The following is a 55818-nucleotide window of genomic DNA, read 5'->3' as shown; positions in this document are numbered from 1 at the left end:
CTGCGCATAGCCCCAGGCTGCGAGATAATTCCAGCGCGCACCGCCTGACGTTTTCGGGTTCGGCGTGATGACGCTGACGCCGGATTTGATCAAATCGTCCCAATCCTTGATCGCCTTCGGGTTGCCCTTGCGCACCAGGAACACGATCGTGGAGGTGTAGGGCGAGGCATTGAGCGGCAGGCGTTTTTGCCAGTCCGGCGCCACCAGGCCCTTGCCGGCGATCGCATCGATGTCATAGGCCAGCGCCAGCGTGACGATGTCCGCCTGCAGGCCGTCGATCACGCCGCGTGCCTGCGAACCCGAGCCGCCATGCGACTGCTTGATCTCGACGCTCTTGCCGGTTTCCTTGGCATAGGCGGCAATGAACGCCTTGTTGAAGTCGGCATAGAGTTCGCGCGTCGGGTCGTAGGACACGTTGAGCAACGTGAAGTCGGCGGCCAACGCCGAACTGGCCCAGAGCAGTCCCGCGACGAGCGGCAGAATACGACGGAACATCTCAATCTCCATTCGGCCGGATGAAGGATATCACCGGAGCCACGCGGAACATAACTCGCGACGAAGCGGCGTTTAGTCAACGAAACCGCATTTCATTGTTCGCGGCGGCGCAGCGTCATTGTCCTATGAAGTCGATATTCTAGAGCAGGATGACTATTCTTCGAATCGTCATCCCGCTCCATCTTTTGTTTGAGCATGATCTTTTCGGAAAACCGGTGCCCACTTTTCCGGATCATGCTCTAGGAAGTTTTGGTCGTGTGGATGCCGCATTCGGTCTTCGCCCGGCCGCGCCAGCGACCGGCACGCGCATCTTCGTCCGCCGATGTCCGGCTGCTGCACGGCATGCACCCGACCGACAGATAGCCCGACGCCACCAGCGGGTGCGGCGGCAATTTCGCGAGCTGGTAGATCGCCTCGATCTGTTCGCGCGCGACATTGGCGAACGGGTTGAATTTCAGCCTGGCGCCGTCGTCCTCGACAACCGCCATCTCGGCGCGCAGGCCTCCCTGGAAACGTTTGCGGCCGTTGATCCATGCCGAGAACGGCGCCAACGCCCGCGCCAGCGGCTCGACTTTACGGATACGGCAGCAGGCATCGGGATCGGAGAACCACAATTCACGGTCCGGGTCCTCGCGCGACAATGCTTCGTCGAGCGGCTTGATCGAGCGGACGTCGCGCAGGCCGAGCGTCGCGATCAGGGTGTCGCGATAGGCCAGCGTCTCCTCGAACAGCCAGCCGGTGTCGAGGAAGATCACGGGTATAGCCGGATCGACATCTGCCATCACCTTGAGCAATGCCGCCGATTCCGTGCCGAATGAAGACACCACCGCGAGCTTGTCGCGGCCGACGGTCTTCAGCGCCGCTTCGATGACTTCCGCAGGCGACGCGTTGCGCAGCGCATGGTCGAGCGCCTGCGCCGGCGATAGGTCCGTCGTCTGCTCGATCAACATTTGGGGCACGATCGCATTCACTGGCCGGCACTCTCCGAATGACGCAGCTGCATCCGCCGATGCAACGCGGTGGGACGGCCATCGCCGGTCGGCTGGTAGAATACCGAGTAGCGCTTGGCGGTCGCAGCAAACGCTTCCGCGTCGCTGTCCTTCTTCACCTCGAACGTGTCGAAGCCGGCGCGCAGCATGAACACGAACTGGTCGCGCAGCACCTGGCCGGTGGCGCGCAGTTCGCCTTCGAAGCCGTGACGCTCGCGCAGCAGGCGCGCCTGGCTGTAGGCGCGGCCATCGCGGAACGAGGGAAATACCAGCGCCACCGCGGCCAGGCGCCCGAGATACGGCACGAGATCGTCTAGGTCGCGGTTGTTCGGCCAGATCACGCCAAGCTTGCCGGTACGCTTCAACAGGGCTTCCGGATCCTCAAGGAACCGTGCCGCCGGAACGAGGATGGCGCCATCGCCCGGCAGCTCTGCCCCCTCGGGGACATGGACGAACAAGTCGCCGGTGATTTTTCCGTCTTTAACGAGTGGCATAGACCCGCTCCTTGAATGGCTCGACACCCAGCCGCTTCACCGTATCCACGAACAACTCCTCGGGGCGGTCGCGCAGCGCCAGATAGGCTTCGACAATGTCTTCGATGACGTCAGCGACTTCGGCATAGGGCACCGCGGGGCCGATCAGGGTGCCCATCTGGGCGTTCTCATCGGCGCGGCCGCCGATCGTGATCTGATAGAATTCCTCGCCGTTCTTCTCGACACCGAGAATGCCGATGTGACCGACGTGGTGGTGGCCGCAGGCGTTGATGCAGCCGGAAATGTTGATGTGCAGCCGGCCGATCAGTTCGGCGGTATCGTGGTTGGCGAAGCGTCGCGTCAGCTCCTGCGCGATCGGGATCGAGCGCGCATTGGCGAGCGAGCAATAATCGAGGCCGGGGCAGGCGATGATGTCGGTGACCAAATTGACGTTCGGCGTGGCGAGCCCGATGCGGTCGAGCGCCTTCCACAGCTGCGGCAGGTCGCGCTTGGCGACATGCGGCAGGCACAGATTCTGCTCGTGGCCGACGCGGATTTCCCCGAACGAGTACCGGTCGGCGAGATCGGCGACCGCGTCCATCTGGTCGGCGGTGGCATCGCCGGGCGGTGCGCCCACCGGCTTCAGCGACAGCGTCACGATCGAATAGCCTTGCACCTTGTGCGGGAACACCGAATTCTTGCGCCAGCGCTCGAACAGCGGATCATGCGCGGCCTGCTTCAGCTGGTCCGGCATGTGCGGCAGTTTCTCATAGGCCGGATAGGCGAAACGCGAACGCACCTCCTCGATGACGGAATGATCGAGCGTGAGCGCGCCGTCGCTCATCTGCTTCCATTCCTCTTCGACTTCCTTGGAAAACTTCTCGATGCCAAGTTCATGCACCAGGATCTTGATGCGTGCCTTGTAGATGTTGTCGCGGCGGCCATACTGGTTGTAGACGCGCAGGATCGCCTCGACATAGCTCAGGATGTCGCGGCCGTGCACGAACGGTTTTATTGTCTTGCCGATAAATGGCGTGCGGCCAAGACCGCCGCCGACCAGCACTTCGAAACCGGTTTCGCCGTCGGCATTCTTGAGCAGGCGCAAGCCGATATCGTGGACCTTGATCGCGGCGCGGTCATGCTCGGACGCGGTGATCGCGATCTTGAACTTGCGCGGCAGGAACGAAAATTCCGGATGCAGCGTGGTGTGCTGACGCAGGATTTCCGACCAGACGCGGGGATCCTCGACCTCGCCCGGCGCGACGCCGGCCCACTGGTCCGAGGTGACGTTGCGCATGTTGTTGCCGGAGGTCTGCATCGCATGGATGCCGACCTCGGCAAGGTCGGCGAGCGCGTCCGGCAATTCTGCGAGCTTGATCCAGTTGAACTGGATGTTCTGACGGGTGGTGAAATGGCCATAGCCGCGGTCGTAACGGCGCGCAACACGGGCCAGCGCGCGCAACTGCTTCGACGACAGCGTGCCATAGGGAATCGCGACGCGGAACATATAGGCGTGCAGCTGCAGATAGACGCCGTTCTGCAGCCGCAGCATCTTGAATTCGTCCTCGGTGAGTTCGCCGGACAGCCGGCGCTTCACCTGGTCGCGGAATTCTTCAACACGCTCGTTGATCAGCGTGCGATCGAGTTCGTCATATGCGTACATGATGGATGCCTTACGCCGGAACCGGAAGCAGATCGATGGTGAGACCTTCCGACCGGATATGTTCGCGGAGATTGCCGGGCTTGATCCCGCCGCCGTCCTTGAGCTCGACCGGCGCGATATAGGGACCGATCGCGCCGACGTCATCGGCGGTGGCTTCACCAAGCAGCGTTCGCGCCTCGTCGGAAGTGCGCACGATCGCGGCGTCCGACAGGTTCGCCGACCAGCCCTGCTGCGCGGTGCGATAGATCACGACGCCATCCCAGGTGCGGTTGGCGGTGACCATCGAGGGTCCCGTGATCTTGATCTTTTGTTGTAATGGCGAGGTCATTCGGCAACTTCCAGCAGTTGTGATATCACTTGATTGGGATCGGCAAGGTTTGAAGCGGCAAGGCGCCACGGCGCGGAATGCGCGACGACGTCGCCGATGATGAGGACGGCCGGCCCGCCATCGATTTTTTCAACCAGCGCCGGCAGTTGTTCGAGCGTGCCGACCACGGCCTGGGCATCCGGACGCGTCACCCGCGCGAACACCCCGACCGGCGTTTGCGGCGAACGGCCGGCGGCGAGCAGGCCGGCACGGATCGCGGGGGCGGCGGTCATGCCCATGTAGACCACGATGGTCATCTTCTTGTCCGTCAGCACCGACCAGTCGACGGTCTCGGCATCCCTGGCCTTGTGGGCGGTGAGAAAGGTGATGCGCAGTGCCTCGTGGCGATAGGTCAGCGGCGCTTCGAACTGCGCCGCGGCACCCAATCCAGCGGTAATGCCCGGCACCACCGAGTAGGCGACGCCGGCCGCGCGCAACACTTCGATTTCCTCGCCGCCGCGGCCGAAGATGAAGGGATCGCCACCCTTCAGCCGCACCGCGCGTTGTCCTGACCTGGCGGCCTCGATCAGCAATTTGTTGATCGCATCCTGGCCAATGCCGGGCTTGCCGACGCGGCGGCCGACCGGAATGCGCGAGGCATCGCGGCGAATACGATCGAGAACTTCCGGCGATACCAATTCGTCATAGAAAACGACGTCGGCATCCTGCAGCGCGCGCAGCGCCTTGATGGTGAGCAGATCGGGATCGCCCGGTCCGGCGCCGACCAGCGTGACCCGGCCTTCGGCCTTGCCCTGATCATTTGCACCGGCAAAAGCGGAAGGATCCGCGATCGCCTGCAATTCCCTGGCGGCTTCGTCCTTGCGCCCGGCCAACACCAGTGCGCCGATCGGACCGTCGATCACGCGCTCCCAGAAACGGCGGCGCAACGCAAATTCGGGAATCCGCGCATGCATCGCCTTGCGAAAGCCGCCGATGAAGCCGGCGAGATCGCCGATGCGCGCGGGCAGCACAGCCTCGATGCGCTCGCGCACACGGCGCGCCACGACCGGCGAGGTGCCGCCGGTGCCGACGGCGACGATGACGTCGCCGCGATCGACGATGGCAGGAAAGATAAAGGTCGAGTGGACGAGATCGTCCATCACGTTGACGGGCAGCCCGACCGCCTTCGCCCGCACCGACATCGCAATGCCAATGTCGCCGGCACCGGCGCAGAGGATCGCGATAACGCTGCCGAGGTCCGCAGCCAGCGGATCGCCCTTGGCGAGTTCGACCCGCGCGACGTCATTGGGGTCGAGCCCGCTGACATCATGATTGCCGTCGGTCGCGAACCAGCGCACCTGGGCACCGGCCGCCGCGAGCAACCGCAATTTGGCGCGTGCGAGGTCGCCCGCTCCAACGAGCAGCACCTTGCCGCTTTGCAGATCCAAAAACACCGGTAGATAGCGCATCAGTTACTCGCTTCCCCAACTCGGGGGTTGACTGAAATTATTTTCTATTTATCTCTCGCGCAATGGCTGCAAAGAGAAAATTATTTCTTCTCTATTGCGGCGCAACTTTAGAATTTTTCCACTCCCAAGTCCAAGGCCCAGAGATGCATCTTCTCAACAAAGAATCCGGCGGACGCGGGTTGCACCCCGCAGCGCTCAATCAAGCATCCTCGTTGCCGAAAATTCTCGGCGGCCAGCCCCTGCCGCCGCCCTCGATGGACCACCTCGACGAGCTCGAGGCGCAGAGCATCTACATCCTGCGCGAGGCGTTCGCGCGGCTGAAGAAGCTGGCGCTGCTGTGGTCGCTGGGCAAGGATTCCAACGTCATGATCTGGCTGGCGCGCAAGGCCTTCTTCGGCCGCGTGCCGTTCCCGGCTTTGCATGTCGATACCGGCAAGAAATTTGCCGAGATGTATGCGTTCCGCGACCGCTTCGGCAAGGAATGGGAGCTCGATCTCAAGATCGAGCCCTGCCCGTCGATCGACGCCATCGATCCGACACTGCCTCCGGCCGCGCGCTCCGCCGCCCGCAAGACCGAAGGCCTCAAATGGGCGCTGACGAAATACGGCTTTGACGGATTGATCGCCGGCATTCGCCGCGACGAAGAGGCCACCCGTGCCAAGGAGCGCGTGTTTTCGCCGCGCGGCATCGAAGGCGGCTGGGACGTGCGCGATCAACCGCCGGAGTTCTGGGACCATTTCAACGCCTCGCCGCCGCAGGGCGCGCACTTGCGCATCCATCCCATCCTGCATTGGACCGAGGCCGACATCTGGGCCTACACCAAGCGCGAAAACATTCCGATCATCCCGCTCTATTTGTCGAAGGACGGCAAACGCTATCGCTCGCTGGGCGATCAGGACATCACCAATCCGGTGGCGTCGACCGCCTCCAGCATCGATGAAATCCTGACCGAACTCGACGGCACCAGGGTGCCGGAACGTGCGGGCCGTGCGCTCGATCACGAAACCGAAGACGCATTCGAGCGGCTGCGTGTCGCCGGCTATCTCTGACGGACATTTGGTGTGAGCGCTGCGATGAACATGATCCTCCCCACAAGCGTTTCTGCAAGCGTATCGGCGACCCCCAACGGCACCACGCGGCCGCAGGTTCGCATCGTCATCGTCGGCCATGTCGACCATGGCAAATCCACCCTGGTCGGCCGCCTGCTGCATGAAACCGGCAGCCTGCCCGACGGCAAGCTGGAAATGCTGAAAGCGGTCAGCGCGCGGCGCGGCATGCCGTTCGAGTGGTCGTTCCTGCTCGACGCGCTACAGACCGAGCGCGACCAGGGCATCACCATCGACACCACGCAGATCCGTTTCCGCACCCGCTCGCGCGACGTGGTACTGATCGACGCGCCCGGCCACGCTGAATTTTTGCGCAACATGATCACCGGCGCCTCGCAGGCCGATGGCGCGGTGCTGATCATCGATGCGCTGGAAGGCGTGCGCGACCAGACCAGGCGGCACGGCTATCTCTTGCATCTGCTCGGCATCAAACAGGTCGCCGTCGTCGTCAACAAGATGGACCGGGTCGACTTCAGGGCGGGGCGTTTCAAGGAGATCAGCGACGAGATATCGGCGCATCTGATCGGCCTCGGCGTGACGCCGTCGGCGGTAATTCCGATTTCCGCGCGCGACGGCGACGGCGTTGCCGAACGCACGCCGCGGATCTCCTGGTACCACGGACCGAGCGTCGTCGAGGCGCTCGATGCGCTCGAACCGGCCCGGCCGCTGGAGCAATTGGCGCTGCGGCTGCCGGTGCAGGCGATCTACAAATTCGACGACCGCCGCATCGTCGCCGGCCGCATCGAGTCCGGTCATCTCAGCGCCGGCGATGAAATCGTCATCATGCCCGCCGGCAAGATCGCAAAGATCAAGACCGTCGAGAGCTGGCCGGTGACCCCGGTCAACGGCAGCCACGGCGCCGGCCGTTCGGTCGGCATCACGCTCGACCGCGAATTGTTCATTGAACGCGGCGACGTCATCGCCCATGCCGGCGCCACCCCGCGCGATACGCGGCGGATTCGCGCCCGGATTTTCTGGCTGCACGACAAACCGCTTGCCAAGGGCGAGCAGATCCTGATCCGCCTCGGCACCCGCGAGAGCCGCGCGCATGTCGTCGCGATCGAGAAGGCGGTCGATCCCGGCGAACTCTCCAATGAGGAAACGAAGTCGATCGCGCGCAATCACGTTGGCGAAATCGATATCTCGCTGGCGCAGCCGGTCGCGGCCGACCCCTATCAGGACAATCCGCGCACCGGACGGCTGGTGATCGAGGTCAACGGCCGCATTGCCGGCGGTGGTCTCGTGCTGTCGGTCGACGCCGGACAACGCGCCGTGCCGGTCGACATCGTCCCGGTGGAATCTGCGTTGCGTCCCGAGGAACGCTCGGCGCGCTATCGCCACAACGGCGCGGTGATCTGGCTGACGGGATTGCCCGGTTCAGGCAAGTCGACGCTGGCCCGCGCACTGGAGCGCCGGCTGTTCGGCAATGGCGGCTCGCCCATTCTGCTCGATGGCGACACGCTGCGCGCCGGGCTCAATGGCGATCTCGGATTTTCCGCGCAGGATCGCACCGAAAACATCCGCCGGCTCGCCGAAGTCGCGACCCATCTGGCGCGCAACGGCCACATCGCCATCGTCGCCGCGGTGTCGCCCTCCTCTGAGGATCGCGCCGCCGCGCGACGGATTGCGGACGCCGCATTCCGCGAAATCCATGTCGCGACCCCGGCCGAAGTCTGCGAGAGCCGCGACCCCAAGGGCCATTACGCCAAGGCGCGTGCAGGGACGCTGCAATCGTTCACCGGGATCGGCAACGACTACCAGCCGCCGGCCAGTTGCGAACTGAAAATCGACACCTCAACCGGTTCGGTAGCGGACGCCACCGACGCCATCGAGCGGATGCTGGCAGAGACCGGCATCTTGTTCGACGAACTGGTGGATCTCGCGGCCAATATCTAGGCTTTTTGGGGCCTTCTCATCGACCCGGCTTTAGCGCTAAAAGGCAGTTGAAAACTGCCCTTTGGCGCGCTTTTTGCTGCTTTCATCCCCGAAAGCTGCCTGTAAACGCCGCTGCTGCCCGAGAAAGCCCATCATGAATCGTGTCGATGCCCATGGATTGAAGATCGCCCCTGAACTGTTCGAGTTCATCGCCAAGGAGGCGACCCCCAAAACCGGGATTTCCCCCGACGCATTCTGGGCCGGGCTCGCCGCCATCATCGCCAAATTGGGCCCGAAGAATCGTGAGCTTCTCGCGGTCCGCGACGCGCTGCAGGCCAAGATCGACGGCTGGCACCGCGCCAACAAGGGCAAGGCGTTCGACATGAACGCCTACACCGCTTTCCTCAAGGAGATCGGCTACCTGCAGCCGGAGCCGGCAACGGCCAAGGTCGAGACCGCAGATGTCGACGAGGAAATCGGCAAGATCTGCGGGCCGCAACTGGTCGTCCCCCTCACCAATGCCCGCTACGCGCTGAACGCGGCGAATGCCCGCTGGGGCAGCCTGTATGATGCTTTCTACGGCACCGACGCGATCCCGCACGATCCGAGCGAAAGCGGCAAAGGCTACAACAAGGCGCGCGGCGACAAGGTGATCGCCAAGGCCAAGGCATTCCTCGACGCGGCGGCCCCGCTCGCAACCGGCAGCCACACCGACGTGACGTCCTACAGCGTGATCGCGGGTCAGCTCGCGGTCAAACTGAAGAGCGGCAACGCCACCGCACTGAAATCGGCCGACCAGTTCGCCGGCTATCTCGGCGACGCGGCTCAGCCTTCCGCGGTCCTGCTGGTCAACAACGGCATGCACGTCGAAATCAAGATCGACCGCAGCAGCGTCATCGGCAAGGACGATCCGGCCGGCGTCGCCGACATGATCCTGGAATCGGCGGTCTCGACCATCCTCGACATGGAAGACAGCGTCGCGGCCGTCGACGCCGAAGACAAGGTGCTGGTCTATCGCAACACGCTGGGTCTGATGGACGGCACCCTGTCGGCCGATTTCGAAAAGGGCGGCAAGACGCTGAAGCGCGCGCTCAACCCGGACCGCGTCTACAAGACGCCTGGCGGCAAGGAGCTGACGCTGCACGGCCGCAGCCTGCTGTTGATGCGCAATGTCGGCCATCACATGTTCACCGACGCCGTACTCGATGCGAAAGGCGAGGAAATTCCGGAAGGCCTGCTCGACGCCGCCGTCGCCGGCCTGCTCGCGATCCACGATCTCAAGGGTTCTTCGAAGACGAAAAACAGCCGCACCGGCTCGGTCTATATCGTCAAGCCGAAGATGCATGGCCCCGATGAAGTGGCGCTGACCTGTGAACTGTTCGGCGAAGTCGAGAAGCTGTTGTCGCTGCCGGAAAACACCATGAAGGTCGGCATCATGGACGAGGAGCGCCGCACCACGGTCAACCTCAAGGCCTGCATCCAGAACGCCTCGAAGCGCATTTGCTTCATCAATACCGGCTTCCTCGACCGCACCGGCGACGAGATCCACACCTCGATGGAAGCGGGCCCGATGATCCGCAAGAACGACATGAAGGCGCAGCCCTGGATCAAGGCCTATGAAGACTGGAACGTCGACATGGGCCTGATCGACGGCCTGCCTGGCCATGCCCAGATCGGCAAGGGCATGTGGGCAGCACCCGACAAGATGGCGGACATGCTGACGCAGAAGCTCGGCCATCCGGAGGCCGGCGCCACCACCGCCTGGGTGCCGTCACCGACCGCCGCCACGCTGCATGCGCTGCATTATCACCAGATCAACGTGCAGGCGCGCCAGCAGGAGCTCGCCAAGGGCGGCCAGCGCGCAAAACTGTCCGACATCCTCACCATTCCGGTGTCGCAATCGAACTGGGCGCCCGACGACGTGAAGCAGGAGATCGACAACAACTGCCAGGGCATTTTGGGCTATGTCGTGCGCTGGATCGACCAGGGCGTCGGCTGTTCCAAGGTGCCTGACATCCACGACGTCGGCCTGATGGAAGACCGCGCCACCTTGCGCATTTCCAGCCAACATCTGGCGAACTGGCTGCATCAGGGCGTCATCACCAAAGACCAGGTCATGGAGTCGCTCAAGCGCATGGCGGTCGTGGTCGACGGTCAGAACGAGGGGGATCCGCTCTACAAGCCGATGGCTCCCGGCTTCGACGGCATCGCCTTCAAGGCTGCCTGCGATCTGGTGTTCAAGGGCCGCGAGCAGCCGAACGGCTACACCGAATACATCCTCACCGCCCGCCGCCGCGAAGCCAAGGCGGCCGGCTGATCGGCCGGCCGTTCGATCCGGATATTAGGCCGCGCGTATCGTTTGCAGGAATTTGCCGACTTCCCGCTTGAGGGAATGGCCTTCCTGCGAGAGCGAACGGGCGGAACCATGAACCTGTTCGGCCGCAGCTTGCGTGTCGGCCGAACCGCGGCTGACATCGCCGAGGCAGCTGCCCACCTCGATGGCGCCCTGGGCGGCTTGCTGGACGTTGCGCGCAATCTCCTGCGTCGCGGCGCTCTGCTGTTCGACAGCTGCGGTGATCGCGGTTGAAATCTCGGAGATTTGCCCGATCGTGGCGCCGATCGCCTTGATGGCCGACACCGAGTGCTGCGTTGCAGATTGCATCTGCGTGATTTGGGCGCCGATTTCCTCGGTTGCCCTGGCGGTTTGGGCCGCCAGCGCCTTGACCTCGGAGGCGACGACCGCAAAGCCGCGGCCCGCTTCGCCTGCACGCGCGGCTTCGATGGTCGCATTCAGCGCCAGCAAATTGGTTTGCTCGGCCACCGCCGCGATCAGCTTGACGACTTCGCCGATCCGGCCGGCGGATTGCGACAGCTCGGCGATCCGCTCGTTGGTCTGCTCGGCCTGACGCACCGCAGCCTGGGTGATGTCTTCCGATTGCTTCACCTGTCGGCCGATCTCGGTCACCGAGGAAGCCATCTCTTCCGAGGCGGCGGCGGCCGATTGTGCACTGGACGACGAGCGGTCGGAAGCGGATGCAGCCTTCGCCGTATGCTTGTGATTGGTTTCGGCGGTCCGGGTCAGGCTGCCTGCAGCGAGTTCGATCTCGGAAGACGCCAATGAGACGGCCTCGATGATCTTGCCGATCGCCTGCTCGAAACCGTCGGCGACCTGGCTCATCGCCAGCTTGCGTTCTTGCTCCGCTTTGAGCTTGAGGCCGGCCTGCTCGGATTCCATGGCCTGAACGCGTAGCGCGTTTTCCCTGAACACTTGGACGGCGCGGGCAATAGCGCCGACTTCATCCGTCCGCTTGAGCGACGGTATTTCAATATCCAGCCCGCCGCCGGCGAGCCGAGCCATCACGCCGGTCATGCGGGTCATCGGCCGGATCACACCCAGGCCGACACCGACCAGGCCGCCGCCGATGATCAGGAAGACCAGGCCGGAGATGCCCCACAAAATGACGTTGAATGTGCCGACACGTTGGGTCGCAGCGCTTTCGATCGCCGCGTTGTCGTCCGTGGTCTTCTTGACGATTTCGTCGATCAGCGCGCGATGCGCGAGATAGGCGGTCGTGATCTCCCCATACGACTTTGCCGCACCGGCTGCGTCTGCCTTGGCCAGGGCCGGCAGGAACACCTGCTCGACGGCGGTCCAGAAGCGCTGCACTTCGCGATGCGAATCCACGACGAGCTTGGCCTTGGCCACAGGCTCGAGGTCCGACTTCACCCAGAACTCGTGGCGCTCGTCGTATTCCTTTTTCAATTGCTTCAGCCGCTCGCGGCGGTTGGCGAGTTCAGCCGGATTGTTCAGGGCAAGCGTGGCTTCGAGATAGGATTCGATCACGTATTCCGGCGGCGGCAGAATGTCGGCGATCAAATCGTTGCCGAGCTTGAGCTTGTTGTAGAGGGGGCCACCGACCTTGACCTCGCTGAGCGCGAAGATGCCGGTGAAGACCACGGCCCCCAGACCAATGGCCGTGACCAGGCCGAACAGCACGATGGCGCGGGTGATCGTCAAACGAAGCGTCATTGCCAGCGTTTCCTTAAAATCAATCCGATTTTGCTCTTGGCGAGCCGAACTTGAATTCTCTTAAAACGCGAGGACTATTCACCACTCGCGTTAACGTTCCGTTTGTCTTCGCGCACAATTTCGGTTCCCCAGCCGGTCGGGCGCCTCCGTTGAAATGCGGAAGGCAGCGCGAACTGTCGCATGGCTGGTGCCGCTTTGCCGCACCGCAGGAACGTTTGAATCGCGCGCCCGTTGAGAATCGGTCTCAACTGACATGGAGGAGATGAAGATGGATTGGAACCGGGTGGAAGGAAACTGGAAGCAGTTCAAGGGTGCTGCCAAGGAGAAATGGGGCAAGCTCACCGACGACGATCTCAATGTGATCGAAGGCCGTCGCGAGCAGCTCGAAGGCAAGCTGCAGCAACGCTATGGCTTCGCCAAGGACCAGATTCACAAGGACGTGGATGACTGGTTCAAGAGCCTGAAATAGCCACCCAAAATGAAAGCCCCGGCAGCGCCGGGGCTCTTCTTTGGGCGGCCGCTAGATCACCGCGATGTATTTCAACAGCGAGATCACGCCGAGGATGATCACGACAACACGGCAAATCTGTTTGGCGCGGCCGTCGATCGGCAACAGGTTGATGAGATAGAGGACGAGGATAACGACGAGAAACGTGACGAGTACGCTGACAAGCATGCGGGGCCCCCTCGGCTGGCAAAGCGCTGTTAGTGTTTTGTTAACGTGGCAGGCCACATTGGGTTCCAGGTGGGGAACCTACGTCTGGACGTAAAAATCCCAACTATTTCAATGCTCCCGTCGTTTTATGGCGCAGGCACTGTCTATTTACCCTTTCCCCCAATGACCGCAGGGGGAGCATCATGTTGAATCGTCTGACCGACTCCACGCTGCTGAAGGCCGTCATCCTGGCCACCGCCAACGTGGATGGCCGGGTCATAGGCGAGCGGAAGCGACGCCGTCCTTCAGACGGCCATGCCCGGCCATGACGGAAATTGGAACGCCGTGCCCCCGACCAATTGATCGTCACTCCCGCGCCACCTCCGGCACGCGTTCGTACTTGGCGCGCAGCTTGTCCGAGGCGGGTGAGAAGTTCAGCTCGGCGCCGCGTTTGTCGGCGCTGCGGCCGGCGACCAGCAGACCGTTTTCACCGGCGACGATGTCGCCCCTGCGCAGCGTCGGATCGTTCTCGATCTTGACCGGCGCGAGCCCGATCTGATCCTTGCCGTTGCAGGTGCACCCGCTGACGAGCTCATTGCGATAGCGGAACGCGTTCGGCAGTTCCGAATAAGGTTTTCCGTCTTCGGCGGCGGCGTTGTCGATGCTGCTGCCGTAAAACACCTTGGTCTCGCTGGCCGGGCAAAAACTGTCGCAGGAGGCCACGCGGCTCGCATTGTCCGACGCCGTCAGCGGGAAATAGCGCCCGTCGCAGGTGCGCACACAATACGCCTGACCGCCGCCGCCATAACGCCGCATCTCGCCGCGTTGAAGCGGCATCGATCCGTCGCCGTTCGCAAACGGCAACGAAATAGAGGGGCCCCTCGCCCGGCTGAGGCCGCCGAACAGGGCCGAGAAGAAGTCCTGGGCCTGCGCCGCCGGCGCCGACGCGAAAGCGCCTGCCAATGCCGCGCCCAGGATTACCATTCTGCTCACGCCCATCCGCATCTCCTGTTGCGGCCGACAACTCAATTGAGCTGCGACGCCGTCAAATTCATGGCCTGCCGCCCCGAGGGCAGCGTCGTCGCCGCCGGGCGCACCGGCTGCGTCGCCGGGCGAACGCTGATGTTGGTCCTGGTTTCCAGGTTCCTGCTCGCAATGTGCGGCGCGTTCTTCGGCAGCACGACGACCCTGGTGCCGATATCGACCCGGCTGAACAGATCCGTGACGTCCTCATTTGTCAGGCGGATGCAGCCGCTGGAGACGAACTTGCCGATCGTCGAGGGATCGTTGGTGCCGTGGATGCGGTATTGGCTGGAGCCCAGATACATCGCCCGCGCGCCGAGTGGATTGCCGGGACCGCCGGCCATGAAGCGCGGCAGGTAGGGCTGGCGCGCGATCATCTCCGCCGGCGGATGCCAATCCGGCCATTCGGCCTTGCGGCTGATGGTCTGCACGCCGGACCAGGTAAAACCCTCGCGCCCGACGCCGACACCATAACGAACGGCGCGGCCCTGGCCGAGCACGTAGTAGAGCGCGGTGTTGCCGGTATCGATCACGATAGTGCCGGGCGCTTCATTGGAATTGAAGGCGACGACGGCGCGGCGCAGCCGCTCCGGCACGACGCCCGCGTCGGGCGTTGTCGGCTCGGCCATCACCTCATCGGAGGGAAACGGATTTGGCTGGGTGGAAGCGTAACCCAGCATCTGCGCGCTCGCCGCGCTGGAGAACATGGACGGCGCCAGCAACATGGCGCTGACGAAGACGAGCGTTTGTATTACGCGCGACTGATGCCGGCGATCAGAGGACTGTGTCATGGGACTGCCCCGTTGGATACGCATCGTGTGATGCTCTGGGTTGGCAACGCGACCGGGGCTGCGCAGTTCCCTGCGACTCGACCTGATCGGCCTCCTGTCAAGCGAGCCGGTGCTCACACTTCCGCGACGGAACTTTCGCCGCGGCCGCCCGTTGGATGCTTTCAAAACTCGGTCCGCGAGGCGACGTCGCGGCGGCCATGTGATCACCGCCACGCGCGGGGGAGATTCGTTGTGCGCGTCGTGCCCCCCAAGCCTTTGCCAGAAGAACGCAAGGCGCCGGAAGAACACAAGGCGCGGTCCAATGAAAGCAAGCCGCCGGAACGCAAACCGGCGCAAGGTGAGCACAAGACCACCGAACGAAAGCCATCCGACCGCAAGACCTCTGACAAGGCCTCCGACCAAAACGGTTTGCCGGGCGACCGTCAGAAAGCCAATGCGCCGGAAGGCGCACCGCTTCCCGACAGCAAGGTCGAACTGCCGCCAGTCATTCGCCGCGCCGACATCGTCGCCTTTTCGCTGGTGTCGCTGCTCGTCATCTGCGTCGTCGCCGTGCTCTATGCCGCGAAGGCGTTCTTTCTTCCCGTCACGATGGCCTTCTTCGTCGGCACCATGCTGTCGCCGGCGGCGAGCTTCCTCGAGCGCTATCGTATTCCCCGCGCTCTGGGCGCCGTCCTGATCGTGGCCGCGGTCGGCACTGGCGCAGCCTTCATGGTCGGCCTGATTGCATCGCCGGCGATGGAATGGAGCAACAAGCTTCCGGAATTGGGGGCGGAGCTGAAGGAAAAACTGCATGTTTTCGACCGGCCGCTGGCGCTGTGGCAGCAGCTGCAAGGCATGCTCGGCAGCACCGACACGTTGGCGACGTTCCACATCCCGAAATTCGACTGGGTGCAGCCGACGCTCGAATTCCTGTCGCCGACCTTCGCCGAGTTCCTGCTGTTCGTCGCCACGCTGATATTGTTCATCGCGAGCTGGAAGGATCTGCGCCGGGCCCTGGTGATGAATTTCGGCGACCGGCCGGCGCGGCTGCGGACGCTGCGGATCCTCAACGAGATCGAGGAGCATCTGGGCAGCTATCTGCTTACCGTGACGATGATCAATGTCGGCGTCGGCATCGCAACCGGCATCATCTGCGCGGTCACCGGCATGCCCAATCCGGCGGGGCTTGGCGCACTTGCCGCAACGCTGAATTACATTCCGATCATCGGCCCGGTGGCGATGTTCGTCGTGCTGGTCGTGGTCGGCCTGGTCGCCTTCCCGACGATCAGCGCGGGGCTGCTCGCACCGCTGCTGTTTGCGGTGATGACTTTCCTCGAAGGCCATTTCCTCACGCCAACCATCGTCGGCCGCAAGCTCGAACTCAACGCGCTGGCGGTATTCATCGCGCTGGCGTTCTGGACCTGGCTGTGGGGACCGATGGGCGCGTTCCTGGCGTCGCCGATCCTGATCGTCGCGCTGATCCTGAAGGAGCATCTGATGCCGGTCAATTCGCCGCAGCTGCCCTAAAGCCAATGGGTTTCGCAGCAGGAACTTCCGCTTCGGGCGGACGTTTCCCCGATAGCTGATTTGAGCTTGGAACATTTCCTGGAGCTTTTGATGTCGATGACCAATGGCGACGCCGCAAAGAACCTGACGGATAAAGCGACCTACGAACGCCTGGAAAAGGATGTAACTGCCGTGAAAAACGATATCGCAGCCCTCACCGAACAGATCACCGATGCGCTCAACAATTTTGCCGGCACCGCCGGCAAGCAGGCACGCCGCGGCTACAAGCAGGCGCGCGCCAATGCGGAGCAGGCCGTTGACGACATGTCCGAGCGCGGCAGCGCCATGATGGACGCGGCTCAGGATGCGGCCTCCTCGATCGAGGAATCGCTGGAAGACGTCATCGCGCAGCGACCACTAGCAACGGTAGGCCTCGCGCTGGGTGTGGGTTTCCTGCTCGGCGCGATGTGGCGCCGGTAATCAGGCGATGTCGCAATGATGACCCGCGGCGGAAAGCCAGCCTTCATCTGCCGATGGCGGCGCTGGCGCGAGGTCGTTTCTTTTGCTGATGTTCTTTTCTGATCGAGGCGGGGCCGATGTTTCAGCGCGTGATCGATGACTTCAAGGATTCGACCGGCACCGCGTTGCGGCTGACCTCGCTGGCGGCAACGGCCGCGTTCGCCTTGCTCGTCACCACATCGTTCCTGTGCGCGGCCGCCTTCGTTTTCGTGCTGGATAAATACGGCCCCGTCTATGCTTGCCTGACAGGCGCCGGCATCTTCTTCGTGGTCACGATGATTGCGGCGATTTCCTACATGGTGCGCAAGAAACAGATCGAGAAGCGCGTCAAGGGGACGGCAAAATCCGCCGCGCAAACCATGCTGGCCGACCCGATGCTGGTGGCCGCCGGGATCCAATTGGTGCGCGCGATCGGCATCAAGAAACTGATCCCGATTCTCGCGATCGGCGGCCTGGCGCTGGGCTTTTTGGCCAGCCGCGGCCAGGGCCAGGCCGGCGGCGAGGCACCGGCGGAGTAGGTTCACTTCCTCGCCGTCGTCCCTGCGACCCGTCTCCGCCAAGGCTTCGCCGGGGTGGTGGTATGAGGCACGCCGAAGCCTTAGCGAAGGCGGCACGCAGGGACCCATACGCCGCGGCGTTCGTTGTTGAGGAAGGTATCTAACGCCAGCGCTCTCACCGAGAAGCCGCGGCGTATGGGTCCCCCGATGCGCAATTGCGCATCTGAGCGCAAGGCCGGGACGACGGCGCCGTTTGTTGTTGCACCATCATTCAAACGCAGATTCACCTTCTCGCGGCGCAAAGCGCCCGAAGTTTTAAAATCATCCGCCCTCCCAATTAGAGGGCGCAGGGAAGACCGGGTGCGCGCTGCACCCGCGGTCCCGTGTGCGGTTGGTAGATAGAAAGCTGCACACGAGCATACAGGGCAGCGGTGAACACCCGGCCTTCCCTGCGCAATGGCTTTACGGCTTATAACGAGCTCTCCCCGGAGAACGGCTCTTTTGCCTCCGTTGCGCCCCGGAAGCAGTTGCCTCCAGGTGCATTGACGCCAGCACCGCGACGTCGGGACCACTCGTCTTCACCGTACGCTTCGGCGCCTTTGGTCAAGGGCACCGTCACGTCCACCGCAACCCCGTCCAACGTCCGTGACCACGGCCGACGCCCTTCTGACCAGGACGGGATGGCCAAGGATATACCCCAGATTTGCCTTCCGTAAAAGCGAAATATTTTTTATTCTGGGGCTTGACACTGTTTCCGCAAATCAGAATTGATTTGCCCGTCGGGTCAATTTGCCGCGGCTCTTTCCGTCATTCCGGGGCTCGCAAAGCGAGAGCCCGGAATCCATTAAGCGGCAGCGCATGCGGCCTGATGGATTCCGGGCTCGCGCTACGCGCGCCCCGGAACGACGGAAGACGGCGATAGCTTTCGCGCTTACGTCACGCAGCGCCCGGGCTGGAGCAGCTTCGCCACTTCGGTGAGGACGCTGACCGGCGGCTCGCAGGCCTCGGCGATTTTCCTGGCGGCGGGCTTCGTCACCGGCGGGGGTTTCGGCGGGCCGTTGCGCGTTTCGTTGCGCGCCTCCTTCGAGGATTCCCTGTTGGAGAGTTCCATGGCAACGGGCACGCGGACCAGCACCGAGGTGTCGGTGACGCCGTCGTGCCGCATGGCAATGGTCTGGGTCTGCCCGGCTGAGGCGGGGACTGACGCGCGATCGGACTTGGCAGCGCGATTGACGCCGGCTTCGGGCGCAGCAGCGGTGGCCTGGCGGCTGCCAATCAGGTCGTGCGCGACTGCGAGCTGGACCGCGCCAAGGGTCAGGGCGATCGCCAGCGAGCCGAAAATTCCCTTATGAATCTGTGACATATTGGTGTGTCCCTCGCCCCGTGGCGATCATGAACACAACACTAACCAAGCCGTCAGGGTTCGGCTCGGGCGTGATCACTTAACCGTGTACGAAATAATTTTGGACCGCCTGGAACGAGTCCGGGGCTGGCGAGTCTTTTCAAAAGCCGGTCATTCCCCCTGCCCCATAGACCGGTGATGTGGGGCGCGACCGTGGTGATGCCGGTCGCGCCCTGCTTTTTTTTTGCGCTGATATCGCTGCGGTATTTGGGCCGCTGCCGGTGACGGCTGTTTTTCGGCGCGTCTTCGACGCTGTATTGGGCGATGCAAGCATTCCTCCGTCAGCGCAACCGCCTTGCGGTTTGATGATAAGCCTTGGCAAAAGCACGCCAAGCCCATTCGCCGGCACCGGCGCAACCCGACGAGAGCGATCCAATGCCCCCCGATCCCCAGCAGTTTGCGAGCGACAATTATGCCGGCATTTGCCCGGAGGCGTGGGCGGCGATGGCGGAGGCCAATCATGGCCATGCGCGGGCCTATGGCGACGATCCCTGGACCCAACGCGCGTCGGACGCGTTCCGGGCGTTGTTCGAAAAGCCGGACGCCGAAGTGTTTTTCGCCTTCAACGGCACCGCCGCCAATTCGCTGGCGCTGGCATCCCTGTGCCAATCCTATCACAGCGTGATCTGCTCTTCTTCGGCGCATGTCGAAACCGACGAATGCGGCGCGCCGGAATTCTTCTCCAACGGCTCGAAGCTTTTGATTGCGGCGAGCGAGGACGGCAAGCTGACGCCGGAGCAGGTAGCAGGGCTCGCCAACAGCCGATCCGACATCCATTTCCCGAAGCCGCGCGTGGTGACGATCACGCAGCCGACCGAGACCGGCCAGGTGTATTCGCTGGACGAAATCCGCGCGCTGTCGGCGACCTGCCGCGAACTCGGCTTGCGGCTGCACATGGACGGCGCCCGCTTTGCCAACGCCTGCGCGTCGCTGAAGTGCTCGCCCGCGGAGATGACCTGGAAGGCCGGCGTCGATCTCCTGTGTTTTGGCGGTACCAAGAACGGCATGGCTGTCGGCGAGGCGATCCTGTTTTTCGATTGCACCCTCGCCGAGGATTTCGACTATCGCTGCAAGCAGGCAGGGCAGCTCGCCTCGAAGATGCGCTTCCTCGCGGCACCCTGGGTCGGGCTGCTGCAAGACGGCGCATGGCTGCGCAATGCGCAGCACGCCAACGCCGGCGCGGCGCGGCTCGCCAAAGCGGTCGCCGACTTGCCGGATTTCAACTTGATGTTTCCGGTGGAAGCCAACGCGGTATTCCTGCGCGCCTCGGCCGACCGACTGGAGGCGCTGCGCCAGCGCGGCTGGCAGTTTTATACCTTCATCGGCGGCGGCGCGCGCTTCATGTTCGCCTGGGATGCCGATCCTGAAAGGGTCGATGCGCTGGCGCGGGACATCAGGGAGGTGAGTGAGGCGCGGAGGTAGATTTCGAGAGGCGAAAAGAATTCCTTCTTAACCGGACCACAATTGACGAAGGGCAAGGCTGATGGCTGGGGTTCGAAAGTTCCTGCGATTGGGAATTGGATCGCTTCTCGTATCAGCCTCATTGGTGAGTGCGATCGGCATCACGTCAGCGAATGCGAACCTGCAGTTGGGCGGGCAGGGACCCATATGCATCAGGATTTACGAACTGGCCGAGGATCGGAGCTTTAAAACGCGTGATGATTTCGCTGATCGCGTCGGTGGTGCACTTCAAGCCAAGATTCAAATATTTCGACCGGTAAGGACTGTTCGGGCAGAGCCAAATTGCATTAAGCCTGATCGGCCGGGATATGATCGTCAACTCAGAATGATTTTAACAGTCAAGAGACAGACGATCAAAATAGACGGCCGCGACTGGAACTTGATCATAGTTAGTGGAGTGTCGGCGGACGGCGTGTTTCAGGACCGCGAAATCCAGCCGGTCGTGATCGTACAGCAAGAAACCGTCTCTGACACCAGCATCGTAGATGGGCTGATTCAGTTCGTCGATCGCACAATCGTAGAAGCGCTGCGACGATAGTTGCTGAGCGTAGTCTCATCGTCCCGGCCTTGAGTGCGCAATTGCGCATCGGGGACCGATAGTCATCGATGGAAGTTGTTTAGCCCGCTGAGTGTTGTCTTCCTTTCCAGCAACAGGGGCCGCGGCGTATGGGTCCCTGCGTTCGCAGGGACGACGGAAATGCGAGCAAGAAAAAAACGGCGCGCCGTGAAGCGCGCCGTTTCGATGCAACACCAGTGATCCGAGCCTAACCCGTGGCCGCCCGTGGCGCGCGGTTGCGGGAGTTGCGCTGGAAGAACAGCGCCTGGCTGGCGACCGCCGAGACCATCGCGGGCTGGAACGGTTTGGAGATCAGGAACGCCGGCTCGGGGCGCTCGCCGGTGAGGAAGCGCTCGGGGTAGGCGGTGATGAACACCACCGGGACCTCGAACACCTTCAACAACTCGTTGACCGCGTCGAGGCCGGAAGAGCCGTCGGCCAGCTGGATGTCGGCGAGGATCAGGCCCGGCTTCTTGTTCTTGGCGAGCGCGACCGCGTCGGCATGGGTGCGGGCGACGCCGATGACGTTGTGGCCGAGATTCTTCACGAGGCTTTCGAGGTCCATCGCGATGAAGGTCTCGTCCTCGATGATCAGAACGTCGGTGGCGATTTCCGCCGCCATCTCGCGGCCGGCGGCGTCCGCAAGCTTGCGGGTTTCGGCGATGTCGGTGCCGAGAATGAACGAGACTTCTTCCTCGGAAAAGCCTTCCAGCGACAGCAGCAGGAAGGCCTGACGCGGCAACGGCGTGATGTTCGAGAGCCGGCGCTCCGACGGCAACGCCAGCGTCGCGACATCCGGGTTGTCGTTGACCGCGACCGAATTCCAGATCTGCGTGAACAGCTTGAATAGACCGGCGCGCGGACCATGCCGCTCGTCGAGCAGCGAGCCATCCTGCAACAGGGCCTCCAGCATGGCCCCGACATAAGCGTCACCTGACGACTGGTTTCCGGTCAGCGCGCGGGCGTAGCGCCGCAACAGCGGCAAATGTTCGGCAACGAGCTGTGATCGGGACATCCCCATTCCATCCTTGTCTTAGGCCGTGTGTCGGGTCGTAATACTGAGGTGGTGAATACTTAGGTGGTGGCTTCGAACGCCTTGTCCAATCCCTTTATCGTCAGGGGGTGACCCGGTTCCCCCGCCATTCCCACTACGCCCGGCAGCGAAGAAAGTTCCAACAAATGTTCCTCGATTTCGGAACTTTCCAGCGCAGTTCGCATTAGCCCCCTAACCAAGGAAGCGCGGCGAAGGCCCAATTTTGGGGAAAAGTCTTGAAATACAAGGTACTTAACACTCGGGGAAGCGTGGATGACATCATGAAAGAACCAAAGAAGCAGGGCGGTCTAAATGCAGAGATCCAGTCCCGAATCGGTCATCAGCTCCGCGCCATGTACGACGACGTGGTGCGGCAGGGGGTGCCTGACCGCTTTGCGGAGCTCATCCGGAAGCTTGACGGGCCTGAAGCGGCAACCCAAGCGGCCCAGCCGGACCAAACAGCAAAAAATGACGGGAGGGACTAATGCCTCTCACAGATTCTCTTCGCGACGACATCCTGGCGTCGGTACCATCGCTGCGCGCGTTCGCAATCTCGCTCAGCGGTAATGGCGACCGGGCCGACGATCTGGTGCAGGAAACCCTGCTGCGCGCGATCGCCAATATCGACTCGTTCCAGCCCGGCTCGAACCTGCCGGCGTGGCTGTTCACGATCCTGCGCAACCTGTTCCGCTCCGACTATCGCAAGCGGCGCCGCGAGGTCGAGGACGCCGAGGGCAATTACGCCAAAACCCTGAAGACGCAGCCGGCGCAGAACGCGCATCTGGAGTTCGAGGAGTTTCGCGTCGCGCTCGACAAGCTGCCGCAAGACCAGCGCGAAGCGCTGATCCTGGTCGGCGCCTCCGGCTTCTCCTATGAGGACGCCGCCGCGATTTGCGGCTGCGCGGTCGGCACCATCAAGAGCCGTGTCAACCGCGCCCGCTCGAAACTGAGCGCCCTGCTCTATGTCGACGGCGCCGAGGATTTCGGCCCCGACAACACGGTGCGCGCGGTGATCGGCGGCAACAACTGACAGGCTTCGCTTGACATGACGCAAGAAGGCGGCCCGACCGGGCCGCCTTTTTGTTTGTCTGGAAGTTCCGGGCTTCAGTTCAGGCCGCCAAAGGCGTAGATCAGCACCAGAATGGGGATCGGCACGCCGAGCAGCCACAACAGCAGATAACGTCCCATGCTTTCGTCTCCTCCATCATACCGGTAAAACGCGCGGGCGATGGGAGTGGTTCCGTACTTCGTAGGGTGGGCAAGGCGCTCTTGCGCCGTGCCCACCATCTATCCGGCTCCACGTCGTTGAATGGTGGGCACGCGGAGCCTGTCATCGGGCGCGCATTCGCGCGCCCCGGTGGCTTTGCCCACCCTACGAAACTTCGCGCGCCTCGGAATGACGGCGGCGGTGGGACTCTACTTCACCGGCCGTACCGGCGCGGAGAGCTGTTCGGTGCGGTCGCGTTCGCTCATGTCGACGACGGTGACCATGGGGGCGGTCAGTTCGTAGACGTAACTGACATCGGTGAAATAGCGCTTGGCGGTGCCGCCGAGCGCTTCCGGCGCCACACGGTCGAGCAGGATCAGGCCGAAATCCGAATCCTCCCGCCGCGTCGCGGCACTGGTATTGAACTCTTCCCAACGGAAATGGAAAACCGTATCCGGCTCCTCGCCCGATATTTCCCAGTTCGCGACGATATGCGGATGCTTGCCGACCAGCGACAGGCCTTCGTCGGAATGCGACGCCAGTTCGAAGAACAGCAGCGACAGCGATTGCGCTGCGCGTGCGCTCACCGCGATATCCGGACCGTTGACCGCGATGCGGTCCGCATGCGGTATCGCGCGCGACTCGAACAACCCCTTCAGCTTGACGCCCTGCCACTGGCTCTCGCTCAGCAGCGTGACCACGTTCGACATCGCATGGATGCGCCCGATCAGGAGTTCGCGCGAGACGTCCATGTCGGAGCCGTGGCGCAGCGTTCGCGTCACGATCGACTGGATCACGGCGAGGATGTTCTTGACCCGATGGTTGAGTTCGTCGATCACCGCCGTCAGCCGCCGCTCGAAGCCGATGCGCACCTGGATCTCGCGGCTGAGCCTCAAGTTGTTGTAGGCGACATAGCCGAACAGGCCGCAGACGATGCCGGTCAGCGCCAGCCCGATCGCCGCCACGATCGCCGCGGTCTGCTGCGCTCGCACCACCGCGCTGGACTTGGCGTAGTAGCCGAGCGACCAGTCGCGGCCGCCGAACGTCACGGTGCGAACCATCGACGGCGCCGGGCCCTCCGGCTTGACCGCCTGCAAGGTGACGGCGCCCTGGTCGTTGGCGACGAATTCGTCATTGGCGTCGCGCGGGTCCTTCAGCACCACCGAAAACAACGACTGGTCGTCATTGGTCAGCATCAAGGTCGCCAGCTCGTAGGAGAACGTGACGAAGCCGACGGCCTCGCTGGAGCCTTCCTGGAACACCGGCGCGGCGAGCACGATGCCTACCGGACCGGACTTGTGCAGCAGCGGGATCGGGTCCGACGCCACCGGCTTGCCGCTCTCGATCGCCTGCGTCAGCACCGGCGCGATCACCGAGTGGCGTTCGTAGGCGCGCCCCGGAAAGCCCAGCGTCTCCGCGCTGCGCGGTTCGAGGTCCATCAGCACGTTGATCGGCTTGTCGATGGCCTTGAGATCCAGCGGCCGGTCGTCGAAATCGCGAATCGTCGGATCGGTGAAGCCCGAGCTTTTCAGCACCGCGCGTGCCGCCTCCAGCTCGTCCGGCTTGAGCCGTGCGATCCAGGAGGCGACCACGAAATCGGCTTTGAAGGCATAGATCGACGTGCGCAGCGGCTGCAGCATGTTGGCCTTGACTACCGACGGCGCGCGAAACAGGCCGGAGGCGACGCGCGCCAGCAGCTCGCGTTCGGTCAGCCGGTCCTGCACCAGGCTGGCGTGGACGTCGATGGCGCGCGCCAGCGCGATGCCGTCGAGGGTCACTTCCTGCTCATGAACGCGATAGGCCGCGAGACTGGAGAGCAGCGCTCCAATCAGGGCGATAAAGCCGATAATGAAACCCAGCCGGACCACTCGCTTACTCGGGAATGAAGTGTTGGCGAACAGGGAAAGAAAGCATTCGAAGTCTGCCGGGGCAGCAACAAATGGAAACCGGGCGACGGCGGATCGCGGGCGAATATGGATGAGCGATCATCAGCACGCAACTAACAGGATGACAGCGAAACGACGCAGCCTCCGTTAACGCTGATTTCGCGGGGCCAGTGCCAACCAGCCCGGACCGATTTGGTTCCAGGCGTACCGACGGTATCTTCATCCCGGGCAATGTCGTGCCCGGGGATGGCGGATTTGAGATCGCAGGAGGGTCCAAAGCCGAACCTTGCGTGTTAACCCTAACCCGCTTCGAGCTCCGTCTAACCGACGGCCCTGGTCTAGCCGGCCTTGGTCTAACCAGCCTTGGCCTTCGGCGCCGGGCGCAGGCCGCCCTTGGTCTCGATGAAGCCGATGATGCGCTCGAGCCCCTCGCTCTTCTTCAGATTGGTCATCACGAAGGGACGCTCGCCGCGCATCCGCCTGGCGTCGGTATCCATCTTTTCCAGCGAGGCGCCGACATGCGGCGCGAGGTCGATCTTGTTGATCACCAGCAGGTCCGAGCGGGTGATCCCCGGCCCGCCCTTGGACGGGATCTTGTCGCCGGCGGCGACGTCGATGACGTAGATCGTGAGGTCGGCAAGTTCGGGCGAGAACGTGGCGGCCAGATTGTCGCCGCCGGATTCGATCAGCACCAGATCGAGATTGGGAAATTTCGCACGCATGTCGGCGACCGCCGCGAGATTCATCGAGGCGTCCTCGCGGATCGCAGTGTGCGGGCAGCCGCCGGTCTCGACGCCGGCGATGCGATCCGCCGTCAGTGAGCCCGAGCGCACCAGAAACTCGGCGTCCCATTTGGTGTAGATGTCGTTGGTGATCGCGGCGATGTCGTAGCGCTCGCGCATCGATTTGCAGAGCAGATCCATCAGCGCGGTCTTGCCCGAGCCGACGGGGCCGCCGACGCCGACACGCAACGGGCCGTGAGAATTGGTCATCTAAGGTATTCCCTCAGTTGTCGTCCCGGCGAACGCCGGGACCCATACCGCGTGATCTATCAATGAGGCAGCATCGCAGACGCCTGCGGCAAGTGCCCATCGTGAAAGAAGCTGTCTGACAGCGTGCCTCAACGATGGGCCGCGGCGTATAGGTCCCGGCGTTCGCCGGGACGACGTGTGGAGGGAGGCTTGCCCTGCTCATGACCGAAACAATCTCGTATATTGCGTCTCGTGGCGGAGGCTGGCGAGATCGGCGCGAAAGGTGGCGCTGCCGAGATCGTCGAGCGAGGCGTGCAGCGCGCGCGCCGCGGTGGCGACCACCACCGGCTCCAGCGCGGCCAGGATGCGCTGGCTGTCGGTCTGCCCGAGCGGGACCAGCCGCGCGCCGGCAGAGATCCAGTTCGAGACCACGGCATGCAGGAAGGCATGCATCGCAGGCGCCAGCGGAATCTTGTGCGCGGCGCTGACGAGGCCGACCGCGACGGGATAAACGATGACGCCGCCGCAAGCCGAAACCAGCGCATCGAGGCCGTCGCAGGTCCAGGCCGCGCGCGCGATGTCGATGAAGGCGCGGCCTTGCGTCGAGGTTTCGAGCTGCCGCTCGCGCGAGGGCACGAACGCCGCCGCAAGCTCGGCGACCTCGTGCAGCGCGCCGTGGTCGTTTGCCGTCGCCGCCCGGTGCGTCTGTGCCACAAACACGCCGTCGCAAAAGCCTGAGCCATCGGCCAGCATCGCCGCCAGCCAGCCGCGCAACGAGGCGGCATCGACAATGTCGCCGGCCTCCACCGCCCATTCGATGCCGCTGGAATAGGAAAACGCGCCGACCGGAAAGGCCGGCGACAGCCACGTCATCAGCCGGTATAGCGCCGCGCCCTCGTCTGCCGTCATCCCGTCCGGCGCATTGGCTGGACCGGGCTCACTTGCGGTCATGAGCATGAGAGTGATCGTGGTGGTGGTCGTGGTCGTGGTCGCAATGCTCGTCGTGACGATGGCAGTGGTCGTGCGCGTGACCATGCGAAGCGTGATCATGACCGGTATGCCCATGCGCGGCTTCCGCCGCGTGGGCGTGGCCGGCATAGGCGCCGCCTTCGGGATCGAACGGCGCTTCGATCTCGATCACGCGCGCGCCCAGCCCCTTCACCATCGCCTCGATCACGTGATCGCGGCGGATCCGCAAGCCCTTCGGCATGATCTGCGTCGGCAGATGGCGGTTGCCGAGATGCCAGGCGACGCGAACCAGATGCAGCGGATCGGTGCAGCGGATTTCGATCAACGGCTCGGGGGCCGCGACCACCTCGATCAGGCGACCGTCTTCCAGCACCAGCGCATCGCCGCCGCGCAGCGCGATGGCGTTTTCCAGATCGAGCAGGAATTCGAGCCCGCGCGTGCCCGTCATCGCCATCCGCCGCCGGTGCCGATCGTCGAAATCGAGCACCACGGTATCGGCGCCGGCTTCCGTCCAGCGATGCTGGCCCTGAACGCTTGTTGCGCGGATCATGCGAGAATACCTGAAGCATGTTCGAGCATAGGGGCCTCATGGTTCGAGACGCGCGGCGTTGCCGCGCTCCTCACCATGAGGGTTTTAGACCTCATCCTGAGGAGGCGCAAAGCGCCGTCTCGAAGGATGAAGCCACCGAATGCGCGACGATGCAGCATACGCACTAAAACTTCTCCACCTTGCCGTCGCTGATGATCTCGATCACGGTCGGCGCGGTCTTCATCTGCGACGAATATTCCCGCCACACCTTCATGTGCGGCGCCTTGCCATGGGCGTTGAGGTCGTCGCGGGTTTCCCAGCGCTCCACCACCACATACAGATTGGGATTGTTGACGCTGACATGGCCTTCATAGGAGAGGCAGCCCTTCTCCTTGAGCGTTTCGGCGGTGCAGGCCTTGTGACCCTTGATGAAGTCGTCCTTGTTTTCCGGCTTCATCGGCGTGGTGGCGATGACGTAGATCATGGAATTTTCTCCCTGTTGTTCTTGCTTAGCGGGTCTCGACCTTTTCGGGCGTGATGTACTCGATCTTCGGCGGCGCGCTCATGCATTTGACCGCGACGCGGCCGAAGGTCTTCATGTGCTCCGCGGTGCGGTGCGGCCCCAGCGCCTCCATGTTCTCCCACTGCTCGACAAACACCATCTTGGAATGGTCGGTGACGCTTTCATGCAGATCATAGGCGATGTTACCCGGCTCTTTCCGGGTTTCCATGATGCAGGCGGTGGCCGCCGCGATGAAATCGGCGCGCGTTTCAGGCTTGATGGTCAGCGTGGCAACGACGTAGATCACGTGAGTTCTCCCGGACTTTGTTCTGGCTAAAGCGTGCCCGGACAGAACCCTAGTACATGAAATAGCGCTGCGCCATGGGCAGGACCTCGGCCGGCGCGCAGGTCAGAAGCTCGCCGTCTGCGCGCACCTCATAGGTCTCGGAATCGACCTCGATCTTGGGGGTGGCGCCGTTGTGGATCATGCTCTTCTTGGAGATGCCGCCCCGGGTGTTTTTCACCGGATAAAGCTTTTTGGCGATCCCGAGCTTGCGCGCCAGCCCGCCCGTGATCGCGGCCTTGGACGTGAACACCACGGATGATGCGGTCAGCGACTTGCCGTAGGCCGCGAACATCGGCTGATAATGCACCGGCTGCGGCGTCGGAATGGACGCGTTGGGATCGCCCATCGGTGCAGCCACGATCGAGCCGCCCTTGATGATGCAATCCGGCTTGACGCCGAAGAACGCCGGCGACCACAGCACCAGATCCGCCATCTTGCCCTTCTCCACCGAGCCGATCAGCTTCGATACGCCGTGCGCGATCGCGGGATTGATGGTGTATTTGGCGATGTAGCGCTTGACGCGGAAATTGTCGTTGTTGCCCTTGTCCTCGGGCAGCGAGCCGCGCTGCTTCTTCATCTTGTCGGCGGTCTGCCAGGTGCGGATGATGACTTCGCCGAGCCGGCCCATCGCCTGCGAGTCCGACGACATCATCGAGAGCGCGCCGAGATCGTGCAGAATATCTTCCGCCGCGATGGTCTCCTTGCGAATGCGGCTTTCGGCGAACGCCAGATCTTCCGCGATCGAGGGATCGAGATGGTGGCACACCATCAGCATGTCGAGATGTTCGTCGATCGTATTGCGGGTGAATGGCCGCGTCGGATTGGTCGAGGACGGCAGCACGTTCTTCAACCCGGCGATCTTGATAATATCAGGCGCGTGGCCGCCGCCGGCGCCTTCGGTGTGGAAGGCGTGGATGGTGCGGCCCTTGAAGGCTTTTACGGTATCTTCGACAAAGCCCGACTCGTTCAGCGTGTCGGAATGCAGCATCACCTGGACGTCGTAGTCATCAGCCACCGACAGGCAATTGTCGATCGCCGACGGCGTGGTGCCCCAATCCTCATGCAGCTTGAGCGCACAGGCACCGGCCTTGATCATCTCCACAAGTGCTGCCGGGCGCGAGGCGTTGCCCTTGCCCGATATGCCGAGATTGACCGGGAAGGCATCGAACGACTGGATCATCCGCCCCATGTGCCACGGGCCGGGCGTACAGGTGGTGGCAAAGGTGCCGTGCGACGGGCCGGTGCCGCCGCCCAGCATCGAGGTGACGCCGCTCATCAGCGCGTGTTCGATCTGCTGCGGGCAGATGAAATGGATGTGGCTGTCGAAACCGCCGGCGGTGAGGATTTTTCCTTCGCCCGCGATGATGTCGGTGCCGGGTCCGATCACGATGGTGACGCCCGGCTGGATGTCGGGATTGCCGGCCTTGCCAATGGCGGCGATCATGCCTTCCTTGATCGCGACGTCGGCTTTGACGATGCCCCAGTGATCAACGATCAGCGCGTTGGTGATAACCGTATCGGCCGCGCCCTGCCGGTTGGTGACCTGCGACTGGCCCATGCCGTCACGGATCACCTTGCCGCCGCCGAACTTCACCTCCTCGCCATAGATGGTGAAATCCTTCTCCACCTCGATGATGAGATCGGTATCGGCCAGCCGCACCCGGTCGCCGGTGGTGGGCCCGAACATGTCGGCATAGACGGAACGTTTGATTTTTACGGACATGCGGTTCGCTCCAGGAAACAGGTCGTCATCCTGAGGTGCGAGCCCTTTTGGGCGAGCCTCGAAGGATGATTGGGTTTGCGCGCGTAGCTCATCCTTCGAGGCGCGCTCAAGTTAGCGCGCACCTCAGGATGACGGCGGTGGGCGTGGCGAATGCTGTTCACAACTTCCCCTGCACCTCGCCGCGAAAGCCGTAGATCACGCGTTTGCCGGCGAGTGCGACGAGTTGCACGTCGCGGGTCTGGCCGGGCTCGAAGCGGACCGCGGTGCCGGCGGCGATGTCGAGGCGCATGCCGCGGGCTTTTTTGCGGTCGAATTTCAGCGCCGGGTTGGTCTCGAAGAAATGATAGTGCGAGCCGACCTGGATCGGGCGGTCGCCGGTATTGGCGACCGACAGCGTCACGGTCTTGCGACCGGCATTGAGTTCGATCTCGCCGTCCTGGATGAAGCGTTCACCGGGGATCATTTTTCCTCCTCCGTCATTCCGGGGCGATGCGTAGCATCGAACCCGGAATCTCGAGATAAAATAACTTCTGGATTCCGGGTTCGGCGCTTTGCGCCGCCCCGGAATGACGACATCACCTGATCGGCTCGTGCACGGTGACGAGCTTGGTCCCGTCCGGAAACGTCGCCTCGACCTGGATGTCGTGGATCATCTCGGCAATGCCGTCCATGCACTGTGCACGGGTGATGACCTGCGCGCCTGATTGCATCAGTTCGGCGACGGTACGGCCGTCGCGCGCGCCCTCGACGATGAAGTCGGAAATGATCGCGATCGCTTCGGGATGGTTGAGCTTGACGCCGCGCTCCAGCCTGCGGCGCGCCACCATCGCGGCCATCGAGATCAGCAGCTTGTCTTTTTCGCGGGGGGAGAGATTCATGCGGGCACTCGAGTGATTAATCTAGGTAAGCCAGAGACGTTAGTTGAGCCAGAGACGTTAATTAAGCCAGAGTCTTGGCAGCGGCACGCCGGAGGCGCGGCCGAGCACGGTCATCATGTCGGCGCGGAGCCGCGCCGCATCTTGGGCACAGAAGCGCGCCATTGCAAATCCATTCCACACGGAGATTCCGACCTCGCCGCCGAACGTTTCCGATGCTGCGCGGATCCGCTCCACCACGGCCTCGTCGCCGGGCACGATCAGTGCGGTACCGATGGCGACGCCGTCTTTGGAGATGGCGGGTTGTGCGAGCTTCGCGCCGATATCGCCGTCGAGCCGAATGGTTTCGGCAAACACCAGCCGACCGCCGCGACGCAAGCGCCAGCGGTCGATGAATTCGCCATGCAGCATCCGCTCACCCATCGCCGCGCGGCCGAACACCACGATTTCGCACAGCAAAAGCGAGGCGTCCTCAGCCAGATCGATATCGATGCGGCGTGAGATGCGCGCCCGGTCGAACAGGATGGTCTCCTGCGGCAGCCAGGAAAGGTGCGCGCCGGCCTCGGCCTTGAGCGCAATGTTGAGCGCTGCTGCGGGCCCCGCCGCGCGATAGACCTTCTCGGCAGCCGCCGTGGTCAGCGTCAGCCGCGCGCCCTCGCCGGCGCTGATATCGATATCGAAGCGGTCGCCGCCGGCGATGCCGCCGGCGGTGTTGACGAACACGCCGGAAAGGCCGCTGTCCTCAGGCGAGGGAAACCGCACGCGCAGTGAGCCGGATTCATGCAACACGCCGCGGCGGGTGAAGCCGTCCTGCAGCCGCACGTCGAATTTGACCGCGCCCCGGGCTCGGTTGTCAGCGAAAGTCGATGAAGCCGCGCCCGTCGTTTCGGTCCGCATCCGTCCCCCAAAACCGGCCGCCGCGGCACAAATGCTCTAACTGTTACAGCGCCATCTGGCGGCTGATCTCGGCGGGATCCATCGCGCTCCGGTCGCACGCATATTTCACCGCGCCCCGGTCCATCACCGCGAAATTGTCGCCGAGCTCGCAGGCAAAGTCGAGATATTGTTCGACCAGCACGATCGCCATGGTGCCGAGGCTGCGCAGATAGGAGATGGCGCGGCCGATGTCCTTGATAATCGAGGGCTGGATGCCCTCGGTCGGCTCGTCGAGCAGCAACAATTTTGGCCGCATCACCAGCGCCCGGCCGATCGCGAGCTGCTGCTGCTGGCCGCCGGAAAGGTCGCCGCCGCGCCGGCCAAGCATCGAATTCAGCACCGGAAACAGCGAGAACACGTCGTCGGGAATATTGCGGTCGTCGCGCTTCAGCGGCCCGAACCCGGTCTTGAGATTTTCCTCCACCGTCAGCAGCGGAAAAATCTCGCGGCCCTGCGGCACGAAGCCGATGCCTTTGCGGGCGCGCTCATACGGCTTGAGGCCCGTGATGTCGTCGCCATTGAGGGTGATCGAGCCCGAGGCAATCGGGTATTGGCCGACCATCGCGCGGAGCAGCGAGGTCTTGCCGACGCCATTGCGGCCGAGCACGCACGTCACCTTGCCGGCCTCGGCCTTGACCGAGACGCCGCGCAGCGCCTGCGCCGCGCCGTAATAGAGGCTGATGTTATCGACGTTCAGCATGGATCACCGCCCCAGATACACTTCGACCACGCGATCGTTCTGCGAGACCTGGTCAATGGTTCCCTCGGCCAGCACCGTGCCTTCGTGCAGGCAGGTCACCTTGACGCCGAGTTCGCGCACGAAGGTCATGTCGTGCTCGACCACCATGACGGTCTTGTCCTTGTTGATTTCCTTGAGCAGCTCGGCGGTCTGATGGGTCTCGACGTCGGTCATGCCGGCGACCGGCTCGTCAACCAGCAGCAATTTCGGATCCTGCGCCAGCAGCATGCCGATCTCGAGCCATTGCTTCTGGCCGTGCGACAGGCTGCCGGCGAGCTTGTTCCGCGAATCCTTCAAGCGAATGGTTTCCAGCACGCGCTCGATGCGTTCGGCCTCGGGTCTGCTGCCGCGCCAGAACAGCGTGCCTTTCACGCTGTGATCGACGTTGAGCGCCAGCAGCAGATTGTCCTCGATGGTCTGGCTCTCGAACACCGTCGGCTTCTGGAACTTGCGGCCGATGCCGAGTTCGGCGATGCGGGTCTCGTCGAGGCGCGTCAGGTCGGTGACGCCGTCGAACAGCACGGTGCCCTCATCCGGCTTGGTCTTGCCGGTGATGATGTCCATCATCGTGGTCTTGCCGGCGCCGTTGGGACCGATGATGGCGCGCATCTCGCCGGGCTCCAGCGTCAGCGACAGATTGTTGATGGCGTGGAAACCGTCGAACGAGACATGCACGCCGTCGAGATAGAGCAGCGCGGAAGTCGTCCTTGTACCGATGACGTTCATGCGCTCACTCCGCCGGCTTCGGTTCGCTGACGCCGTCTTCGCGCGCGGCGCTTTCGGCGTTGAGGCGCTTGGCGCCCCACGGCTCATACCAGGCGTTGAAGGTACCGATGATGCCCTTGGGCAGCAGCAGCGTCACCAGGATGAACAGCGCGCCCAGCATGAACAGCCAGTACGGCGCCAGCGGACCCGACGTGAACACGGTTTTGGCGTAGTTGACCACGATGGCGCCGAGCGCCGCCCCGATCAGCGTGCCGCGGCCGCCGACGGCGACCCAGATCACCGCCTCGATCGAATTGCCCGGCGCGAATTCGCCGGGATTGATGATGCCGACCTGCGGCACATACAGCGCGCCGGCGACGCCGGCAATGCAGGCCGAGAGCACGAACACGAACAGCTTGTAGGATTCGACGCGGTAGCCCAGGAATCGCGTGCGGGATTCGGCGTCGCGGATCGCGATCAGCACCTTGCCGAGTTTGGAGGTGACGACCGCGCGGCAGATCAGGAAGGCGATGATGAGCGCCAGGCAACTCAGGATGAACAGCGCGGCGCGGGTGCCGTCGGCCTGGACGTTGAAGCCCAGGATATCCTTGAAGTCGGTCAGTCCGTTATTGCCGCCGAAGCCAAAGTCGTTGCGGAAGAACGCCAGCAGCAGCGCGTAGGTCATCGCCTGCGTGATGATCGACAGATAAACACCGGTGACGCGCGAGCGGAACGCCAGCCAGCCGAAGCAGAAGGCGAGCAGGCCCGGCACCACCAGCACCATCAAGGCTGCGAACCAGAACATGTCGAACCCGTACCAGTACCAGGGCAGCTCCGGGTAGTTCAGGAACACCATGAAATCGGGCAGGACCGGATTGCCATAGACGCCACGGCTGCCGATCTGGCGCATCAGGTACATGCCCATGGCGTAACCACCGAGCGCGAAGAACGCGCCATGGCCGAGCGAGAGGATGCCGCAATAGCCCCAGATCAGGTCGATCGAGAGTGCCAGGATGGCGTAGCAGACATATTTGCCGAACAGCGCCACCAGATAGGTCGGCACCTGGAACATCGAGCCTGATGGCAGCAGCAGGTTGGACAGCGGGATCAGCACGCCGAGGCCGGCGACGATCAGCAGGAAGACGGTCGCGCTGCGGTCCAGCGAGCGGGTGAGGACATGCGGCGTCATCGGCGGTCACCTCTCCCGCTTGCGGGGGAGCATAGGTCGCCTTCGGCGACCGTTCTTAGATAAGAACGCCGACGCGAAGCTTCGGCTATGGCGCGAAGCGCGGCGGGTGGGGGCTCTCTCCAATCGAAGAGTGTTACTCGTGGCGACACCCCCACCCCTACCCTCCCCCGCAAGCGGGAGAGGGAGTCAGAGCACGGCGCGGTGAAGCATTCCATTGCAGTAAGCGGCGTCATGCTTCGATCGCCCGTCCCTTGAGCGCGAACAGGCCGCGCGGCCGCTTCTGGATAAAGAGGATGATCAGCACCAGGATCGCGATCTTGCCGAGCACGGCACCGGCGACCGGCTCCAGGAACTTGTTGGCAATGCCGAGCGTGAAGGCGCCGACCAGCGTGCCCCAGAGATTGCCGACGCCGCCGAACACGACGACCATGAAGCTGTCGATGATGTAGCTCTGGCCGAGATTGGGGCTGACATTGTCGATCTGCGACAGCGCCACGCCGGCGATCCCGGCGATCCCCGAGCCGAGGCCGAAGGTCAGTGCATCGACGCGCGAGGTGGCAATGCCCATCGAGGCCGCCATGCGACGATTCTGCGTCACCGCGCGCATTTCCAGACCCAGGGCCGTGTAGCGCAGCATCGCCAGCAGGACGGCGAACACCGCCAGCGTGAAGCAGAGGATCCAGAGCCGGTTATAGGTGATGGTGATCTGCCCGAGCTCGAACGCGCCGCTCATCCAGCTGGGATTGCCGACCTCGCGGTTGGTCGGGCCGAACATGGTGCGCACCGCCTGCTGCAGCACCAGTGACAGGCCCCAGGTCGCCAGCAGCGTTTCCAGCGGCCGGCCGTAGAGGAAGCGGATGATGCTGCGTTCGATCACGACGCCGAGCGCGCCGGCGACCAGGAAGGCGAGCGGGACCGCCATCAGCAGCGAATAGTCGAACAGTCCGGGATAGCTGGTGCGGATGATCTCCTGCACCACGAAGGTGGTATAGGCGCCGATCATCACCATTTCGCCATGGGCCATGTTGATGACACCCATCACGCCGAAGGTGATCGCCAGCCCGATGGCGGCAAGCAGCAGCACCGAACCCAGCGACAGGCCGTACCAGGCGTTCTGCACCATCGACCACATCGCAAGATTACTCTGAATCGAGGTGATGGCGCTGGCTGCGGCCTGCGCCACCAGCGGCGGCGCGTCGCTGCCAAGGCCGGTCAGCAGCGCCAGGGCTTCCTGATCGCCGCGCGCCTTGATGATGGCGATGGATTCCAGCTTCTCGGCGTCTGACGCGTCGGACTTGTAGAGCAGGATGGCGGCGCGGGCCTCGGCAAAGGCCGCTTTCACCGCCTTGTTGGTCTCTTTCGCCAGCGCGCCGTCGATGACCGGAAGGGCGGTCTCCTCATGGCTCTTGAACACCGATTGCGCGGCCGTCAGCCGCTTGGCCGGATCGGGCGACAACAGCGTCAGGCCGCCAAGCGCGGCCTCCACGGTGCGACGCAGGCGGTTGTTGAGACGGACGGCGGCGGCGCCCGCGGGCAGGCTGGCGACGGCGGCGCCGGTGGCGGCGTCGATGATCTTGCCGTCGGCCTGCGTGACGAAGACTTTCTTGGATTCCGGATCGGCCGACAGCCGGCCCTCCCCCAGCGCGCTGATGATCGTAAACGCCAGCGGATTGCCTGAGTTCGCGACCGCGCCGATCGCCTCGTCGGTGTCGGAAAACTCGTCATTGGCGAATTTGGCGACCGCGTCCTCGAACGGACCGGCCAACGCCGGCACGGCGAAGGCAGCGATCAGGAAGATTGAAACAACGAGTGCGCGTAGACGGTCAATGAGACTGGCAGGCAATTTACGACCCCGGCAGAGGTAAAAGGAAGGCGGCGACATCGCCGCCTTCCGGTCTTCCCTTGGAAGTTTCTTGTTGCACTCAGAGCGCTATCAGGAGCCCTGACCGCCGCACTTGTTGGTCTTGGTGTTGTAGTTGCCGCACTTCTTGCCAACCCAGTCGCCGATCAGGTCCTTGGAGCCGTCGAGCTCCTTCGACCATGCGTCGCCGGCTACCAGGCCCGGGGTCTTCCACACCACGTCGAACTGGCCGTTGGCTTTGATTTCGCCAATGAACACCGGCTTGGTGATGTGATGGTTCGGCAGCATCTTGGAGGTGCCGCCGGTCAGGTTCTTGGCTTCGATGCCGGGCAATGCGTCGATCACCTTGTCGGCGTCGGTCGACTTCACCTTCTCGACCGCCTTGACCCACATTTCGAAACCGATGACGTGTGCTTCCATCGGATCGTTGGTCACGCGCTTCGGATTCTTGGTGTAGGCCTGCCAGGCCTTGATGAACTTCTCGTTGGCCGGGTCCTTGATCGACTGGAAGTAGTTCCAGGCGGCCAGATGGCCGAGCAGCGGCTTGGTGTCGATGCCGGCGAGTTCTTCTTCACCGACCGAGAATGCGACAACCGGAATGTCGGTCGCCTTGATGCCCTGGTTGCCGAGTTCCTTGTAGAAGGGAACGTTGGCGTCGCCGTTGATGGTGGAGACCACAGCGGTCTTCTTGCCGGCCGAGCCGAACTTCTTGATGTCGGCCACGATTGTCTGCCAATCCGAATGACCGAACGGCGTGTAGTTGATCATGATGTCTTCCTGCTTGACGCCCTTCGACTTCAAGTAGGCCTCGAGGATCTTGTTGGTGGTGCGCGGATAGACGTAGTCGGTGCCGGCCAGCACCCAGCGCTTCACCTTCTCGTCCTTCATCAGATAATCGACCGCGGGGATCGCCTGCTGGTTCGGCGCAGCACCAGTGTAGAACACGTTGCGCTCGCTCTCCTCGCCTTCGTACTGCACGGGGTAGAACAGGATGCTGTTGAGCTCCTTGAACACCGGCAGCACGGATTTGCGCGACACCGAGGTCCAGCAGCCGAACACAACGGAGACCTTGTTCTTGGTGATCAGCTCGCGGGCCTTTTCCGCGAACAGCGGCCAGTTCGACGCCGGATCGACCACGACGGCCTCGAGCTTCTTGCCCAGTATGCCGCCCTTCTTGTTCTGCTCGTCGATCAGGAACAGGACGGTGTCCTTCAGCGTGGTTTCGCTGATGGCCATGGTGCCGGAAAGCGAATGCAGGACGCCGACCTTAATGGTCTCCTGCGCCTGGGCGGGGCCGAATGCGGCCAGGCCCAAAACCAGGCCAGCGGTCGCTGCCAGCCAACGACGGCGGCTCAGCGTCGCTATATCGTGGGTAAGTTGTGTAAGCATGAAATGTCATCTCCCTGACGCAGGCGTGAAACGCTGCGAAACGGCCCCAACGGCCGCCTGCATTAATGGAATCGCAAGAACCATGCCACGGACTGGGCACAGGTTAAGTCTATAGAATTGCAACAGAATCCTCCGCTTACGGCGGAAATGGCGAGAAATCTGCCTATTTTTTGGACTGAAAAAATGTATTCTTTTGCGGCAAACAGTCTATTTTCTAAGCAAAATAGGCCATTTGGCTAATTTTACGGCACGAGATTCTGGCGTTACGGTGGCAGGGAAGCCGGCCGAGGCCGCCGGAACGAGCGAGTTTTCCGGCTATTTCTTAACCGCACCAAGCATTTCCGGCGATTTACCTTGAAAGCGCCGTGTTCATGTTCCATATGAGCCCGGTGACCTAGAGAATCATCAGGTCCTTGCGAGCCGCGTGTTCTGATCCCGTTCAACGGTTTCTGGCTTGCCCCTTCAGCCTAGCAAAACCGACGCCCCAAACACGCGGGTGTCTCAGACACCCCCTCGCGCGCTCCTGGCTGTATCAGCCGGGCGCCTGCCTTTTATAATGGAAAGAACCACCTTTTGACCTCCTTTCAGGATTTCGGCCTTGCCGATCCCATCTCGCGTGCCCTCAAGGAAGAGAATTACCTTACCCCCACACCCATCCAGGCCCAGACCGTTCCCCTCGCAATGACCGGACGCGACGTCGTCGGCATCGCCCAGACCGGCACCGGCAAGACCGCAGCCTTCGCGCTGCCGATCCTGCACCGCATTCTGGAGAACCGCATCAAGGTGCAGCCGAAGAGCTGCCGCGTGCTGGTGCTCTCGCCGACCCGCGAATTGTCGGGCCAGATCCTCGACAGCTTCAACGCCTATGGCCGGCATATCCGCCTGACCTCGACGCTGGCGATCGGCGGCGTGCCGATGGGCCGTCAGGTCCGCTCCCTCATGCAGGGCGTCGAAGTCCTAGTGGCCACCCCCGGCCGCCTGCTCGACCTCGTGCAGAGCAACGGGTTGAAGCTCAATCAGGTCGAGTTCCTAGTGCTCGACGAAGCCGACCGCATGCTCGACATGGGCTTCATCAATGATATCCGCAAAATCGTCGGCAAGCTGCCGATCAAGCGGCAGACGCTGTTCTTCTCGGCCACCATGCCGAAGGACATCGCCGAGCTCGCCGAAGCGATGCTGCGCGATCCCGCCCGCGTCGCGGTGACGCCGGTGGCCTCCACCGTCGAGCGCATCACCCAGCGCATCATCCAGGTCGATTTCGCCGCCAAAGCGGGGATCCTGGCCCAGTTCCTGAAGCAGGAGCCGGTCGACCGCGCGCTGATCTTCACCCGCACCAAGCATGGCGCCGACAAGGTGGTGAAGGGCCTCGCCAAGGTTGGCATCCGGGCCGACGCCATCCACGGCAACAAGTCGCAGAACAACCGCGAGCGGGCACTGGCATCGTTCCGCTCCGGCGAGATCCGCACCCTGGTCGCCACCGACATCGCCGCCCGCGGCATCGACGTCGACGGCATCAGCCATGTGTTCAATTTCGACCTGCCCAACGTGCCGGAAACCTATGTCCACCGCATCGGCCGCACCGCGCGCGCCGGCGCCGAGGGCGTTGCGATCTCGCTGATCGCAGGCGCCGAGGAAATGGGCTACCTGCGCGACATCGAGCGGCTGATCCGCGTGGTGCTGCCCCGCGAAGACCGCCGCACGCCCGGCACGCGCGATACCGCGCCCGCACCGTCCCAAAAGCCGTCCCAGAACCGTGGCGCACGGTCCGCGCCGCGTGGCCACTCCCATGGCCACAGTCATGGCGGCCGGTCGAATGAAGCGGCACCGGGCTCAAAAGGCCCTCGCCGTCCCCGCCGCGGAGGTGGTAATAATGCCGCGCCGCAGCCGACCCGGCATGAGTCGCCGCGTCCGGCGCAGGGTGGCAACAGCGAAGGCATTCAAGGCGTCGCCTTCTTGCATCGCGAGAGCCGCCCGAATACCCAACCCAACCGTACCCATCGGCCGCAGCGCTAAGCCTCGATCGATCTGGAGACAAATATGGCTAAAGAAGAGCTGATCCAGTTCGAAGGACTGGTGACCGAAATCCTCCCCGACGCGCGCTACCGCGTGCAGCTCGATGCAGGACACGAGATTGTTGCCTACACCGCGGGCAAGATGAAGAAGAACCGGATCAAGACGCTGGCAGGCGATCGGGTCACGATCGAAATGTCACCCTATGATCTGGAGAAGGGCCGGCTGATTTTCCGTCACAAGGACGAGCGTCCCTCGACCGGTGCCCCGCGTGGTGCACCGCCGCGCGGCGGCCAGTTCCGCCGCCGGTAACAGGCTTTGTAACGACCGATTGCCATCGTGCCCGACAGCTGATGTCGGTGCGCGATGGACCGGGCTTGCCCTGTTCAAAAAATCGTGCACGTCAGGATTGTTTTGGACCCCTTGATCGAATAATATTGGTGATCGATTTTCGGCCGGACGACATTAGCTATCCACCGGTACAGCCGGTTTAGACGCTGACGACCCTTCCAAAAATTCGATCTCACCAGCCCGTCGAGAGGTGGGCTACGACTAGTATATCCGAGAAGGGACTACCCCCGTGAGCATGGGAACCGTGAAGTGGTTTAACGCAACCAAGGGCTATGGCTTCATCCAGCCGGATGACGGCGGCAATGACGTGTTCGTGCACATCAGCGCTGTCGAACGTGCCGGTCTTGGTACGCTGCGTGAAGGCCAGAAGATCAGCTACGAAATCGTGGCCGATCGTCGCTCTGGCAAATCTTCGGCCGACAATCTTCGCGCCGCTGGATGAGCGATTTTTCAGGACGCCCGGTGCGCCCTTGAAAATTGCTTCGAAATGACAAAAGGCCGCGCCCATGGCGCGGCCTTTTTTCTTGCATGCGTAGCGCCGTCGCGATCCTTGCGGCGCGGCGGCCTATGATTTCGGGCAGCCAGTCGAGGATGAACTGGGTGGCGGATTGAAAACGCACTGCGACTGGCGTGGACGGGTATAGGTGAAATCGGTCAAGTTGATTCCGGTTTTTGTCATCACATAGCCGATCGCGGGCTTATAATTGTAGCTGACCTCGCTATAGATCAGATAGGTATCGGCGACCTTGAGCGCGGCCGGTATCGTCACGGTACCCGATGGCGGCGCCGCTCCCGACGTGGCGGACCAAATTTGCTTCACGGAAAGATTCGCGTCGACGTAGAGCTCCACGATCCTGGCATTCACTTCCGAGGCGGGATAGGGCGTCATGATGCTGGTGCTGGCGTTGAATATGTTATTCAACTGGGTGCTGGTGACCGAGACGTTCTGCGACGTCAGATCGGACAGCGTTCGCGCCATCAACGTCACCTTGCGGTCGACCGCGATGCCGGACGAAAACTCGACTGTGCCGAAAAACAGCACCAGCATCAGCGGCACCACCATGGCGAACTCGACGGCCGCGATTCCCCTGGTATCGCCGGACAGATCGAGCGCCGAGCGCCGCATGCGAAGCCAGATCCTGCTCATCAGACTCATCGCGATGCCTATCTTCCCTTGACCCGTTGTCTTGACGAAAACCGGGTCCACTTGGCCTGAAAACGCCTTAGAAAGGTTCATTCTGGAATGCGGCGGTTCCGCTCAGCAGCCGCTTGCTGCCGCTCAGATTCGAAATGTCATAGCCGAACTTGGTGACCAGGATCGGCCATTCATAGAATAGCCGCACCATGACGATGTCGCCGGGGCCGCCCGGGCTGTAATTGTTCGGCGGCACGAAATTCTTGCTGGCGTCGATCGGATTGGAGACGTTGACGTTGCTGAACTGGGGATAGCTCTGCACGTCAACGGAGATTTTCGCGCAATCGAACAGCGCGGCAACCTTGCCGCAGACATAGTTCTTGAACTGCACCTGGGTGTAGGCAGCGCTCTGCGCCTGACCGGTCATGATCATGCGCGCCGAATCCTGCGTCACGGTCTCGAGCACCTGGCTGGCAAAGAACATCAATGCCGTCTCGATGATCGCAAACAGCAGCGCAAAGAACATCGGCGCGACCAGCGCGAACTCGACGACGGCCGAGCCACCGCGGTTGCGGCGAAAACGGCGAAGCAACTGGCTGACGGAGCGGATATGCGACGGCATCGAAGCGACCTCAGGCCCGAGCGGAACTGCCGCAACAAATAGCCGAAACAGATTGTCGAAGTGTTTCGCCGGATCGAAGCAGAACGGCTCGCGCCGTTAAGCGGACGTTAACCGTCTACCGCCGGGCGCAAAGCGGCGTGCAGCTCAGCACATCGGTGCCGCTGCTGCCGCGGTAAACCGTGACCAGTTTGCTGTTGCCGGTTGAAGTAACGGCGGTCGTCTTGCTGTCTGTGATGCTGCGCAACGCCAGTGACAGGCTCCCGCTCAGGCGCGCCTTTCCCAAAATCTCGACGTCATCGGGCGTCATCTCCAGCGTTGCCGTCTTTCCCAGCACCGCGTTTTGCCCCTCTTTTTCCTTGGGGGCCTGGTCGATGGCGAGAACGCGGACATTGGTCAGAACGGTTTGGGAAGAGATAATATCGGGCGCCTGCCCCGCGGCATCGGGATTCGCCTGCTTCTCGCGCTTCGACAGAATGACATCGACGCGATCGTTCGGCAGAATGAAGCCGCCCGCGCCGGTTTCGGCCGAGATTTCAGTCGAGACGGCCCGCATTCCGGTCGGCAGAATGGCTGCCATGAATCCCGAGCCGTTCGCCTTGACCAGCTTCTGCTCGCGGATCGGCTCCCCCGCGATGAACGGCATGCGGGCGATGGAGCCAACGATTTGGGTGATGGCCTCGGGCCGGTCTTTCTTGCGAATGAAGTTGCCGCTTGAAGACGACTCGGTCCAGGTCTGCCACTGTAGATTTTCGGCGGCGACGGTCTGGCCAAGGCCGATATCATCCTTGGCCACGAGCACATCCACCGTCGGCAGTTGTGGTACCACGGCGACCGGTTCGGAAGCTTCTTTATCGGTACCACTCGCAAGGTATGCGGCAACACCGCCAGCACTGATTGCGATGGCCAGAACGACAATTCGGGCGGTGTTCATACGCTTTTACTCATACATGACGCGGCGACGTCTCCGGCGCCAAAGCGAGTCTAGCCAGTTATTGGTCAAAGCAAGGTTAAAGGAGCGCACCGAAGTCGCGTTGGCAAACCCCGGCGTCGGGAGCCGGTTTGACGCCCGACGGTTCGCGTTCCCTGCCTATTTCCGGAATGGATAGGCCATTTGCCCGGCGATCTCGCTCGGGAAGGTCGACTGATCGTCGACGCCGTAATTATCCGGCAAACGGTCTTTGGGCATCCGGAAGGTTCCAAACAGGATGTCCCAGAGCGGAAAGGTCCCCGCGAAATTGGTGTTGCCGCCCTCGCCGGGCGCGGTGTGGTGCCAGCGATGGAACACCGGGGTGGCAAGCACGTATTTGAACGGGCCGAGCGTCCAGTTCAGATTGGCGTGAACGAACGCCGAATGGAAAATGTTGAAGGGGCCAAGCCACACCATCACGTTCGGCGAAATACCCGCCATCAGCAACGCGACGTCAATCCCGATGGTCCCGAGCAGCAGGTTGACGGGGTGAAAGCGCGCCGCCGAAATCCAGTCCACATCCTCGGAGGAATGATGGATGGCGTGGTATTTCCAGAAGCCGCCGCGATGGAACATGCGGTGCAGCCAGTACATCATGAAATCAGCGAGCACCAGGAACAGCACCGCCTGCAGCCCTAGCGGCAGCGTCGACAGCGGCCCATGGCCGTTGTCATAGAAGGCGATCAGCTCGTCGCCGTCATGAATTTGGAACACCAGGGCGGCGCCGAGCACCAATAGCCCGATCCGGAACACGCGGGCGAACAGCGGCACCAGGAACCAGTACGCGAGGTCGGTCACAAGCTCGCGCTTGCGCCACCACGGCCGGCCGGGATTGCAGGCCCAAAAATGCGCCAGCGGCGAGAATACCAGCGCCAGGGCGAGCGTCACCGGCACCACCGTGGCCAGCGTCTGGCCAATCATCTCGACGATTTCCAGGCCCAGGAACATGGCCGCTTCCTAGCACCTTGTGCAATCAGGCGCGCCGCAGAACGCGATTTCTGCACGGCTCAGGCGCGCAACGTGCCGCGATCGGATCGGGCGGTCAATTCTGCCGTGAGGAAAAACTTCCCGTCGGCACCTCGGATCAAGTCCGGGGCCATACTGCGCTCGAAAACGCCCTACTGGCGAAACGGATAAGCCAATTGTCCGCCGATTTCGTTCGGCACCGCCTGCTCAGCGTCGACGCCGTAATTATCCGGCAGCTTGTCCTCCGGCATCCGGTAAGTTCCGAACAGAATATCCCAGAGCGGGAAGGTGCCCGCAAAATTGGTATTGCCGCCCTCCTCCTGCGAGGTGTGGTGCCAGCGGTGGAATACCGGCGTCGCCAGCACGTATTTGAACGGGCCGAGCGTCCAGCTCAGATTGGCGTGGACGAAGGCCGAGTGGAAGGTCGTGAACGGCCCGACCCACAGCATGATGTTCGGCGAGATGCCCGCCATCAACAGGATGACGTCCACCATGATCGTTCCGATGAACAGGTTGACGGGGTGAAACCGTGCCGCGGAAATCCACTCGAGATCCTCCGAGGAATGATGGATCGCGTGGTACTTCCAGAACCCGCCGCTGTGAAACATGCGGTGCAGCCAATACAGCATGAAGTCGGATGCGACCAGGAACAGCAGCGCCTGCACCCAGAGCGGAAGCTCGGCCAGCGGACCATGGCCATTGTCGTAGAATGCGACCAGGGCGTCGACGTCATGAATGTTGAAGACGACGCCGGCGCCGAGCACCAACAGCCCGATGCGGAGCACACGGGCGAATACCGGGACGAAGAACCAGTAGCAGATGTCGGTAACGAGCTCGCTCTTGCGCCACCACGGCTTGCCGGGATTGCAGGCCCAGAAATGCGAGAGCACCGTGAACACCAGAGCGAGGCCAATCGTAACCGGCACCACCTTCGCCATGGTCTGGCCCATCATCTCGATGACTTCCATAGGCATACTCGACATCACGGCCTCGCTTGATGGGAAGATGCAAGGGGTATCCCCTCGCGCTTAAGGAGCGGTGAATCAGGCTCTTTGCGCCGGCAGCGACAACACGGCCCGCAATATTACGCGCATTCTATCAACTGGCTTAAATCCGCGTTTACTCTGAGTGAGAACAGCGAGTTCCAGCCGTTTTTGCGCAATCGAATTAACTGCGCCGCAATGGTCGGCTTTTAGGGTGACGCCATGGTCACGGTGCTGAGAACGCCGCGAGACCAAATGATAGTTCGACCAGCCACGTGTACACAGGAGTTAATCTATTATGAAGAATCTCGTTTCGCGTTTCGTCAAGGATGAGTCCGGCGCGACTGCCATCGAATACGGCCTTATTGCCGCTGGCATTGCGATCGCGATCATCACCGCCGTCCAGGGCGTTGGCGGCAAGCTGTCGACCAACTTCGGCACGATCTCGACCTCGCTGAAATAAGCGATCGTCGCAATCTGCTTCAAAGGCCCCGGGTCACCCGGGGCCTTTGTCGTTTTGCGGGACTTGGGTCGTTTTCGAGCCTCGGGGTTTTTGCGGGCCCGTCTCGCAGCGGCTGTTTTCCGATTGTTCACTTCTCGTCGATAGGTTCGCCGGATGCCTGAATGCCTTGTTGCAGCACGGTCCGTGTGAATTCATGATCCTCGATGTTGCCCGCCTTATGCTGTTTCCGGCCCTGATGGCGTTCGCGGCTGCGAGCGACCTTTTCACCATGACGATTTCGAACCGGATATCGCTGGCCCTGGTGGCCGGCTTCCTGGTTTTGGCGCCGCTGGGCGGAATGACCCTGCACGATTTCCTGATGCATCTGGCGGCCGGAGCCACCGTCCTCGTCGTTGCCTTTGGCTGTTTCGCGATGGGCTGGGTCGGCGGCGGAGACGCCAAGGTCGCGGCCGGGGTGGCGCTCTGGTTCGGCTTCAATCACCTGTTCGACTATCTGGTCTATGCGTCGCTGCTCGGCGGCGCCCTGACACTGCTGCTGCTCTATATCAGGCAGTGGCCGCTGCCCGGCCCGCTCACGGGCCAAGCCTGGCTGCTCCGCCTCCACGACAAGCAGACCGGAATCCCCTACGGCATTGCGCTCGCGATCGGCGCGTTGCTGGTCTATCCGGAGACCGAGTGGATCAAGTCGATCGACGTCACGCGCCTTGCAATGCGTTGATCTTTCGAACGGTAACGCACTGTTAAGGCAATTTACTCACGCCTCATTAACCATGCTTTGACGAATAGCTGGTCAACTCCCATCACGGCGGCGGAAGCGTCGCGGCGTAATGTGGAAAGTGACGCGTATGAATACCGCTCGCATTGTCGTTTTGACCAACGCCATCGGCGCTGGCGGCATTGCCGCATATTCCGCCAGCGGATCCGACTACCGGCCGGCCGCGAGCGCCGGCAGCAATTTCATCAGCAGGGCCAACGAGGCCGAAGCCATGCGGGACATCGCCGGCTCGGTCGAAAACAAGACCGACGAACAACCCAACCGGCGCGGGGAAAGCATCAGCGTCGTCAGATACATCGTCGCCAGCCAGCGATCGATGCAGAAGTGATCAAGAGGACGCAAATTATGAAGCGCAGGGGAAATCAGCCGATGCTGCGGACATTTATCGTCCGCGCCCTGTCGCTTTCGGCGGCCGCAGCGCTGACGCTCAATCCGGTCCTGACGCCGGTCAAGGCCAGCGATTATCGCGTCGCGGCGCCCGCCGCCATGGACGGCCAGGCGGGCGCACGTCCGGTTTCGCTCGGGATCGGAAAGTCGATGGTGATCGACCTGCCGCGCGACATCAAGGACGTGCTGGTCGCCGACCCGAAGATCGCCAACGCCGTCGTCCGTTCCGCCCAGCGCGCCTACATCATCGGCGCGGCGGTAGGCCAGACCAATATCGTGTTCTTCGATTCGGCGGGCCAGCAGATCGCGGCCTACGACATCGCGGTCAAGCGCGACCTCAACGGCCTGCGCGCCGCGCTGAAGACATCGCTGCCGAACTCCGACATTCATATCGACGGCGTCGGCGAGGGCGTGGTGCTGTCCGGCACCGCGGCGAGCCCGATCGAAGCGCAACAGGCTTTCGACATGGCCGTTCGCCTCGCAGGCGGCGCCGACAAGGTCGTCAATTCGATCGCAGTCCGCGGCCGCGACCAGGTGATGCTGAAGGTGACGGTCGCCGAAGTCGCGCGCAACATCATCAAGCAGATGGGCATCGACCTCACGGCCAGCATGACCTACGGCACGGCGGTGGTGAACTTCAGCAACGCCAACCCGTTTACCGCCTTTGGCCGTCCGCTGGTCGCCGGCAACGCCGCATCGGGAACGTTCGGCGGCACCGGCAACGTCCCGTCGGTGACGGCCACGCTGCGCGCCATGGAAAGCGCTGGCGTGGTGCGGACGCTGGCCGAACCCAACCTGACCGCTATTTCCGGTGAGTCCGCGACCTTCATCGCCGGCGGCGAGTTTCCGGTTCCCGCGGGCTATTCCTGCGACCCGGTTACGCGCGTCTGTACGACCCAGATCCAGTTCAAAAAGTTCGGCATTTCGCTCAATTTCACGCCGGTCGTGCTGACCGAAGGCCGGATCAGCCTGCGCGTGATGACCGAGGTCTCCGAACTGTCCAACGACAACTCGATCACGCTGACCCAGGCGCTCACTGGCGCGGGCATCAACTCGCTGACGATTCCCTCGATCAAGACCCGCCGCGCCGAGACGACGCTGGAAATCCCGTCGGGCGGCTCGATGGCGATGGCCGGCCTGATCCAGGAGCAGACCAAGCAGGCCATCAATGGCTTTCCGGGTCTGGCGCAATTGCCGGTGCTCGGCACGCTGTTCCGCAGCCGCGACTTCGTCAACAGCCAGACCGAGTTGATGGTCCTGGTCACGCCCTACGTCGTCCGCGCGGTCGCGCAGAAGGATCTTTCGCGTCCGGATGACGGCTTCGCAAGTGCCTCCGATCCGCAGACCGATCTGCTGGGCAGCATCAATCGCATCTACGGCGTTCCGGGCCGCAACGAGCCGGCACGGAATTATCGCGGCACCTACGGCTTTATTACGGACTGAGGCGGGACGATGACACAACCGAGGACATCCAGAGTACCCGCCGACCGTAAGCGCGCTCTCCGCCTCGCGGGAGCGCTGATCGCCGTTGCGGTGGTGATGGGCGCCTGCAAGCACGCCGACCCGGTGGCGACCGCGAGCGTGCCCGACGATTATCGCCTGCGCCATCCGATCGCGGTCCAGGAAGCCGATCGAACAGTGATCGTATTCGTCGGCCGTGGCCGCGGCGGTCTGTCCGCGCCCCAGCGCGCCGATGTGATGGGAATGGCGCAGACCTGGCACAAGGAAGGCACCGGCGGCATCACCATCGACATGCCGGTCGAGACGCCGAACGCACGGGCGGCCGGCGATTCATTGCGCGAGATCCAGGCGACGCTTGCCGCCGCCGGCGTGCCGCCGCGCGGGGTTGCCGTGCGCCAGTATCGTCCCGAGGACCCCAGGCACATGGCGGCGATCCGGCTGACCTATCCGAAAATCTCGGCCACCGCCGGCCCCTGCGGCCTGTGGCCCGACGACCTCGGGCCGTCCGTCAACAACAAGGGCTATTTCGACAACAAGCCCTATTACAATTTTGGTTGCTCCAATCAGCGCAATCTCGCGGCGATGGTCGACCATCCGTCAGACCTCGTGCAGCCGCGTGCGGAGACACCCGCCTATGCGCCACGGCGCGATATCGCCTTCGACAAGTATCGCAAGGGTGTCGCGACCACGACCAGCTATCCCGAAGCAGACAAGGCCAAACTCAGCGATACAGGCAAATGATCAGCTACTCGCGCCAGACCCCCGAACAGCAGCCGGACGGCCCGCAGCCGTCGACGGAAGATCATATCGCGCCCGCGCCGCGCGTGTCCGTGCAGGCGTTCTGCGAGACGGTGGAAACCGCTGCCGCCGTGCAATCGGCCGGCGAAGACCGCCGTCTCGGCAAGGCCCATTTGAAGATCCAGATGGGCGGCATGGCCGCCGCCATCGAGGCCTATCGCTCCGCGCCGACACCAAACGTGATCATCCTGGAAACCGAAGGCCGCAACGACATCCTGCTCGGCCTCGATCAGTTGGCTACCGTGTGCGACGCCGGAACCCGGGTGATCGTGATCGGCCGCATCAACGACGTCACGCTGTACCGCGAACTGGTGCGCCGCGGCGTCAGCGACTACGTCATCGCCCCGGTCACCGCCATCGACGTCGTCCGCTCGGTCTGCAACCTGTTCTCGGCGCCCGAGGCCAAGGCGGTCGGCCGCATCATTGCCGTGGTCGGCGCCAAGGGCGGCGTCGGCTCGTCCACCGTCGCGCATAACGTCGCCTGGGCGATCGCCCGCGATCTGGCGCTGGATTCGGTGGTCGCCGATCTCGACCTTGCCTTCGGCACCGCCGGCCTCGACTACAACCAGGACCCGCCGCAGGGCATCGCGGACGCGGTGTTCTCGCCCGACCGGGTCGATACCGCCTTCATCGACCGCCTGCTGTCGAAATGCACCGACCATCTCAGCCTGTTGGCGGCGCCGGCGACGCTCGACCGGGTCTACGATTTCGGCGCCGACGCGTTCGATGCGATCTTCGATACGCTGCGCACCACGATGCCCTGCATCGTGCTCGACGTTCCCCATCAATGGTCGGGATGGACCAAGCGCGCGCTGATCGCGGCCGACGATATCCTGATCGTGGCGGCCCCCGATCTCGCCAATCTGCGCAATACCAAGAACATCTACGACCTGCTGAAGGCGTCGCGCCCGAACGATCGCGCGCCGCTCTATTGCCTCAACCAGGTCGGCATTCCGAAGCGCCCCGAGATCCCCGCCAGCGAATTCGCCAAGGCGATCGAGAGCCAGCCGATCGCCACGATCCCGTTCGAGCCGCAGATGTTTGGCTCGGCCGCCAATAATGGCCAGATGATTGCGGAAATCTCCGCCAATCACCGGACCACCGAGATGTTCCTGCAGATTGCGCAACGGTTGACAGGCCGCGGCGAGACCAAGAAGCCGAAGGGGTCGTTCCTGTCGCCCCTGATCGAGAAGTTGCGGGCCAGGAAGTAAGCCGCCCGCGTGGAGTACGATTGTGTTTGGTAAGCGTAGCGGAGACAACGACACGCGGGCGCCGAAGCCCGCCATTCACGCGCCGGAGCCCTCCGGCGTGGCGGCCGTTTCGCGCGAAATAGCCGCGCCGACCGTCACTTCACCGCCGATCGCACCATCCAAACCGCCGCCGGCGCCTTCCATGGAAGCGCGGCGCTCCGACAATTACTACCAGGTCAAGGCCACGATCTTCGGCGCCCTGATCGAGGCGATCGACCTTGCCCAGCTCGCCAAGCTCGACGGCGAGTCGGCGCGCGAGGAAATCCGCGACATCGTCAACGAGATCATCGCGATCAAGAACATCGTGATGTCGATCGCCGAGCAGGAAGAACTGCTCGACGACATTTGCAACGACGTGCTCGGCTACGGTCCCTTGGAGCCGCTATTGTCGCGCGACGACATCGCCGACATCATGGTCAACGGCGCCGGCACGGTGTTCATCGAAGTCGCGGGCAAAATCCAGAAGACCGGCATCCGGTTTCGCGACAACCAGCAGCTTCTCAACATCTGCCAGCGCATCGTCAGCCAGGTCGGCCGGCGCGTCGACGAATCTTCGCCGATCTGCGACGCCCGTCTCGCCGACGGTTCGCGCGTCAACGCCATCGTGCCGCCGCTGGCGATCGACGGGCCCGCGCTCACCATCCGCAAATTCAAAAAGGACAAGCTGACCCTCGAGCAGCTGGTCAGGTTCGGCGCGATCTCGCCGGAAGGCGCCGAAATTCTCCAGATCATCGGCCGGGTCCGCTGCAACGTGCTGATCTCCGGCGGCACCGGCTCCGGCAAGACCACACTGTTGAACTGCCTGACCCAGTTCATCGAGCATGACGAGCGCGTCATCACCTGCGAAGACGCCGCCGAACTCCAGCTACAGCAACCGCACGTGGTGCGGCTCGAAACCCGGCCGCCCAACATCGAAGGCGAAGGCCAGGTCACGATGCGCGAACTGGTCCGCAACTGCCTGCGTATGCGGCCCGAACGCATCATCGTCGGCGAAGTCCGCGGACCCGAGGCGTTCGACCTGCTGCAGGCCATGAACACCGGCCATGACGGCTCGATGGGAACGCTGCACGCCAACAACCCCCGTGAAGCCCTGTCGCGTTGCGAGTCGATGATCACGATGGGAGGATTTTCGCTGCCCTCGCGCACCATTCGCGAGATGATCTGCGCTTCGATCGACGTCATCGTGCAAGCCGCGCGTCTGCGCGACGGCTCGCGGCGCATCACCCACATCACCGAGGTGATGGGCATGGAAGGTGACACCATCATCACCCAGGACCTGTTCCTGTACGACATGGTCGGCGAAGACGCCAACGGCAAGATCATCGGCAAGCACCGCTCGACCGGCATCGGACGCCCGCGGTTCTGGGAACGCGCACGATATTACGGCGAGGAGAAGCGGCTCGCGGCCGCGCTCGATGCGGCCGAAGCCACAGATGAACCCGGAGCACGCTAATGTCCATGCAAGCGCTCGCACTGGCCTTTCTGGCGTTTACCGCGATTGGCGGCATCGCCTGGGTCTTCGTCTATCCGTTGCTGTCCGGCGAGAAGAAAGCGGAATCACGCCGCGCCTCGATCGCGCGGCCCGAACCCGCGGCGCGCCAGGCCGACAAGACCCAGCGCTCACGCCGCGAACAGGTCGAGGGATCGCTGAAAGAGCTCGAGTCGCGCCGGATGAAGGAAAAATCCGTTCCCCTGAGCACCCGCATCACCCAGGCCGGACTTTCCTGGTCGACGCAGAAATTCTGGGTCATCTCCGGCATCCTTGCCGCCCTGGCCGGCTTCGCCGCGTTCAGCATCGGCGGCGGCGTTTTGGGTGCCATCGGCATGGCCTTCGGCGCGGGCTTCGGGCTGCCGCGCTGGCTGCTGGCCTATCTCAAGAAGAAGCGTGAAAAGGCGTTTTTGAAAGCGCTGCCCGACGCGGTCGACGTCATCGTCCGCGGCATCAAGGCCGGACTGCCGCTGTTCGAATCGATCAAGGTGGTCGCGGCCGACTCGCCGGAGCCGCTGCGGAGCGAATTCCTGGCCATCATCGAAACCCAAACCATCGGCATGCCGCTCGGCGAAGCCTGCGCGCGCCTCTATGAAAGGATGCCGGTGCCGGAAGCCAATTTCTTCGGCATCGTGATCGCGATCCAGCAGAAATCGGGCGGCAACCTGTCGGAAGCGCTCGGCAACCTTTCGAAGGTGCTGCGCGACCGCAAGAAGATGGCGGAGAAAATTCAGGCGATGTCGATGGAAGCCAAGGCCTCCGCCGCCATCATCGGTTCCCTGCCTCCGGTCGTGATGGTGCTGGTCTGGATTACAACGCCCGACTACATCTCGCTGCTGTGGACCGAACGGCTCGGCCAATTCATGCTGCTGTGCTGCGTGGCCTGGATGACGATCGGCGTGCTCGTGATGAAGAAAATGATCAACTTCGACTTCTGACGGTGTGAAATGGTTGAGTTCCTCATAGACAAGATGCATGACGCGCGGTTCATGACCATGTTCCTGGCCGCGATTGCCGCGAGCCTGACCGCCTACACGCTGGTGACGCCGCTGTTTGCCGGCGAAGGTCTCGCCAAGCGCATGAAGGCGGTCGCCAGCGAGCGCGAACGGATCCGGCAGCGCGAGCGCGACCGTCTTGCCAAAACGGAGAAGGTATCGCTGCGCCAGAGCCCGAAGCAGCTGGTTTCCAAGGTGGTGGAAGACTTCAACCTGACCAAATGGCTGGCGCAGGAAGCCGCGCGCGAGAAGCTGGTCATGGCCGGCTACCGTGGCCACGCGCCCTACGTCACGTTCCTGTTCGCCCGCGCGGTGACGCCGATCGTGCTGTTCCTCGGCGCGATCCTGTACGTCTTCGTGATCGCCAACCTGGAAAAATCACTGCCGGTCAAGCTCGGCATCTGCGTCGGCGCCGCCTATCTCGGGCTGCAGGCGCCGATGCTGTTCCTGAAGAACGCGATCAGCAAGCGCCAGCTTTCGATCAAGCGCGCGTTCCCCGACGCGCTCGACCTGCTCTTGATCTGTATCGAGTCCGGCATGTCGGTCGAAGTCGCCTTTCGCAAGGTGTCCGTCGAAATCGTTACGCAGTCGGTGGCGCTGTCGGAAGAATTCGCGCTGACCACGGCCGAACTGTCCTACCTGCAGGACCGCAAGGTGGCGTATGAGAACCTGGCGAAACGCACCGGCCTCGACGGGGTCAAATCGGTCTGCCTGGCCTTGCAGCAGTCCGAACGCTACGGAACGCCGCTCGGCCAGAGTCTGCGCGTGATGGCGCAGGAAAACCGCGACATGCGCATGACCGAGGCCGAGAAGAAGGCGGCCGCCCTGCCGCCGAAGCTGACCGTGCCGATGATCCTGTTCTTCCTGCCGTGCCTGTTCATCGTCATTCTCGGGCCGACCTACATCAAGCTGCAGACGACGCCGGTTCTCTAGTCTAGAGCAAAGTCGGTTCTGATTGAATCAGAACCGAAGCTCCAGATTCTCGCCTTGCCTGAAGACACGATCTCCAAGCGCCAGCTTTCATCGTCGTTCTCGACCGACCTGCAGCAAAATCCAGATGATGCCGTGAGGCAAGGCCGTGGCGGTACTGCAGCTCGAAGGGTCCGGTTGTCCCCGCGCACAGGCAAGCCCGCGTCACGTTGTTCGCCTTCCGCGAAGCCTCGAACTGCGGGGCGGCGTCCCGGCGGGACAGACAAACGGAGCCAGTAACACCTGCGGGTCCGATGTGAGATCAGGATTGCTGCGAAGGCGATCGAGCATGAAGTTCACGAAGGCCTTCATCCGCGCCGGCAGGTGCTTGCGGCTGACATAGTGCATGAAGATCCGCGCCGGCTGCGATACGCATTCCGGCAAGACCGGCTTCAGCGCACCCGTTCGAAACAACGGAAGAACAAGAGGAAGGGGAGCAAACACCAGCCCCTGACCGTGCACCGCCGCCGTGACCGGGGTCGGGAAATCATGCCCCACGAAATTGCCGCGGACAGGCGCATCCGTGTTTGCGCCCGGATCGAGTTGCCATTTGAGGGTCTGCGAAGGGAGATCGCGGCGACGCAGCCGCAGACAATTGTGCTGCGATAGGTCTGCGGCGGACCGGGGAATTCCATGCTCTGCGAGATAGGATGGTGCTCCGCAAACGACAAAGCTCAGCGGCGCTATCTCACGCACGACCATGGCGCCATCGCGCGCCTGGCCGGCGCGGATGCCGACGTCGTAACCTCCGCCAATCATGTCGCTCACGGCGTCGTCGAGATGCAACTCCAGCTCAACGGCCGGGTACTGACGACTGAAGGCGGGAATCAGGGGCAAGACGTAATTTTGTCCGAAGGGAGACAGACACACCACCTTCAGCGTGCCGGTCGGTGATTTGCCTTTGTCTATTATCGCGGATTGCGCATTCTCCAGTTCGCGCAAGGGCCCGGTGCAGCGCTCGTAGTAGATGCGTCCTTCCTCGGTCAACGAAAGCCGTCGCGTCGAGCGCTGGAGCAGGCGGACACCGAGCTGCCGCTCAAGCCGCTGCACGTTCTTGCTCACGGCGACCGGAGTAACGCCCAAGTTCTTGGCAGCACCTGCGAAGCTTCCTGCCTCGACCGTGCGAACGAACCCCACCACGCCGCGAATACCCTTCACGATCCGTCACTCCAAACCTTTTGTTAGCACAGATATTAGCTGCGCCCGCCTAATCTTGTAAGAGCTCCCCATCCATTATCCGGTCCACGACTTCAATGTTCGGCTGGAGAACGCACCATGTTCGCAACTCTGAAAGCATCGAGCCAGTCGCCGGTCCTAGCGACTTTGATAGCTGTGACAGCATCAGCAACCGCGGCGGCCGGGAACGACAAGCCGGTCGGAACGGCCTCTATCGAAATGAACAACAAGGCCAGCGCGCGCAGCTTCGTCAGCGAAATTTGGTTCGAGGCCGCACCTGGAGCCAAGATCGAAAACTTCGCCGTGCGTGTGCCGCTGCGGGCAATTGCGATCGCCCGCAATGCGGAGCCTGCCCCTGACCAGCGCAAACGTCCGCTCGTCGTCGTTTCGCACGGCAATTGGGGGACGAGATATTCGCTGGGCTGGCTATCCGTTAGACTGGTGAATGCAGGGTTCGTGGTGCTTTCAACTTCGCATCCGGGCACATTGGGCGACGATCAGACCGTCGCTGGACGTCTGCGGCTTTGGGATCGTTCGCATGACGTCTCATTCGCCCTGGACGAAGTCCTCAAGCATCCGAAATGGTCCGCGTTGATCGACGAGAGCCGCATCGCGTTCGCTGGGCACTCCTTCGGAGGCTGGACCGGGGTCAGCCTCGCGGGCGGTAAATTCGATCCGGCGGCGCAAAAGGAATTTTGCGAGAAGTCGACGACCAAGGACTTCTATTGTGACGGTACGCTCAAGGACGACATCGCGGGCATCCCGACGGCAGATGCCACGAACTCTTTCAAGGACAGGCGCGTCAAGGCGTTCTACATCATGGCGAGCGGACCGGGTCAGGGTTTTCTGGAGGATTCGCTGCAATCCATCACGGCCCCATTCATGGTGGATACGGCCCAAGCAGATGAGATCCTCGAAGCAGGCGCCAATTCGAGCACGCTTGCCCGGCGCATTCGCGGCGCGCGAGAGATCATTCGCTCTGTAGGACATTTCGCCTATGTACCGGAGTGCAAATGGTTGGTCGGCCCAGTTCTGGCGCGATTGGCCGGCGTGCCGATATGCAACGATTCAGACGGGGTCGACCGCCGCCGCGTTCACGAGCAGGTCGCCGAGGATGTGATCGCGTTCTTCACCCAGCATCTGTAGCGGGTGAAGACCGTACCGCCATTCCGGCGCATGGTCGGTCCTGTCACCGCTGGACGAGGATCAGTCGTTGGCCTGGTCGAACGCCACCACCGGCGGTTTGCCCTGGCGAGAAGCAGTGCGTGGATTGTCCTTGCGGCTGAGCATGTCCCGCAAATAGGCCACGTTGGCCGCGGCCTCCTCGGACGGCAGATCGCCCTTGGCGATCGTCTCGGCTTCGGC

Annotated in this window: 60 protein-coding genes (2 of these 60 cut by a window edge); 25 read left to right on the top strand and 35 right to left on the bottom strand. The window is 62.8% G+C overall.

The genetic code is table 11. The features are described from left to right. The 6 genes from ACSQ84_RS32270 to cysG form a co-directional block, all read right to left on the bottom strand. Positions 1 to 507, bottom strand: partial view of a sulfate ABC transporter substrate-binding protein gene (locus ACSQ84_RS32270; protein ID WP_436215771.1) — the 5' portion only. 495 nt of this gene lie to the left of the window's left edge; 507 of the gene's 1002 nt are visible here — the first part of the coding sequence; its start codon is at positions 505 to 507; the stop codon falls past the left edge of the window. A gap of 227 nt (positions 508 to 734) precedes the next feature. Beyond that, positions 735 to 1466, bottom strand: coding sequence for a phosphoadenylyl-sulfate reductase (locus ACSQ84_RS32265; RefSeq protein ID WP_436215770.1), 732 nt, complete (start codon positions 1464 to 1466; stop codon positions 735 to 737). Beyond that, positions 1463 to 1978, bottom strand: coding sequence for a DUF934 domain-containing protein (locus tag ACSQ84_RS32260; protein WP_436215769.1), 516 nt, complete (start codon positions 1976 to 1978; stop codon positions 1463 to 1465). Before ACSQ84_RS32260 ends, ACSQ84_RS32265 begins: the two co-directional genes overlap by 4 nt. Continuing rightward, positions 1965 to 3620: a nitrite/sulfite reductase gene (locus ACSQ84_RS32255; RefSeq protein WP_436215768.1), complete on the bottom strand. Its 1656-nt coding sequence runs from the start codon at positions 3618 to 3620 to the stop codon at positions 1965 to 1967. Before ACSQ84_RS32255 ends, ACSQ84_RS32260 begins: the two co-directional genes overlap by 14 nt. 10 nt (positions 3621 to 3630) lie before the next feature. Next, positions 3631 to 3948, bottom strand: a complete 318-nt coding sequence (locus ACSQ84_RS32250; RefSeq protein ID WP_436215767.1) for a DUF2849 domain-containing protein — start codon at positions 3946 to 3948, stop codon at positions 3631 to 3633. Continuing rightward, the gene (cysG, locus tag ACSQ84_RS32245) at positions 3945 to 5396 is read right to left on the bottom strand and encodes a siroheme synthase CysG (protein ID WP_436215766.1); all 1452 of its coding nucleotides are present in this window, start codon (positions 5394 to 5396) and stop codon (positions 3945 to 3947) included. Before cysG ends, ACSQ84_RS32250 begins: the two co-directional genes overlap by 4 nt. A 254-nt stretch (positions 5397 to 5650) precedes the next feature. On the opposite strand from cysG, the gene cysD reads away from it, so the two are divergent. The 3 genes from cysD to ACSQ84_RS32230 all read left to right on the top strand — a co-directional run bounded on the left by cysD (position 5651) and on the right by ACSQ84_RS32230 (position 10694). Further along, complete coding sequence (gene cysD / locus ACSQ84_RS32240) at positions 5651 to 6445, top strand: sulfate adenylyltransferase subunit CysD (protein WP_436215800.1); 795 nt, start codon at positions 5651 to 5653, stop codon at positions 6443 to 6445. Positions 6446 to 6469: 24 nt separating this feature from the next. After that, positions 6470 to 8398: an adenylyl-sulfate kinase gene (gene cysC, locus ACSQ84_RS32235; RefSeq protein ID WP_436215765.1), complete on the top strand. Its 1929-nt coding sequence runs from the start codon at positions 6470 to 6472 to the stop codon at positions 8396 to 8398. Between the two features lie 133 nt (positions 8399 to 8531). Then, positions 8532 to 10694 carry a malate synthase G gene (locus ACSQ84_RS32230; protein ID WP_436215764.1) on the top strand — a complete coding sequence of 721 codons (2163 nt, stop codon included), beginning with the start codon at positions 8532 to 8534 and terminating at the stop codon, positions 10692 to 10694. A 24-nt stretch (positions 10695 to 10718) separates the two neighbouring features. Here ACSQ84_RS32230 and ACSQ84_RS32225 read toward each other — a convergent pair whose 3' ends face one another. Then, the gene (locus tag ACSQ84_RS32225) at positions 10719 to 12407 is read right to left on the bottom strand and encodes a methyl-accepting chemotaxis protein (protein WP_436215763.1); all 1689 of its coding nucleotides are present in this window, start codon (positions 12405 to 12407) and stop codon (positions 10719 to 10721) included. Positions 12408 to 12675: 268 nt separating this feature from the next. Here ACSQ84_RS32225 and ACSQ84_RS32220 point away from each other — a divergent pair, with 268 nt between their 5' ends. Continuing rightward, positions 12676 to 12876 carry a CsbD family protein gene (locus ACSQ84_RS32220; RefSeq protein WP_436215762.1) on the top strand — a complete coding sequence of 67 codons (201 nt, stop codon included), beginning with the start codon at positions 12676 to 12678 and terminating at the stop codon, positions 12874 to 12876. A 51-nt stretch (positions 12877 to 12927) separates the two neighbouring features. On the opposite strand, the gene ACSQ84_RS32215 is transcribed toward ACSQ84_RS32220, so the two are convergent. Further along, a complete protein-coding gene (locus ACSQ84_RS32215; protein WP_436215761.1) occupies positions 12928 to 13083 on the bottom strand; it encodes a Thivi_2564 family membrane protein in 156 nt (51 codons plus the stop codon). Between the two features lie 182 nt (positions 13084 to 13265). On the opposite strand from ACSQ84_RS32215, the gene ACSQ84_RS32210 reads away from it, so the two are divergent. Beyond that, positions 13266 to 13391 carry a hypothetical protein gene (locus ACSQ84_RS32210; RefSeq protein ID WP_436215760.1) on the top strand — a complete coding sequence of 42 codons (126 nt, stop codon included), beginning with the start codon at positions 13266 to 13268 and terminating at the stop codon, positions 13389 to 13391. A gap of 37 nt (positions 13392 to 13428) precedes the next feature. Here the strand turns inward: ACSQ84_RS32210 and ACSQ84_RS32205 are convergent, their stop codons facing one another. Continuing rightward, complete coding sequence (locus ACSQ84_RS32205) at positions 13429 to 14061, bottom strand: DUF2865 domain-containing protein (RefSeq protein WP_436215759.1); 633 nt, start codon at positions 14059 to 14061, stop codon at positions 13429 to 13431. Between the two features lie 26 nt (positions 14062 to 14087). After that, the gene (locus ACSQ84_RS32200) at positions 14088 to 14876 is read right to left on the bottom strand and encodes a L,D-transpeptidase (RefSeq protein ID WP_436215758.1); all 789 of its coding nucleotides are present in this window, start codon (positions 14874 to 14876) and stop codon (positions 14088 to 14090) included. 408 nt (positions 14877 to 15284) lie between these two features. On the opposite strand from ACSQ84_RS32200, the gene ACSQ84_RS32195 reads away from it, so the two are divergent. From ACSQ84_RS32195 to ACSQ84_RS32185, 3 genes are all read left to right on the top strand, one after another. After that, positions 15285 to 16382, top strand: coding sequence for an AI-2E family transporter (locus ACSQ84_RS32195; protein WP_436215799.1), 1098 nt, complete (start codon positions 15285 to 15287; stop codon positions 16380 to 16382). A gap of 90 nt (positions 16383 to 16472) precedes the next feature. Then, complete coding sequence (locus ACSQ84_RS32190; protein WP_436215757.1) at positions 16473 to 16841, top strand: DUF883 family protein; 369 nt, start codon at positions 16473 to 16475, stop codon at positions 16839 to 16841. Positions 16842 to 16957: 116 nt separating this feature from the next. Continuing rightward, on the top strand, positions 16958 to 17398 hold the full coding sequence (locus tag ACSQ84_RS32185) for a hypothetical protein (protein WP_436215756.1): 441 nt from the start codon (positions 16958 to 16960) through the stop codon (positions 17396 to 17398). Positions 17399 to 18308: 910 nt separating this feature from the next. Here the strand turns inward: ACSQ84_RS32185 and ACSQ84_RS32180 are convergent. Then, entirely contained in the window at positions 18309 to 18740 is a 432-nt protein-coding gene (locus ACSQ84_RS32180) for a hypothetical protein (protein ID WP_436215755.1), read from the bottom strand. A 414-nt stretch (positions 18741 to 19154) separates the two neighbouring features. Here ACSQ84_RS32180 and ACSQ84_RS32175 point away from each other — a divergent pair, with 414 nt between their 5' ends. Both ACSQ84_RS32175 and ACSQ84_RS32170 read left to right on the top strand, forming a co-directional pair. Beyond that, positions 19155 to 20201, top strand: a complete 1047-nt coding sequence (locus tag ACSQ84_RS32175) for a threonine aldolase family protein (RefSeq protein ID WP_436215754.1) — start codon at positions 19155 to 19157, stop codon at positions 20199 to 20201. A 61-nt stretch (positions 20202 to 20262) separates the two neighbouring features. Further along, positions 20263 to 20778, top strand: a complete 516-nt coding sequence (locus ACSQ84_RS32170; RefSeq protein ID WP_436215753.1) for a hypothetical protein — start codon at positions 20263 to 20265, stop codon at positions 20776 to 20778. Between the two features lie 226 nt (positions 20779 to 21004). Here ACSQ84_RS32170 and ACSQ84_RS32165 read toward each other — a convergent pair whose 3' ends face one another. Beyond that, complete coding sequence (locus ACSQ84_RS32165) at positions 21005 to 21811, bottom strand: response regulator (RefSeq protein ID WP_436215752.1); 807 nt, start codon at positions 21809 to 21811, stop codon at positions 21005 to 21007. Between the two features lie 299 nt (positions 21812 to 22110). Here ACSQ84_RS32165 and ACSQ84_RS32160 point away from each other — a divergent pair, with 299 nt between their 5' ends. After that, complete coding sequence (locus ACSQ84_RS32160) at positions 22111 to 22314, top strand: NepR family anti-sigma factor (RefSeq protein WP_436215798.1); 204 nt, start codon at positions 22111 to 22113, stop codon at positions 22312 to 22314. Next, positions 22314 to 22859, top strand: coding sequence for a sigma-70 family RNA polymerase sigma factor (locus ACSQ84_RS32155; protein WP_192737176.1), 546 nt, complete (start codon positions 22314 to 22316; stop codon positions 22857 to 22859). The genes ACSQ84_RS32160 and ACSQ84_RS32155 overlap by 1 nt, the downstream gene beginning before the upstream one ends. 74 nt (positions 22860 to 22933) lie before the next feature. On the opposite strand, the gene ACSQ84_RS32150 is transcribed toward ACSQ84_RS32155, so the two are convergent. From ACSQ84_RS32150 to urtA, 16 genes are all read right to left on the bottom strand, one after another. After that, entirely contained in the window at positions 22934 to 23116 is a 183-nt protein-coding gene (locus ACSQ84_RS32150; protein WP_436215751.1) for a hypothetical protein, read from the bottom strand. 129 nt (positions 23117 to 23245) lie between these two features. Beyond that, complete coding sequence (locus tag ACSQ84_RS32145) at positions 23246 to 24904, bottom strand: CHASE domain-containing protein (RefSeq protein WP_436215750.1); 1659 nt, start codon at positions 24902 to 24904, stop codon at positions 23246 to 23248. Between the two features lie 371 nt (positions 24905 to 25275). Beyond that, entirely contained in the window at positions 25276 to 25914 is a 639-nt protein-coding gene (gene ureG, locus ACSQ84_RS32140; protein ID WP_436215749.1) for an urease accessory protein UreG, read from the bottom strand. A gap of 198 nt (positions 25915 to 26112) precedes the next feature. Further along, on the bottom strand, positions 26113 to 26850 hold the full coding sequence (locus tag ACSQ84_RS32135; RefSeq protein WP_436215748.1) for an urease accessory protein UreF: 738 nt from the start codon (positions 26848 to 26850) through the stop codon (positions 26113 to 26115). Continuing rightward, the gene (locus tag ACSQ84_RS32130) at positions 26831 to 27412 is read right to left on the bottom strand and encodes an urease accessory protein UreE (RefSeq protein WP_436215747.1); all 582 of its coding nucleotides are present in this window, start codon (positions 27410 to 27412) and stop codon (positions 26831 to 26833) included. Before ACSQ84_RS32130 ends, ACSQ84_RS32135 begins: the two co-directional genes overlap by 20 nt. 163 nt (positions 27413 to 27575) lie before the next feature. Continuing rightward, positions 27576 to 27875 carry a putative quinol monooxygenase gene (locus ACSQ84_RS32125; RefSeq protein WP_436215746.1) on the bottom strand — a complete coding sequence of 100 codons (300 nt, stop codon included), beginning with the start codon at positions 27873 to 27875 and terminating at the stop codon, positions 27576 to 27578. A 25-nt stretch (positions 27876 to 27900) separates the two neighbouring features. Continuing rightward, positions 27901 to 28200, bottom strand: a complete 300-nt coding sequence (locus ACSQ84_RS32120; protein ID WP_192737171.1) for a putative quinol monooxygenase — start codon at positions 28198 to 28200, stop codon at positions 27901 to 27903. A gap of 49 nt (positions 28201 to 28249) precedes the next feature. Then, positions 28250 to 29962: an urease subunit alpha gene (ureC, locus tag ACSQ84_RS32115; protein WP_436215745.1), complete on the bottom strand. Its 1713-nt coding sequence runs from the start codon at positions 29960 to 29962 to the stop codon at positions 28250 to 28252. 157 nt (positions 29963 to 30119) lie between these two features. Then, on the bottom strand, positions 30120 to 30425 hold the full coding sequence (locus ACSQ84_RS32110) for an urease subunit beta (RefSeq protein ID WP_436215744.1): 306 nt from the start codon (positions 30423 to 30425) through the stop codon (positions 30120 to 30122). A 112-nt stretch (positions 30426 to 30537) separates the two neighbouring features. Beyond that, the gene (locus ACSQ84_RS32105) at positions 30538 to 30840 is read right to left on the bottom strand and encodes an urease subunit gamma (protein ID WP_291854211.1); all 303 of its coding nucleotides are present in this window, start codon (positions 30838 to 30840) and stop codon (positions 30538 to 30540) included. Positions 30841 to 30897: 57 nt separating this feature from the next. Then, positions 30898 to 31734, bottom strand: coding sequence for an urease accessory protein UreD (locus tag ACSQ84_RS32100; RefSeq protein WP_436215743.1), 837 nt, complete (start codon positions 31732 to 31734; stop codon positions 30898 to 30900). Between the two features lie 43 nt (positions 31735 to 31777). Then, complete coding sequence (gene urtE, locus ACSQ84_RS32095) at positions 31778 to 32473, bottom strand: urea ABC transporter ATP-binding subunit UrtE (RefSeq protein WP_436215742.1); 696 nt, start codon at positions 32471 to 32473, stop codon at positions 31778 to 31780. A gap of 3 nt (positions 32474 to 32476) precedes the next feature. Then, positions 32477 to 33238 (bottom strand): urea ABC transporter ATP-binding protein UrtD, encoded by a 762-nt coding sequence (gene urtD, locus ACSQ84_RS32090; RefSeq protein WP_436215741.1) that lies wholly within the window; start codon positions 33236 to 33238, stop codon positions 32477 to 32479. A 4-nt stretch (positions 33239 to 33242) separates the two neighbouring features. Continuing rightward, a complete protein-coding gene (gene urtC / locus ACSQ84_RS32085; RefSeq protein ID WP_436215740.1) occupies positions 33243 to 34406 on the bottom strand; it encodes an urea ABC transporter permease subunit UrtC in 1164 nt (387 codons plus the stop codon). 229 nt (positions 34407 to 34635) lie between these two features. Continuing rightward, on the bottom strand, positions 34636 to 36249 hold the full coding sequence (gene urtB / locus ACSQ84_RS32080; protein WP_436215739.1) for an urea ABC transporter permease subunit UrtB: 1614 nt from the start codon (positions 36247 to 36249) through the stop codon (positions 34636 to 34638). Between the two features lie 90 nt (positions 36250 to 36339). Continuing rightward, positions 36340 to 37656, bottom strand: coding sequence for an urea ABC transporter substrate-binding protein (urtA, locus tag ACSQ84_RS32075; RefSeq protein WP_436215738.1), 1317 nt, complete (start codon positions 37654 to 37656; stop codon positions 36340 to 36342). A gap of 573 nt (positions 37657 to 38229) precedes the next feature. Between urtA and ACSQ84_RS32070 the strand changes: the two genes are divergently transcribed. The 3 genes from ACSQ84_RS32070 to ACSQ84_RS32060 all read left to right on the top strand — a co-directional run bounded on the left by ACSQ84_RS32070 (position 38230) and on the right by ACSQ84_RS32060 (position 40459). Then, positions 38230 to 39669, top strand: coding sequence for a DEAD/DEAH box helicase (locus tag ACSQ84_RS32070; RefSeq protein WP_436215737.1), 1440 nt, complete (start codon positions 38230 to 38232; stop codon positions 39667 to 39669). 24 nt (positions 39670 to 39693) lie between these two features. Continuing rightward, entirely contained in the window at positions 39694 to 39978 is a 285-nt protein-coding gene (gene infA / locus ACSQ84_RS32065) for a translation initiation factor IF-1 (protein WP_025588295.1), read from the top strand. Between the two features lie 268 nt (positions 39979 to 40246). Further along, complete coding sequence (locus ACSQ84_RS32060) at positions 40247 to 40459, top strand: cold-shock protein (RefSeq protein WP_002714433.1); 213 nt, start codon at positions 40247 to 40249, stop codon at positions 40457 to 40459. A gap of 123 nt (positions 40460 to 40582) precedes the next feature. Here the strand turns inward: ACSQ84_RS32060 and ACSQ84_RS32055 are convergent, their stop codons facing one another. The 5 genes from ACSQ84_RS32055 to ACSQ84_RS32035 form a co-directional block, all read right to left on the bottom strand. Next, positions 40583 to 41173: a TadE/TadG family type IV pilus assembly protein gene (locus ACSQ84_RS32055; RefSeq protein WP_436215736.1), complete on the bottom strand. Its 591-nt coding sequence runs from the start codon at positions 41171 to 41173 to the stop codon at positions 40583 to 40585. Between the two features lie 67 nt (positions 41174 to 41240). Then, positions 41241 to 41774, bottom strand: a complete 534-nt coding sequence (locus ACSQ84_RS32050) for a TadE/TadG family type IV pilus assembly protein (RefSeq protein WP_436215735.1) — start codon at positions 41772 to 41774, stop codon at positions 41241 to 41243. 115 nt (positions 41775 to 41889) lie between these two features. Continuing rightward, the gene (gene cpaB, locus ACSQ84_RS32045; protein ID WP_436215734.1) at positions 41890 to 42705 is read right to left on the bottom strand and encodes a Flp pilus assembly protein CpaB; all 816 of its coding nucleotides are present in this window, start codon (positions 42703 to 42705) and stop codon (positions 41890 to 41892) included. Positions 42706 to 42861: 156 nt separating this feature from the next. Next, positions 42862 to 43689 carry a sterol desaturase family protein gene (locus ACSQ84_RS32040; RefSeq protein WP_436215733.1) on the bottom strand — a complete coding sequence of 276 codons (828 nt, stop codon included), beginning with the start codon at positions 43687 to 43689 and terminating at the stop codon, positions 42862 to 42864. Between the two features lie 170 nt (positions 43690 to 43859). After that, on the bottom strand, positions 43860 to 44690 hold the full coding sequence (locus ACSQ84_RS32035) for a sterol desaturase family protein (protein ID WP_436215732.1): 831 nt from the start codon (positions 44688 to 44690) through the stop codon (positions 43860 to 43862). A 298-nt stretch (positions 44691 to 44988) separates the two neighbouring features. On the opposite strand from ACSQ84_RS32035, the gene ACSQ84_RS32030 reads away from it, so the two are divergent. The 9 genes from ACSQ84_RS32030 to ACSQ84_RS31990 all read left to right on the top strand — a co-directional run bounded on the left by ACSQ84_RS32030 (position 44989) and on the right by ACSQ84_RS31990 (position 53241). Further along, the gene (locus tag ACSQ84_RS32030) at positions 44989 to 45153 is read left to right on the top strand and encodes a Flp family type IVb pilin (protein ID WP_192737154.1); all 165 of its coding nucleotides are present in this window, start codon (positions 44989 to 44991) and stop codon (positions 45151 to 45153) included. 193 nt (positions 45154 to 45346) lie between these two features. Further along, positions 45347 to 45871: an A24 family peptidase gene (locus ACSQ84_RS32025; RefSeq protein WP_436215731.1), complete on the top strand. Its 525-nt coding sequence runs from the start codon at positions 45347 to 45349 to the stop codon at positions 45869 to 45871. A 127-nt stretch (positions 45872 to 45998) separates the two neighbouring features. Beyond that, the gene (locus ACSQ84_RS32020; RefSeq protein ID WP_436215730.1) at positions 45999 to 46256 is read left to right on the top strand and encodes a hypothetical protein; all 258 of its coding nucleotides are present in this window, start codon (positions 45999 to 46001) and stop codon (positions 46254 to 46256) included. Positions 46257 to 46273: 17 nt separating this feature from the next. Continuing rightward, positions 46274 to 47758: a type II and III secretion system protein family protein gene (locus tag ACSQ84_RS32015; RefSeq protein ID WP_436215729.1), complete on the top strand. Its 1485-nt coding sequence runs from the start codon at positions 46274 to 46276 to the stop codon at positions 47756 to 47758. A 9-nt stretch (positions 47759 to 47767) separates the two neighbouring features. Further along, complete coding sequence (locus tag ACSQ84_RS32010; RefSeq protein WP_436215728.1) at positions 47768 to 48517, top strand: CpaD family pilus assembly protein; 750 nt, start codon at positions 47768 to 47770, stop codon at positions 48515 to 48517. Then, a complete protein-coding gene (locus tag ACSQ84_RS32005; protein ID WP_436215727.1) occupies positions 48514 to 49785 on the top strand; it encodes an AAA family ATPase in 1272 nt (423 codons plus the stop codon). The genes ACSQ84_RS32010 and ACSQ84_RS32005 overlap by 4 nt, the downstream gene beginning before the upstream one ends. 22 nt (positions 49786 to 49807) lie before the next feature. Beyond that, positions 49808 to 51277 carry a CpaF family protein gene (locus tag ACSQ84_RS32000; protein ID WP_436215726.1) on the top strand — a complete coding sequence of 490 codons (1470 nt, stop codon included), beginning with the start codon at positions 49808 to 49810 and terminating at the stop codon, positions 51275 to 51277. After that, complete coding sequence (locus ACSQ84_RS31995) at positions 51277 to 52251, top strand: type II secretion system F family protein (RefSeq protein ID WP_436215725.1); 975 nt, start codon at positions 51277 to 51279, stop codon at positions 52249 to 52251. Before ACSQ84_RS32000 ends, ACSQ84_RS31995 begins: the two co-directional genes overlap by 1 nt. A gap of 9 nt (positions 52252 to 52260) precedes the next feature. Then, positions 52261 to 53241: a type II secretion system F family protein gene (locus ACSQ84_RS31990; RefSeq protein WP_436215724.1), complete on the top strand. Its 981-nt coding sequence runs from the start codon at positions 52261 to 52263 to the stop codon at positions 53239 to 53241. A 201-nt stretch (positions 53242 to 53442) separates the two neighbouring features. Here the strand turns inward: ACSQ84_RS31990 and ACSQ84_RS31985 are convergent, their stop codons facing one another. Beyond that, entirely contained in the window at positions 53443 to 54435 is a 993-nt protein-coding gene (locus ACSQ84_RS31985; protein ID WP_436215723.1) for a LysR family transcriptional regulator, read from the bottom strand. A gap of 237 nt (positions 54436 to 54672) precedes the next feature. Between ACSQ84_RS31985 and ACSQ84_RS31980 the strand changes: the two genes are divergently transcribed. Next, on the top strand, positions 54673 to 55599 hold the full coding sequence (locus ACSQ84_RS31980; RefSeq protein WP_436215797.1) for an alpha/beta hydrolase family protein: 927 nt from the start codon (positions 54673 to 54675) through the stop codon (positions 55597 to 55599). A 60-nt stretch (positions 55600 to 55659) separates the two neighbouring features. On the opposite strand, the gene ACSQ84_RS31975 is transcribed toward ACSQ84_RS31980, so the two are convergent. Beyond that, positions 55660 to 55818, bottom strand: the final stretch of a protein-coding gene (locus ACSQ84_RS31975; RefSeq protein ID WP_436215722.1) for a tetratricopeptide repeat protein. The gene runs 693 nt beyond the window's last position; the window shows 159 of its 852 coding nt (coding positions 694–852); its start codon lies off the right edge, out of view — the gene reads right to left on this strand; it ends in the stop codon at positions 55660 to 55662.

Origin of the sequence: Bradyrhizobium sp. LjRoot220, from assembly GCF_964252915.1 — a bacterium.
Lineage (GTDB): Bacteria > Pseudomonadota > Alphaproteobacteria > Rhizobiales > Xanthobacteraceae > Bradyrhizobium.
This window is presented reverse-complemented; position numbering and strand designations above follow the sequence as displayed.

Coding starts and splice junctions, on each gene's coding strand:
- ACSQ84_RS32260 (WP_436215769.1), bottom strand. CDS start 1,978: ATGCCACTCGTTAAAGACGGAAAAATCACCGGCGACTTGTTCGTCCAT.
- ACSQ84_RS32255 (WP_436215768.1), bottom strand. CDS start 3,620: ATGTACGCATATGACGAACTCGATCGCACGCTGATCAACGAGCGTGTT.
- ACSQ84_RS32250 (WP_436215767.1), bottom strand. CDS start 3,948: ATGACCTCGCCATTACAACAAAAGATCAAGATCACGGGACCCTCGATG.
- cysG (WP_436215766.1), bottom strand. CDS start 5,396: ATGCGCTATCTACCGGTGTTTTTGGATCTGCAAAGCGGCAAGGTGCTG.
- cysD (WP_436215800.1), top strand. CDS start 5,651: ATGGACCACCTCGACGAGCTCGAGGCGCAGAGCATCTACATCCTGCGC.
- cysC (WP_436215765.1), top strand. CDS start 6,470: ATGAACATGATCCTCCCCACAAGCGTTTCTGCAAGCGTATCGGCGACC.
- ACSQ84_RS32230 (WP_436215764.1), top strand. CDS start 8,532: ATGAATCGTGTCGATGCCCATGGATTGAAGATCGCCCCTGAACTGTTC.
- ACSQ84_RS32225 (WP_436215763.1), bottom strand. CDS start 12,407: ATGACGCTTCGTTTGACGATCACCCGCGCCATCGTGCTGTTCGGCCTG.
- ACSQ84_RS32220 (WP_436215762.1), top strand. CDS start 12,676: ATGGATTGGAACCGGGTGGAAGGAAACTGGAAGCAGTTCAAGGGTGCT.
- ACSQ84_RS32215 (WP_436215761.1), bottom strand. CDS start 13,083: ATGCTTGTCAGCGTACTCGTCACGTTTCTCGTCGTTATCCTCGTCCTC.
- ACSQ84_RS32210 (WP_436215760.1), top strand. CDS start 13,266: ATGTTGAATCGTCTGACCGACTCCACGCTGCTGAAGGCCGTCATCCTG.
- ACSQ84_RS32205 (WP_436215759.1), bottom strand. CDS start 14,061: ATGGGCGTGAGCAGAATGGTAATCCTGGGCGCGGCATTGGCAGGCGCT.
- ACSQ84_RS32200 (WP_436215758.1), bottom strand. CDS start 14,876: ATGACACAGTCCTCTGATCGCCGGCATCAGTCGCGCGTAATACAAACG.
- ACSQ84_RS32190 (WP_436215757.1), top strand. CDS start 16,473: ATGTCGATGACCAATGGCGACGCCGCAAAGAACCTGACGGATAAAGCG.
- ACSQ84_RS32185 (WP_436215756.1), top strand. CDS start 16,958: ATGTTTCAGCGCGTGATCGATGACTTCAAGGATTCGACCGGCACCGCG.
- ACSQ84_RS32180 (WP_436215755.1), bottom strand. CDS start 18,740: ATGTCACAGATTCATAAGGGAATTTTCGGCTCGCTGGCGATCGCCCTG.
- ACSQ84_RS32175 (WP_436215754.1), top strand. CDS start 19,155: ATGCCCCCCGATCCCCAGCAGTTTGCGAGCGACAATTATGCCGGCATT.
- ACSQ84_RS32170 (WP_436215753.1), top strand. CDS start 20,263: ATGGCTGGGGTTCGAAAGTTCCTGCGATTGGGAATTGGATCGCTTCTC.
- ACSQ84_RS32165 (WP_436215752.1), bottom strand. CDS start 21,811: ATGTCCCGATCACAGCTCGTTGCCGAACATTTGCCGCTGTTGCGGCGC.
- ACSQ84_RS32160 (WP_436215798.1), top strand. CDS start 22,111: ATGAAAGAACCAAAGAAGCAGGGCGGTCTAAATGCAGAGATCCAGTCC.
- ACSQ84_RS32155 (WP_192737176.1), top strand. CDS start 22,314: ATGCCTCTCACAGATTCTCTTCGCGACGACATCCTGGCGTCGGTACCA.
- ACSQ84_RS32150 (WP_436215751.1), bottom strand. CDS start 23,116: ATGGTGGGCACGGCGCAAGAGCGCCTTGCCCACCCTACGAAGTACGGA.
- ureG (WP_436215749.1), bottom strand. CDS start 25,914: ATGACCAATTCTCACGGCCCGTTGCGTGTCGGCGTCGGCGGCCCCGTC.
- ACSQ84_RS32135 (WP_436215748.1), bottom strand. CDS start 26,850: ATGCTCATGACCGCAAGTGAGCCCGGTCCAGCCAATGCGCCGGACGGG.
- ACSQ84_RS32130 (WP_436215747.1), bottom strand. CDS start 27,412: ATGATCCGCGCAACAAGCGTTCAGGGCCAGCATCGCTGGACGGAAGCC.
- ACSQ84_RS32125 (WP_436215746.1), bottom strand. CDS start 27,875: ATGATCTACGTCATCGCCACCACGCCGATGAAGCCGGAAAACAAGGAC.
- ureC (WP_436215745.1), bottom strand. CDS start 29,962: ATGTCCGTAAAAATCAAACGTTCCGTCTATGCCGACATGTTCGGGCCC.
- ACSQ84_RS32110 (WP_436215744.1), bottom strand. CDS start 30,425: ATGATCCCCGGTGAACGCTTCATCCAGGACGGCGAGATCGAACTCAAT.
- ACSQ84_RS32105 (WP_291854211.1), bottom strand. CDS start 30,840: ATGAATCTCTCCCCCCGCGAAAAAGACAAGCTGCTGATCTCGATGGCC.
- ACSQ84_RS32100 (WP_436215743.1), bottom strand. CDS start 31,734: ATGCGGACCGAAACGACGGGCGCGGCTTCATCGACTTTCGCTGACAAC.
- urtE (WP_436215742.1), bottom strand. CDS start 32,473: ATGCTGAACGTCGATAACATCAGCCTCTATTACGGCGCGGCGCAGGCG.
- urtD (WP_436215741.1), bottom strand. CDS start 33,238: ATGAACGTCATCGGTACAAGGACGACTTCCGCGCTGCTCTATCTCGAC.
- urtC (WP_436215740.1), bottom strand. CDS start 34,406: ATGACGCCGCATGTCCTCACCCGCTCGCTGGACCGCAGCGCGACCGTC.
- urtA (WP_436215738.1), bottom strand. CDS start 37,656: ATGCTTACACAACTTACCCACGATATAGCGACGCTGAGCCGCCGTCGT.
- infA (WP_025588295.1), top strand. CDS start 39,694: ATGGCTAAAGAAGAGCTGATCCAGTTCGAAGGACTGGTGACCGAAATC.
- ACSQ84_RS32055 (WP_436215736.1), bottom strand. CDS start 41,173: ATGAGTCTGATGAGCAGGATCTGGCTTCGCATGCGGCGCTCGGCGCTC.
- ACSQ84_RS32050 (WP_436215735.1), bottom strand. CDS start 41,774: ATGCCGTCGCATATCCGCTCCGTCAGCCAGTTGCTTCGCCGTTTTCGC.
- cpaB (WP_436215734.1), bottom strand. CDS start 42,705: ATGAACACCGCCCGAATTGTCGTTCTGGCCATCGCAATCAGTGCTGGC.
- ACSQ84_RS32040 (WP_436215733.1), bottom strand. CDS start 43,689: ATGTTCCTGGGCCTGGAAATCGTCGAGATGATTGGCCAGACGCTGGCC.
- ACSQ84_RS32035 (WP_436215732.1), bottom strand. CDS start 44,690: ATGTCGAGTATGCCTATGGAAGTCATCGAGATGATGGGCCAGACCATG.
- ACSQ84_RS32030 (WP_192737154.1), top strand. CDS start 44,989: ATGAAGAATCTCGTTTCGCGTTTCGTCAAGGATGAGTCCGGCGCGACT.
- ACSQ84_RS32025 (WP_436215731.1), top strand. CDS start 45,347: ATGATCCTCGATGTTGCCCGCCTTATGCTGTTTCCGGCCCTGATGGCG.
- ACSQ84_RS32020 (WP_436215730.1), top strand. CDS start 45,999: ATGAATACCGCTCGCATTGTCGTTTTGACCAACGCCATCGGCGCTGGC.
- ACSQ84_RS32015 (WP_436215729.1), top strand. CDS start 46,274: ATGAAGCGCAGGGGAAATCAGCCGATGCTGCGGACATTTATCGTCCGC.
- ACSQ84_RS32010 (WP_436215728.1), top strand. CDS start 47,768: ATGACACAACCGAGGACATCCAGAGTACCCGCCGACCGTAAGCGCGCT.
- ACSQ84_RS32005 (WP_436215727.1), top strand. CDS start 48,514: ATGATCAGCTACTCGCGCCAGACCCCCGAACAGCAGCCGGACGGCCCG.
- ACSQ84_RS31995 (WP_436215725.1), top strand. CDS start 51,277: ATGTCCATGCAAGCGCTCGCACTGGCCTTTCTGGCGTTTACCGCGATT.
- ACSQ84_RS31990 (WP_436215724.1), top strand. CDS start 52,261: ATGGTTGAGTTCCTCATAGACAAGATGCATGACGCGCGGTTCATGACC.
- ACSQ84_RS31980 (WP_436215797.1), top strand. CDS start 54,673: ATGAACAACAAGGCCAGCGCGCGCAGCTTCGTCAGCGAAATTTGGTTC.